Annotated in this window: 51 protein-coding genes (1 of these 51 running past the window's edge); 31 read left to right on the top strand and 20 right to left on the bottom strand. The window is 66.9% G+C overall.

The window, feature by feature from the left end:
- From AACH00_RS17055 to AACH00_RS16990, 14 genes are all read left to right on the top strand, one after another.
- On the top strand, positions 1 to 28 hold the 3' portion of the coding sequence (locus tag AACH00_RS17055; RefSeq protein WP_341400386.1) for an SUMF1/EgtB/PvdO family nonheme iron enzyme. The gene continues 1,427 nt to the left of window position 1, outside the view; 28 of the gene's 1,455 nt are visible here — the last part of the coding sequence; its start codon lies beyond the left edge, outside the window; the stop codon is at positions 26 to 28.
- 156 nt (positions 29 to 184) lie between these two features.
- Entirely contained in the window at positions 185 to 1,951 is a 1,767-nt protein-coding gene (locus tag AACH00_RS17050; protein WP_341400385.1) for a GspE/PulE family protein, read from the top strand.
- Between the two features lies 1 nt (position 1,952).
- Positions 1,953 to 3,221 carry a type II secretion system F family protein gene (locus tag AACH00_RS17045; RefSeq protein ID WP_341400384.1) on the top strand — a complete coding sequence of 423 codons (1,269 nt, stop codon included), beginning with the start codon at positions 1,953 to 1,955 and terminating at the stop codon, positions 3,219 to 3,221.
- 182 nt (positions 3,222 to 3,403) lie between these two features.
- Complete coding sequence (locus tag AACH00_RS17040; protein ID WP_341400383.1) at positions 3,404 to 3,811, top strand: pilin; 408 nt, start codon at positions 3,404 to 3,406, stop codon at positions 3,809 to 3,811.
- Positions 3,812 to 3,823: 12 nt separating this feature from the next.
- Positions 3,824 to 4,288 carry a pilus assembly FimT family protein gene (locus AACH00_RS17035; RefSeq protein ID WP_341400440.1) on the top strand — a complete coding sequence of 155 codons (465 nt, stop codon included), beginning with the start codon at positions 3,824 to 3,826 and terminating at the stop codon, positions 4,286 to 4,288.
- Complete coding sequence (locus tag AACH00_RS17030; protein ID WP_341400382.1) at positions 4,285 to 4,857, top strand: type II secretion system protein; 573 nt, start codon at positions 4,285 to 4,287, stop codon at positions 4,855 to 4,857. The genes AACH00_RS17035 and AACH00_RS17030 overlap by 4 nt, the downstream gene beginning before the upstream one ends.
- Positions 4,858 to 4,866: 9 nt before the next feature.
- Entirely contained in the window at positions 4,867 to 5,742 is an 876-nt protein-coding gene (locus tag AACH00_RS17025; RefSeq protein WP_341400381.1) for a prepilin-type N-terminal cleavage/methylation domain-containing protein, read from the top strand.
- Positions 5,714 to 6,232 carry an agglutinin biogenesis protein MshP gene (locus AACH00_RS17020; protein WP_341400380.1) on the top strand — a complete coding sequence of 173 codons (519 nt, stop codon included), beginning with the start codon at positions 5,714 to 5,716 and terminating at the stop codon, positions 6,230 to 6,232. Before AACH00_RS17025 ends, AACH00_RS17020 begins: the two co-directional genes overlap by 29 nt.
- Positions 6,233 to 6,383: 151 nt before the next feature.
- Positions 6,384 to 10,124 (top strand): DUF6701 domain-containing protein, encoded by a 3,741-nt coding sequence (locus tag AACH00_RS17015; RefSeq protein WP_341400379.1) that lies wholly within the window; start codon positions 6,384 to 6,386, stop codon positions 10,122 to 10,124.
- Position 10,125: 1 nt separating this feature from the next.
- A complete protein-coding gene (locus AACH00_RS17010) occupies positions 10,126 to 11,232 on the top strand; it encodes a hypothetical protein (protein WP_341400378.1) in 1,107 nt (368 codons plus the stop codon).
- 1 nt (position 11,233) lies between these two features.
- Positions 11,234 to 11,965, top strand: a complete 732-nt coding sequence (locus AACH00_RS17005; RefSeq protein ID WP_341400377.1) for a PilN domain-containing protein — start codon at positions 11,234 to 11,236, stop codon at positions 11,963 to 11,965.
- Positions 11,962 to 12,702 (top strand): hypothetical protein, encoded by a 741-nt coding sequence (locus AACH00_RS17000; protein ID WP_341400376.1) that lies wholly within the window; start codon positions 11,962 to 11,964, stop codon positions 12,700 to 12,702. The genes AACH00_RS17005 and AACH00_RS17000 overlap by 4 nt, the downstream gene beginning before the upstream one ends.
- Complete coding sequence (locus tag AACH00_RS16995) at positions 12,699 to 13,145, top strand: hypothetical protein (protein ID WP_341400375.1); 447 nt, start codon at positions 12,699 to 12,701, stop codon at positions 13,143 to 13,145. Before AACH00_RS17000 ends, AACH00_RS16995 begins: the two co-directional genes overlap by 4 nt.
- The gene (locus AACH00_RS16990) at positions 13,142 to 15,343 is read left to right on the top strand and encodes a secretin N-terminal domain-containing protein (RefSeq protein WP_341400374.1); all 2,202 of its coding nucleotides are present in this window, start codon (positions 13,142 to 13,144) and stop codon (positions 15,341 to 15,343) included. The genes AACH00_RS16995 and AACH00_RS16990 overlap by 4 nt, the downstream gene beginning before the upstream one ends.
- Before the next feature lie 80 nt (positions 15,344 to 15,423).
- Here the strand turns inward: AACH00_RS16990 and gltA are convergent, their stop codons facing one another.
- The 7 genes from gltA to AACH00_RS16955 form a co-directional block, all read right to left on the bottom strand.
- Positions 15,424 to 16,734 (bottom strand): citrate synthase, encoded by a 1,311-nt coding sequence (gltA, locus tag AACH00_RS16985; protein WP_341400373.1) that lies wholly within the window; start codon positions 16,732 to 16,734, stop codon positions 15,424 to 15,426.
- A 28-nt stretch (positions 16,735 to 16,762) separates the two neighbouring features.
- Positions 16,763 to 17,032 carry an FAD assembly factor SdhE gene (locus tag AACH00_RS16980; protein WP_341400372.1) on the bottom strand — a complete coding sequence of 90 codons (270 nt, stop codon included), beginning with the start codon at positions 17,030 to 17,032 and terminating at the stop codon, positions 16,763 to 16,765.
- A gap of 33 nt (positions 17,033 to 17,065) precedes the next feature.
- Positions 17,066 to 17,773, bottom strand: a complete 708-nt coding sequence (locus tag AACH00_RS16975; protein ID WP_341400371.1) for a succinate dehydrogenase iron-sulfur subunit — start codon at positions 17,771 to 17,773, stop codon at positions 17,066 to 17,068.
- Between the two features lie 21 nt (positions 17,774 to 17,794).
- Positions 17,795 to 19,567, bottom strand: a complete 1,773-nt coding sequence (gene sdhA / locus AACH00_RS16970; RefSeq protein ID WP_341400370.1) for a succinate dehydrogenase flavoprotein subunit — start codon at positions 19,565 to 19,567, stop codon at positions 17,795 to 17,797.
- Between the two features lie 8 nt (positions 19,568 to 19,575).
- Positions 19,576 to 19,938 (bottom strand): succinate dehydrogenase, hydrophobic membrane anchor protein, encoded by a 363-nt coding sequence (gene sdhD / locus AACH00_RS16965; RefSeq protein ID WP_341400369.1) that lies wholly within the window; start codon positions 19,936 to 19,938, stop codon positions 19,576 to 19,578.
- Positions 19,939 to 19,961: 23 nt separating this feature from the next.
- Positions 19,962 to 20,390 (bottom strand): succinate dehydrogenase, cytochrome b556 subunit, encoded by a 429-nt coding sequence (sdhC, locus tag AACH00_RS16960; RefSeq protein WP_341400368.1) that lies wholly within the window; start codon positions 20,388 to 20,390, stop codon positions 19,962 to 19,964.
- Between the two features lie 141 nt (positions 20,391 to 20,531).
- On the bottom strand, positions 20,532 to 21,317 hold the full coding sequence (locus AACH00_RS16955) for a GntR family transcriptional regulator (protein ID WP_341400367.1): 786 nt from the start codon (positions 21,315 to 21,317) through the stop codon (positions 20,532 to 20,534).
- Positions 21,318 to 21,529: 212 nt separating this feature from the next.
- Between AACH00_RS16955 and AACH00_RS16950 the strand changes: the two genes are divergently transcribed.
- The 4 genes from AACH00_RS16950 (at position 21,530) to acnB (ending at position 27,257) form a co-directional block, all read left to right on the top strand.
- Positions 21,530 to 22,516 (top strand): malate dehydrogenase, encoded by a 987-nt coding sequence (locus AACH00_RS16950; RefSeq protein ID WP_341400366.1) that lies wholly within the window; start codon positions 21,530 to 21,532, stop codon positions 22,514 to 22,516.
- Positions 22,517 to 22,687: 171 nt separating this feature from the next.
- Positions 22,688 to 23,707 carry an HpcH/HpaI aldolase/citrate lyase family protein gene (locus tag AACH00_RS16945; RefSeq protein ID WP_341400365.1) on the top strand — a complete coding sequence of 340 codons (1,020 nt, stop codon included), beginning with the start codon at positions 22,688 to 22,690 and terminating at the stop codon, positions 23,705 to 23,707.
- Between the two features lie 110 nt (positions 23,708 to 23,817).
- Positions 23,818 to 24,333 carry a hypothetical protein gene (locus AACH00_RS16940; RefSeq protein ID WP_341400364.1) on the top strand — a complete coding sequence of 172 codons (516 nt, stop codon included), beginning with the start codon at positions 23,818 to 23,820 and terminating at the stop codon, positions 24,331 to 24,333.
- Between the two features lie 329 nt (positions 24,334 to 24,662).
- Entirely contained in the window at positions 24,663 to 27,257 is a 2,595-nt protein-coding gene (acnB, locus tag AACH00_RS16935; RefSeq protein WP_341400363.1) for a bifunctional aconitate hydratase 2/2-methylisocitrate dehydratase, read from the top strand.
- A gap of 97 nt (positions 27,258 to 27,354) precedes the next feature.
- Here acnB and AACH00_RS16930 read toward each other — a convergent pair whose 3' ends face one another.
- Positions 27,355 to 28,410, bottom strand: a complete 1,056-nt coding sequence (locus AACH00_RS16930; protein ID WP_341400362.1) for an NAD-dependent epimerase/dehydratase family protein — start codon at positions 28,408 to 28,410, stop codon at positions 27,355 to 27,357.
- Complete coding sequence (locus AACH00_RS16925) at positions 28,407 to 29,114, bottom strand: hypothetical protein (RefSeq protein WP_341400361.1); 708 nt, start codon at positions 29,112 to 29,114, stop codon at positions 28,407 to 28,409. The genes AACH00_RS16930 and AACH00_RS16925 overlap by 4 nt, the downstream gene beginning before the upstream one ends.
- Positions 29,115 to 29,287: 173 nt before the next feature.
- On the opposite strand from AACH00_RS16925, the gene AACH00_RS16920 reads away from it, so the two are divergent.
- The 4 genes from AACH00_RS16920 to AACH00_RS16905 are packed head-to-tail and all read left to right on the top strand — an operon-like array spanning position 29,288 to position 32,228.
- Complete coding sequence (locus AACH00_RS16920; RefSeq protein ID WP_341400360.1) at positions 29,288 to 30,229, top strand: aminotransferase class IV; 942 nt, start codon at positions 29,288 to 29,290, stop codon at positions 30,227 to 30,229.
- Entirely contained in the window at positions 30,226 to 30,978 is a 753-nt protein-coding gene (locus tag AACH00_RS16915) for a sulfotransferase-like domain-containing protein (RefSeq protein WP_341400359.1), read from the top strand. Before AACH00_RS16920 ends, AACH00_RS16915 begins: the two co-directional genes overlap by 4 nt.
- The gene (locus AACH00_RS16910) at positions 30,978 to 31,643 is read left to right on the top strand and encodes an RluA family pseudouridine synthase (RefSeq protein ID WP_341400358.1); all 666 of its coding nucleotides are present in this window, start codon (positions 30,978 to 30,980) and stop codon (positions 31,641 to 31,643) included. Before AACH00_RS16915 ends, AACH00_RS16910 begins: the two co-directional genes overlap by 1 nt.
- Positions 31,644 to 31,667: 24 nt before the next feature.
- Positions 31,668 to 32,228, top strand: a complete 561-nt coding sequence (locus AACH00_RS16905) for a flavin reductase family protein (RefSeq protein ID WP_341400357.1) — start codon at positions 31,668 to 31,670, stop codon at positions 32,226 to 32,228.
- On the opposite strand, the gene AACH00_RS16900 is transcribed toward AACH00_RS16905, so the two are convergent.
- A complete protein-coding gene (locus AACH00_RS16900) occupies positions 32,195 to 33,022 on the bottom strand; it encodes a hypothetical protein (RefSeq protein WP_341400356.1) in 828 nt (275 codons plus the stop codon). The genes AACH00_RS16905 and AACH00_RS16900 overlap by 34 nt on opposite strands.
- A gap of 51 nt (positions 33,023 to 33,073) precedes the next feature.
- Here AACH00_RS16900 and AACH00_RS16895 point away from each other — a divergent pair, with 51 nt between their 5' ends.
- The 3 genes from AACH00_RS16895 (at position 33,074) to AACH00_RS16885 (ending at position 37,432) form a co-directional block, all read left to right on the top strand.
- Positions 33,074 to 33,820: an SDR family NAD(P)-dependent oxidoreductase gene (locus tag AACH00_RS16895; protein WP_341400355.1), complete on the top strand. Its 747-nt coding sequence runs from the start codon at positions 33,074 to 33,076 to the stop codon at positions 33,818 to 33,820.
- A gap of 71 nt (positions 33,821 to 33,891) precedes the next feature.
- Complete coding sequence (locus AACH00_RS16890) at positions 33,892 to 35,643, top strand: ABC transporter ATP-binding protein (RefSeq protein WP_341400354.1); 1,752 nt, start codon at positions 33,892 to 33,894, stop codon at positions 35,641 to 35,643.
- On the top strand, positions 35,633 to 37,432 hold the full coding sequence (locus AACH00_RS16885; protein ID WP_341400353.1) for an ABC transporter ATP-binding protein: 1,800 nt from the start codon (positions 35,633 to 35,635) through the stop codon (positions 37,430 to 37,432). Before AACH00_RS16890 ends, AACH00_RS16885 begins: the two co-directional genes overlap by 11 nt.
- Before the next feature lie 90 nt (positions 37,433 to 37,522).
- Here the strand turns inward: AACH00_RS16885 and AACH00_RS16880 are convergent, their stop codons facing one another.
- The 5 genes from AACH00_RS16880 to AACH00_RS16860 form a co-directional block, all read right to left on the bottom strand.
- Positions 37,523 to 39,259, bottom strand: a complete 1,737-nt coding sequence (locus tag AACH00_RS16880) for a diguanylate cyclase domain-containing protein (protein WP_341400352.1) — start codon at positions 39,257 to 39,259, stop codon at positions 37,523 to 37,525.
- 264 nt (positions 39,260 to 39,523) lie between these two features.
- Entirely contained in the window at positions 39,524 to 39,688 is a 165-nt protein-coding gene (locus AACH00_RS16875) for a DUF3149 domain-containing protein (protein ID WP_341400351.1), read from the bottom strand.
- Positions 39,689 to 39,828: 140 nt separating this feature from the next.
- Entirely contained in the window at positions 39,829 to 41,376 is a 1,548-nt protein-coding gene (locus AACH00_RS16870) for a S10 family peptidase (protein WP_341400350.1), read from the bottom strand.
- An 81-nt stretch (positions 41,377 to 41,457) separates the two neighbouring features.
- Positions 41,458 to 42,192 carry a 2OG-Fe dioxygenase family protein gene (locus tag AACH00_RS16865; protein WP_341400349.1) on the bottom strand — a complete coding sequence of 245 codons (735 nt, stop codon included), beginning with the start codon at positions 42,190 to 42,192 and terminating at the stop codon, positions 41,458 to 41,460.
- A gap of 39 nt (positions 42,193 to 42,231) precedes the next feature.
- Entirely contained in the window at positions 42,232 to 43,977 is a 1,746-nt protein-coding gene (locus AACH00_RS16860; RefSeq protein ID WP_341400348.1) for a phosphoethanolamine transferase, read from the bottom strand.
- Positions 43,978 to 44,147: 170 nt separating this feature from the next.
- Between AACH00_RS16860 and AACH00_RS16855 the strand changes: the two genes are divergently transcribed.
- Entirely contained in the window at positions 44,148 to 46,484 is a 2,337-nt protein-coding gene (locus AACH00_RS16855) for a hybrid sensor histidine kinase/response regulator (RefSeq protein ID WP_341400347.1), read from the top strand.
- On the opposite strand, the gene AACH00_RS16850 is transcribed toward AACH00_RS16855, so the two are convergent.
- Together AACH00_RS16850 and AACH00_RS16845 are read right to left on the bottom strand one after the other, a co-directional pair.
- Complete coding sequence (locus AACH00_RS16850; RefSeq protein WP_341400346.1) at positions 46,481 to 48,019, bottom strand: Y-family DNA polymerase; 1,539 nt, start codon at positions 48,017 to 48,019, stop codon at positions 46,481 to 46,483. The genes AACH00_RS16855 and AACH00_RS16850 overlap by 4 nt on opposite strands.
- A 64-nt stretch (positions 48,020 to 48,083) precedes the next feature.
- Positions 48,084 to 49,013 (bottom strand): hypothetical protein, encoded by a 930-nt coding sequence (locus tag AACH00_RS16845; RefSeq protein WP_341400345.1) that lies wholly within the window; start codon positions 49,011 to 49,013, stop codon positions 48,084 to 48,086.
- 87 nt (positions 49,014 to 49,100) lie between these two features.
- Between AACH00_RS16845 and AACH00_RS16840 the strand changes: the two genes are divergently transcribed.
- On the top strand, positions 49,101 to 49,526 hold the full coding sequence (locus AACH00_RS16840; protein ID WP_341400344.1) for a YchJ family protein: 426 nt from the start codon (positions 49,101 to 49,103) through the stop codon (positions 49,524 to 49,526).
- 18 nt (positions 49,527 to 49,544) lie between these two features.
- Here the strand turns inward: AACH00_RS16840 and AACH00_RS16835 are convergent, their stop codons facing one another.
- Positions 49,545 to 50,090, bottom strand: coding sequence for a hypothetical protein (locus tag AACH00_RS16835; RefSeq protein WP_341400343.1), 546 nt, complete (start codon positions 50,088 to 50,090; stop codon positions 49,545 to 49,547).
- Positions 50,091 to 50,203: 113 nt separating this feature from the next.
- On the opposite strand from AACH00_RS16835, the gene AACH00_RS16830 reads away from it, so the two are divergent.
- On the top strand, positions 50,204 to 50,947 hold the full coding sequence (locus tag AACH00_RS16830) for a pseudouridine synthase (RefSeq protein WP_341400342.1): 744 nt from the start codon (positions 50,204 to 50,206) through the stop codon (positions 50,945 to 50,947).
- Positions 50,948 to 51,083: 136 nt separating this feature from the next.
- The gene (gene rarD, locus AACH00_RS16825; protein WP_341400341.1) at positions 51,084 to 51,971 is read left to right on the top strand and encodes an EamA family transporter RarD; all 888 of its coding nucleotides are present in this window, start codon (positions 51,084 to 51,086) and stop codon (positions 51,969 to 51,971) included.
- Here the strand turns inward: rarD and AACH00_RS16820 are convergent.
- The gene (locus AACH00_RS16820) at positions 51,952 to 52,833 is read right to left on the bottom strand and encodes an alpha/beta hydrolase (RefSeq protein WP_341400340.1); all 882 of its coding nucleotides are present in this window, start codon (positions 52,831 to 52,833) and stop codon (positions 51,952 to 51,954) included. The genes rarD and AACH00_RS16820 overlap by 20 nt on opposite strands.
- Positions 52,834 to 52,966: 133 nt before the next feature.
- Positions 52,967 to 53,116, bottom strand: a complete 150-nt coding sequence (locus AACH00_RS16815) for a hypothetical protein (RefSeq protein WP_341400339.1) — start codon at positions 53,114 to 53,116, stop codon at positions 52,967 to 52,969.
- A 344-nt stretch (positions 53,117 to 53,460) separates the two neighbouring features.
- Between AACH00_RS16815 and AACH00_RS16810 the strand changes: the two genes are divergently transcribed.
- The gene (locus AACH00_RS16810) at positions 53,461 to 54,369 is read left to right on the top strand and encodes a helix-turn-helix transcriptional regulator (RefSeq protein WP_341400338.1); all 909 of its coding nucleotides are present in this window, start codon (positions 53,461 to 53,463) and stop codon (positions 54,367 to 54,369) included.
- Between the two features lie 525 nt (positions 54,370 to 54,894).
- Positions 54,895 to 56,483 (top strand): Ig-like domain-containing protein (locus AACH00_RS16805; protein WP_341400337.1); only part of this gene is annotated, 1,589 nt, incomplete at its 3' end.

Raw genomic sequence — 56,483 nt, 5'->3', positions numbered from 1 at the left:
CGACCTGCTGAGCACCGGCACAGAGTGACAACAGGGCGGCGCAAACCGCCCTTTTTGAGCCTTACTTCACGCCTCATCGGCCTAGCATTCCCAGACCACACCCGGCTGCGTGCGCCTTGCGCCTGCTGCCGGGTGCACGGCGCATGGCGCGCCACCGGCAGGTCTGATCACCAATGCAACGCCCATGAGCAACGCCGAAGACACCGCCCTCTCCACGGCCGCCGCCACCCCGGCGCCGGCCACGTTCACCAAGCCGCCTCGCCTGCGGCTGGGCGACGTGCTGGTGCAGCAGAAGCTGGTGTCCGAGCAGCAGCTGCAATCCGCACTCGAAGAAGGCAAACAAACCGGTAAGCGCCTGGGCCGCCTGCTGATCGAGCGCGGGCTGGTGACGGAAGAAGCCGTGGTGCAGGCCCTGGCCACGCAGCTGCGCATCCCCTTCGTCAACCTCAAGACGTTCCCGATCCGCAGCGAGGCCGTGCGCCTGCTGCCCGAATCCCCCGCCCGGCGCCACCGCGCGGTGGTGCTGGAAGACAAGGGCGACCACTGCACCGTGGCCGTGGCCGATCCGCTCGACTTGTTCGCCTATGACGAACTGACGCGCCTGCTGCGCAAACCCATCCAGATGGCGGTGGCGGCTGAAAGCCAGCTGCCGGCCGTCTTCGATCGTTTCTACCGCCGCACTGACGAAATCACCGGCCTGGCCAAGGCGGTGGAGAAAGACGTCGGCGACGCGGTCGACTTCGGCGCGCTGCAAGCCAGCGTAGGCCAGGAAGCCGCGCCGGTCGTCAAGCTGCTGCAATCGCTGTTCGAGGAAGCGCTGACCGTGGGCGCGTCCGACGTGCACCTGGAGCCGCAAGAACGCGAGCTGCTGATCCGCAACCGCGTGGACGGCGTGCTGCAGACCCAGGCGCAGGCCGACAAGCGCATTGCCGCCGCACTGACCCAGCGACTGAAGCTGATGGCCAGCCTCGATATATCGGAGAAGCGCTTGCCGCAGGACGGCCGCTTCACGCTGCGACTGAAAGAACGCACGCTCGATGTGCGGCTCTCGACCATGCCCAGCCAGCACGGCGAATCCGTGGTGATGCGCTTGCTGGGCCAGGACAACGGCGTGCGCCGCCTCGACAGCATCGGCATGCCCTCGGCCATGCTCTACCGCTTCACCGAAATCCTCGGTCGCTCGTCCGGCATGGTGCTGGTCACCGGCCCGACCGGCTCGGGCAAAACCACCACGCTGTACGCGGCACTCGCCGAAGTGGACGCCGAAGCGAACAAGGTCATCACCGTGGAAGACCCGGTGGAATACCGCCTGCCCGGCCTGACGCAGGTGCAGGTGAACGACAAGATCGAGCTGACCTTTGCCCGGGTGCTGCGCGCCTGCTTGCGGCAAGACCCGGACGTGATCCTGGTCGGTGAAATGCGTGACCCGGAAACGGCCGAGATCGGCCTGCGTGCGGCCATGACCGGCCACATGGTGCTCTCGACGCTGCACACCAAGGACGCCATCAGCACCCCGTTCCGCCTGCTTGACATGGGTGTGCCCGCCTTCATGGTGGCCACCTCGCTGGAGGCCGTGATCGCGCAGCGCCTGGTGCGCGGCGTGTGCGCCAACTGCAGCGAGCCGCAAACCCTCAGCCCGCAACAACAGACCTGGCTGAACACCATGGCCGGCGAGCGCGCCGCCAGCATCCAGCCGCGCCGCGGCCGGGGCTGCTCGGCTTGCAACAACACCGGCTACAGCGGCCGTCTGGGCGTGTATGAAATGCTGGAGATGGACGCCGAGCTGACCCAGGCCGCCACCCACGGCGACCCGACCCGCTTCCTCGCCACCGCCCGCCAGCGCATGGCCGGCCGCACGCTGGCCGACCACGCGCTGGAGCTGGTGCGGCTGGGCAAGACCTCCATCAGCGAAGCCATGCGCATGGCCTCCGACACCGACCCGGGACGCTGACATGGCAGCCTGGGCATGGCGCGGCCGCAATGGCCGGGGCGAACTGGTCAGCGGCACCTCGGAAGGTGCGAGTGACAGCGCGGTGGCTGACCAACTGCTGGCAGGCGGCGTCACGCCAGTGCAGATCACGGCGGTGGGCAACACCGCAACCGGCGCAGCGGGCGCGGCGGCCAACCCCAACGCGCAGACGGCCACCTCGGTGCTGAATGCGCTGTTCGGCCCGCAGGTGACGGGCGAAGACACCCTGGTGTTGTCACGCCAGCTCTACACGCTGCAGAAAGCCGGCGTGCCGCTGCTGCGCTCACTCGCCGGCCTGCAGGCCTCCACCGCAAAGGCACCGCTGATCGACCTGCTGGTGGATTTGCGCGCCAGCCTCGACCAGGGCCGCGAGCTGTCGGCCGGCCTGGCCCGCCATCCCAAGGTGTTCAGCGCTTTCTACGTGGCCATGGTGCAGGTGGGCGAGATGACTGGCCGGCTGACCGAGGTGTTCCTGCGCCTGTCGGAGCACCTGGAGTTCGAACTCGACGTGCGCGCCCGCATCAAGCAGGCGCTGCGCTACCCGACCATGGTGCTGATCGCCATCGTGGCGGCCATCACGATCATCAACCTCTTCGTGCTGCCCACCTTTGCCACCGTGTTTGCCGGCTTCAAGGCCGAGCTGCCACTGATGACCCGCGTGCTGCTGGCGTCGTCCCACTTCACGGTCACCTTCTGGCCGCTCTTGCTGATCGGCGGCCTGGGTGCGGTGTTCGGCACACGCGCCTGGCTGGCCACGCCGGGCGGGCGCTACACCTGGGACAAGCGCAAGCTGCGCATGCCCATCATCGGCCCGATCATCCTGAAAGCCACGCTGGCGCGCTTTGCGCGCAGCTTCGCGCTGGCCTCCAAGAGCGGCGTGCCCATCAGCCAGGCCATGACGGTGGTGGCACGCACGGTGGACAACGCCTGGATCGGCGCCCGCATCGAGCAGATGCGTGACGGCGTGGAGCGCGGCGAAAGCATTTCGCGCTGCGCCCAGGCGGCCGGCGTGTTCACCCCGGTCGTGATGCAGATGATTGCGGTGGGCGAAGAAACCGGCGAGCTCGACACCCTGCTGCTGGAAATCGCCGACATGTATGAGCGAGAGACCGACCACGCCATCAAGGGCTTGTCGTCGGCCATCGAGCCGGTGCTGCTGCTGGTCATCGGCGCCATCGTGCTGGTGCTGGCCCTGGGCGTGTTCATGCCGCTGTGGAACATGGGCCAGGCGGCCATGGGCAAGGCGGGCTGACGGGGTCGTCGACGGGGACGCGGACGGGCAGGCTGGGAGGAATTCACTCAGGGCGGTGATCAAACCCTCAATTCCTGCCGGCAAGCCGCCGATAACGACTTGTGACCCGTCTCTGGCGGGCCCCTCTGACCCCAATTCCATTCCCGTGCGGCAGCGCCGCGACTTCCCTGAAAGGCACGATGATGAACGCCAAGTCTCTCCAGGCCCTGCGGCCGCAATCGGGTTTCACCTTGATCGAACTGGTCATGGTGATCGTGATCCTGGCCGTGCTGGCCGCGGTCGCCATTCCAAAATTCGTTGACCTGGGCGCTGACGCCAAGGCCGCTGCGCTGTCTGGCGTGGCTGGCTCGCTGACTTCGGCCGCATCGGTGAACTACGCCGCCCGCAAGGTCAACACGGCCAACGGCGTGACCGTGACCGACTGCGACAACGTGAAGAACGCGCTGCAAGGTGGCCTGCCCACCGGCTACACCATCACCGCCCGCACCATCACGGCTGGTGAAATCACGGCCGGCACCGCGATCTCCTGCACGCTGACGCAGACGTCCACGAGCGCCACCGCCACCTTCACCGCCGTCGGTATCAACTGATGCGTGAGCCTGATGCGCCAGCACCCTGCACCCCACCGCTCGAGCGGCTTCACGCTGATCGAGCTGGTGATGGTGATCGTGCTGGTCGGCATCCTGGCGCTGGTGGCGCTGCCCAAGATGATGGACACCCGCATCTGGCAGCTGCGCGCCTTCCATGACAACCTGCTGAGCCAGGCCCTGAGCGCCCGCCGCATGGCCTTGAGCCAGCGCCGGCCGGTCGTCCTGACGGTGAGCCCCACGGGCACCACCGTGGCCTATGCCTCCGGTGCCGCCATCGCGAGCCTGAGCTGCCCGGCATCGGTCAGCCCGTGCATCAGCGAGGCCGCCACCCGCAGCGTGACCTTCAACACCGGCAACACCGGAGCTGCACTCACCTCCACCGGCGGTGTGCTCGACGTCACCGTGAGTGACGGCAACGGCTTCAGCCGCGTGATGCGCATCGAGAACGACACCGGCCTGGCCCGGGTGATGCCATGAGTGCGCGCCCACCGGCCAAAGCCGGCCGCAACCAGGGCGGCGTCTCGCTGATCGAGCTGGTGATGTTCATCGTCGTGCTCAGCGTGGCGCTCACCGCCATCCTGCGCATCTTCATCCAGTCCACGGTGGCCAGTGCCGACCCGCAATTGCAGCGCCAGGCGCTGGCGATTGCGGAATCACTGATCGATGAAGTGCAGCTGATGCCCTTCACCTTCTGTGACCCGGACGATGCCAACGTCGACAGCGCCAGCAGCAGCGCGGGCTGTGCGTCGCTGGCCGAAAGCATCGGGCCGGAGTCAGGCGAAGGCCGCTATGCCACGCCGCAATTCGACAACGTCAACGACTACAACGGTTTTGCCATGACCGGCATCACCGACCTGACCAACAGCGCCGTGCCCGGCCTGAGCGGCTACAGCGCCAGCATCGCGGTGGCCAATGCCGCGCTCGGCAGCCTGACGGCCGGCAGCGGCGACGTGCTGCGCATCACGGTCACCGTCACCGGCCCGGGCAACACCCGCGTGGTGCTGGACGGCTACCGCAGCCGCCACGCGCCCAACGCCGCGCTGTAAGGGCACGTCATGTCATACGCTGCCCATCCACCCCACCGCAACCGCGCCAGCCGGCAGCAGCCCCAGCACGGCTTCACGCTGATCGAGGCGGTGATGGTCATCGTGCTGTCGGGCATCGTGCTGGCCGTGGTGGGCAAGTTCATCGTGGCGCCGGTGCAGGCCTACATCGCGGTGTCGGCGCGGGCCAATCTGGTGGACGCCGCCGATGGCGCGCTGCGCCGCATCGGCCGTGACCTGCACGGCGCCCTGCCCAACAGCGCCCGCGCCACGGCGGACGGCTTGTCGCTTGAGCTCATCCCCACGACAGCCGCGGCGCGCTTTGCCACCGACGGCACCGGCGCGCTGCAGTTCGGCACCACCGACACCAGCTTCGACGTGGTCGGCCCGGGCCTGGCCCTGACTGCCGGCCAGGCTGTGGTGATCTACAACCTGGGCACCGGCGTGACCGGCTCGGACGCCTACGCCGCCAACGGCACGGCCACCGAGCAGGCCTCGTCCAATCGGCGCAGCACCACCAATGCCGCTGGCACGGCCAGCACGGTGGGTTTGAGCTCACTCGCCGGCTTGCCGGTGGCGGGCCTGTCGGCGCCCTACCGTGTCTTCGCGGTGAACAGCCCGGTGACCTACCGCTGCGACCTGACGGCCGGCACCCTGGTGCGCTGGACGGGTTACGGCTTCGTCGCCAGCCAGCCCAGCCCGCCCTCGGGCGGCAGCAGCACCGTGCTGGCCAGCGGCGTGACCGCCTGCCGCTTCAGCGTCGACAACGCCGTGATCGCCAGCCGCGCCGGCCTGGCCCAGATGAGCCTGACGTTGGCCACCGCCACCGCCACGGCCACCGAATCGGTTTCCCTGCACCATGCCGTCCACATCGACAACCAGCCCTGAGCAGGCCCGTGCCTCGCGCGCAGCTCGCCCGGCACCGGCGGGCGGTGGGCAAGGCATGCGCGGCTTCACCATGATGTCGCTGCTGTTCATCCTGGTCGTGCTGGCCGCCCTGGGCGCGGCGCTGGTGAGTGTCAGCAGCCGGCAGCAGGACGGCATGGCGGTGGACATTGAAAACGCCCGCGCCGCCCAGGCTGCCCGTGCCGGCCTGGAATGGGCCGCCTGGCAGGTGCTGCGCAACCCCGCGCCACCGGCCGCTGCACCCGCCTGCTTCGGCACCACCTCGCTCACACCTGGCGGCAACCTGGGCAGCATGGTGGTCACGGTGAGCTGCAGCCGGAGCACGGGCACCGACGGCGCCACCGCCCTGGTGTTCTACCAAGTCACCGCCACCTCCTGCAACGCGCCCAGCAGCGGCAGCTGCCCCAACACCGCAGCCGCCCCCTCGGCGGTGTATGTCGAGCGGCAACTGAGCAGCACGCTGAGCCGTTGACATGCTCGGCAGCTGAAGCACCCGCCCACCAGCAAGCGCAGATCGACCCCGACGCTGGCCGGTTTTGAGACCGGGTTTGAGGCCGCTTTAGCGGTCTTTTTGTTGATTAGTGCACAGGCCGGCGCTTCCAGAATCGACGCAGGAGAGCCTCATGCTTTGCACGCGTCCGTTCCTGCCCGATCCGCACCCCGAGCCCGCCCACAGGCCCGGCCGCGGCATGGCTGGCGCGGCAACGGCGAAACGCTGGCTGCAAACCGCCCGAGGCCTGGCTGCGACAGCCCTGCTGGGCCTGGCCAGCACCGCCTGGGCGCAGTGCGGCACGCTGCCCGTGACCTACCCCATCACCGCCGGCAGCAGCGCCCTGAACATGGGCGGCACGAATGTCGTCAACGGCACCACGGTGACCGGCACCACCGGCGCCAGCATCACCATTGCGGGTGTGCGCACGTCGGCGATACCCGCGTCGTTTCCGTCGCTGCCCACCCCGGTGAGCGCGATCACGGTGAACAACCTGAACATCGCCAACGGCACCACCTACACCTTCACGCCGGGTGACTACATCATCAACAACGCCACCATCGGCTCGACGGTGACGATCGTCACTCAGGCCGGCGCGCGGCTGTTCCTGCAAGGCAACATCAGCGCCGGCACCAGCCTGGTGATCAATTCGGCCGGTCCGACCGAGATGGGGCTGTTCTACCTGCGGCCCAATGCCAACCTCACGGTGGGCTCCAGCAGCAGCATCCGCGGCATCATCTACAGCCCGGGCACGGGCAACAACGTCAGCATCGGCTCGGGCTCCATGCTCACCGGCGCCATCGTGGTCAATGGTGGCATCACGCTGGGCGGCCTCACGGTCACCTTGAGCAGCGCCGATCAAACCGAGCTGTCCGCCGTCAGCACCTGCGCCGACACCACCAAGCCCACGCTGGTGTCCGCCACCCAGGTCTGCGGCAACCCGAAGAAGGCCACGCTGGTCTTCTCGGAAGAGCTCCGCAAGACGCAGGCGCAAACCACCAGCAACTTCAGTATCCCGCTCAGCAGCATCACCAGCGCCGTGCTGGAGAGCGATTACAAGACCGTCACCCTGACCACCAGCGCGGCCATGGCCAGCTCAACGGTGGTGAGCGTCAGCAACCTGGCCGATCTGGTGGGCAATGTCATCACGGCCGGCAGCAGTGCCGCGCTGTCGGCGCCCACGATGTACAGCGGCATCTACGGCAGCTACTTCGGGCAGAACGGCAACATCGGCCCGACGTACGCCTTCTCCGGCACACAAGCCAACCGCGTCGACAGCATGGTGTACTTCAGCTGGACAACGGGCGCGCCGGGCGTGGGCAGCACGCCCGCGGACGGCTTTTCGGTGCGCTGGACCGGGGTAATCAAGGCCACCACCACGGGCACCTACGCCTTCGCGACCAACTCCGATGACGGTGTGCGGCTGTACATCGATGGCACCAAGGTCATCGACAACTGGACGCTGCACTCCCCCACCGTCGACGCTACCGCGAGCCGAATCAGCCTGACCGCCGGCAGCTATTACCCGGTCACGATGGAGTTCTTCGAGAACGGCGGCGACGCCACAGCCATGCTGGCCTGGCAGGAGCCCGCCGTCACCGGCACCACCTACTACATCGTCCCGGCCAGCCAGCTCTACAACTGCACGGCTTCGGCCAACGCGCTCACCGGCTTCACCATCACGCCCGCGGCCACCACGGCCTCAACCTGCAGCACGCAGACGCTCACGGTGAAGGCGCTGGACACCGACGGCACCAGTGCCTACACCAGCTACACCGGCACCGTCACCCTGAACACCGGCACCGGCCGCGGCACCTGGGCCAAGGGCAGCGGGCCCGTGCCAGGCGGCACGCTGGTGAACAACGGCGACGGCACGGCCACCTACACCTTCGTGGCGGGCGATGCCGGCGTGGCCAGGTTCACGCTGGCGCACAGCCTGGCCCAGAACGTGACCGCCACCGTCAACGATGGCACCTACAACGCCAGCGCCACGCCCATCCAGTACCGCGACAACGCCTTCGTGTTTGCGGAAGACCTGAGCAACAGGGTCAGTGGCAGCGACGTGGCCGTGGCCGGCCGCCCGCACGACATGACGCTGAGCCTGTTGAAGAAGGATCCCAGCACCGGCTCTTGCGGCGTGGCCACCGACTACAGCGGCAGCCGGGCCCTGAAGTTCTGGCGCACCGACGCCGGCGGCACGCACACGGCACCCACGGTGGTCTCACCGGCGCTGACGATTCCTGCGGCCCAGCCGGCCGCCAACAACCTGACGCTCACCTTCACCAATGGCGTGGCCAGCTTCAACCTCGGCACATCTGACCAGGGCCGGTATGCGCTGAACGTGCTGGACGATTCACTCACGGCCGCCGCCACGTCGGTCAGCGGTGCCAGCAACACGCTCACCGTGCGGCCTTTCGTGGTGATGATCCAGGCCATCAAGTACGGCAGCACGCTGAACCCGAACGGCTCTGCCGCCACAGATGGCGTGCTCGGCCCGGCCGGGGCGAACTTCGGAGCGACGGTGGCGGCCTACACCTGGAACTCGGCGATGCTGACCAACGGCGCAGACACCAACAACACCGGCACGCCGCTGGCCACCGCCACCGAAACCGCGATGAAGGCCGGCAACCGCGTCAACAGCTTTGCCAGCGCGGTGGTGCTCAGCCCGGTCGCAGCCTCTCAGACGCCAGCTGGCGGCACGATGGGCAGCCTGAACAACGGCACCATCGCCGGCAGCAGTTTCGCCAGTGGCGCGGCCACTGTCAGCAACCTGCAATACACCGAGGTGGGCAGCTTTGCGCTCAACACCACGGGCGTGGTCAGCAACTTCCTGGGCAGCGGTCTGAGCCTGGATGCCGTGGTGACCAACAGCGCCGGTGTACAGAACACCCGCGTGGGCCGATTCGTGCCCGCCGGCTTCACCGTCAGCAACGCCAGCCTGGTGCATCGCAGCAGCGCTTCGTGCTCGCCAGCCTCCAGCTTCAGCTACCTGGGCGAGCCGTTCCAGCTCGGCTTCACGCTCACCGCCGTGAACGCCTTGGGTGCCACGACCACCAACTACACCGGCAGCTACGCCAAGCTCAGCCCCGCATCGGCAGCCACCTGGAACCTTGCCGGCATCGACGGCGGCACCATGTTCAGCACCACCACCAGCCCGGCACGGCTGACCCTGGGCAGCTCCTCGGGCAGCTGGGCCAATGGCGTGGCCAGCAACATCACCCTGCTGGCCACGGCACAGCGCGGCACCAGCGTCGACGGGCCGTTCAGCGCGAACTTCGGCATTGCACCGGTCGACAGTGACGGCGTGACGATGCAGACCTTCGACCTCGACACCACCTCGCCCGCCAACGGCAATGACCACACGCTGCTGAGCGCCGTGGTGCTGCGCCACGGCCGCCTGCGCCTGGCCAATGCCATCGGGGCGCAACAGCGCCCGCTGGGCATGGACCTGCGCGCGCAGTACTGGAATGGCAGCGCCTGGGCCGACAACACGCTGGACAGCTGCACACGCGTACCGGCCACGGCCGTGAACTTCGGCAACCTGCGCAAGAGCCTGACGGCCACCGACACCACCGTGAGCGGCAGCACCGTGAGCCTGACCGCCGGAGCCGGCAAGCTGGTGCTGGCCGCCCCGGGCGGCGGCCGCAGCGGCACGGTGGACGTGGCCCTGAGCCTGGGCGCCACCGCCACCGACAACTCCTGCCTGCAGACCTGGACACCTGCCGCCGGCGACGCCGCCACCGCAGGCGCCGGCCTGCCCTGGCTGCGCGGTGCCTGGTGCGGCAGCAGCCTCGACAAAGACCCCTCTGCCCGAGCCAGCTTCGGCCTGTTCAAGGGCAACGACAACCTCATCTACCAGCGCGAGAACTACTGACATGCGATGGCCCTGGCAACGCGCTGCCGCGCGACACGACACCCTGGTCTTCAGCCTTGGCGCTGGCACGCTGGACTGGTTGCTGGGCGACACGCGCACCCAGCCGCCCACCGTGCGACGCTGGGGCAGTGAGCCAATGGCAGACGACGGCGCGCTGCCCGACGCCGAGCTGCTGCGCAGTCTGGGCCACAGCGCCGGCAGTGCCACGGCGGTATTGCCGTTGAACGCCTACCAGTTGCTGCAGATCGAGGCGCCGGCCGTGCCGCCCGACGAGCTGCGCGCCGCTGCCCGCTGGCATATCCGCGAACGGGTGGACGTGCATGTCGACGACCTGACTCTCGACGTGCTGCGCGTCGGCCGGCCGCAGGCGCCCACCGTGGGTCAGGGCCAGTTGTTCGTGGTTGCCGCACCCACCACGCGCGTCGTGCAGCTCAATGCCACGGCAGAGTCGGCCCGCTGGCCGCTGCAGGTGATCGACGTCACTGACCTGGCCCAGCGCAATCTGCACACCGCCGCCGCAGGCGCCGCCGACCTGGCCGACCGCGCCACCGCCTGCCTCATGCAGCACGGCAGCAGCAGCCTGATCACCATCTGCGTGGGCGACGAGCTGTACTACAGCCGCCGCCTGGACTGGGACGCCGAGTTGCTGGACCGTGCCGCCGCCGCACGCGCCAAGAGCACATCGGCAGCCACTGAAACCAGTGAGCCGGCGTTCGCCGCATCGGGCCTGGAGGGCGCCGAGCTGGGCGCATCAGGCAGCTTCACGTTTTCGCTCGACGACATCGGCCTGCCACCAGCCATCGAGCTGGGCGCAGACACCGAGGACGCAGGCTCACGCCTGGTTGTGGAGCTGCAGCGGTCCTTCGATGTGTGGGAGCGCTCCTGCCCCGACCTGCCGCTGGGCGTGCTGTGGCTGCACCACACCGGTGATGCCGACGCCACCAGCCAGTACCTGCAGGAGCTGCTGGGCATGCGCGTGATGCCCTTGAACCTGCAGCAGCTCTACACGCCCGCCGCAGCTGGCGATGACGCCGCCAGCACGCCGCTGCCCGAACCCCAGGTGCCGCTGCTGGGCGCCCTGCTGCGGCATGTCCGCATGGAGCCTTGACATGGCCCAGCAGATCAACCTCCACACGCCCGTCCTGCTCGCGCCGCGACTGATCTTCAGCGCCAAGACGTTGCTGCTCGGCCTCGGCATCCTGAGCATCGTGCTGAGCCTGGCCAGCGGCGGCGTATGGCTGCTGCAGCGCCAGCGCGCGGCCGACCATCAGGTGTTGCAGGCCCGGCAGGCCGCAGACCGCCAGCAGCTCACCGCAGCGCTTCAACTGGCACGTGCCCGCATCGACCCCAACACCTTGAACCTGGAATTGCGCGCGCTGCAAGCCGAACTGCCGCGACTGCGCGAACGGCTCTCGGCCATGGAAAGTGCGCAGCTGGCACCGGGCCGCCACCACTCGGATGCGCTGGCCCTGGTGGCCCGCACGCTGCCGGAGTCGGTCTGGTTGACAGGCGTGCAACTGGCCCCTGATCAAGCCTCGGTCGAAGGGCTGACGCTCGACCCCGGCGCGCTGCAGGCATGGCTGCCCGTGCTGGGCAAGCTGGCCTTGCCGAAGGACGCCGACAACACCCAGGCCCTTGGCGCCGTCGAGGTGCAGCTGCAGGGGGCTTCGGCCACCGATGCAGCCAACAGAACGGCGACCGGCAGCGGCGTGCTGTCGGGGGCCGCAACCACCCCCGCCAGCACCGCCCGCACACCGCCGCCGATGTGGCGCTTCAAGGTGGCCACCCAGGCCCATGCCGGCATGCGCCCGGCCGCCGTTGCACAAGGAGGTGCGCCATGATGGCGACCACCCTGGCCCGCTGGGCCCGATTGATTGACGGCTTGAGCCTGCGCGAACGGGCCTTCCTGTTCGCCTCGCTGGCGATGCTGCTGCTGGCCGTGGCCGACCAGCTGGTGATCAGCCCCAGCCTGCGGCAACAAGGCGAATGGCGCCAGGCCGGGATCGCCAGCTCGGCAGAACTGGCCTCGATGAGCAAGGAGCTGGACGGCCTGAGCCGGGATGCCGGACATGCCGGCTCAGACCCGCAGCTGCAGGCGCTGGTGCAGAGCGTGGAGCGCGCCCGCGCCGAACGCACGCAACTGCTGCAGATGCTGCAGGGCGGCCACGACGAGGCCGTGCCCGCCGTGGCGCTGCCCAAGCTGCTGGCGACCGTCCTGCAGCGGCATGCCCGGGTCAGTCTGGTGCGCCTGGAAACCGGCGCCACCGGTGCCGGCAGCGCTGCCGGCCAGGCCGCAGCACCGGGCCTGACGGCGGCGTCGGCCGCGATGCAGAGCCTGGCCAATGTGCCGGGCGGCACGCCAGCCAACGCCCCACCCGCTGCCGCGAACGAGACCCGGCCGGGCGACTGGCAAGGCGCCAAGCTGACGATCTCCGGCCAGTACGCCGATCTGCAGCAGTTTCTGGCCGAGCTGGAGCGCACCCTGCCCGGGCTGCGCTGGGGCACGCTGAGCCTGCAGCGAGAACAAGGCCAGCCGCTGCTCAGCGTGCAGCTGTGGCTGGCGGGGAGCGCACCATGAACCACACCCGCACGCGCCTGACACTGGCGCTGGTCTGCCTGCCCCTGGCGCTGGCCCATGCACCCGCCCAGGCCCAGCGCGACCCCACGCGTCCGCCCGATGCGTCGGGCCTGAATGCGCCGCCACCCGGGACGGCCACAGCGGCAGCGAACGCATCTGCCGCATCGGGTGCCGCCGCAGGCACGCCCGAGCCGGCACAGCCCGGCCAGCATCTGATGGTGATCAACGGCAAGCCGTACGTGGTGGAACGCGGCTGGCTGCGCGGCGTGGGCGACAAGCTCGGCGACGCACGCATTGAACGCATCACGGCCCAGGAGATCTGGCTGCGCGACGCCAACGGGCTGCGCAAGTTGCCGCTGTATCCGCAGATCAGCCTGACGCCCTCGACCGCCTTGAAGACCTCGAAGACCTCGCCCTCGGCGAAGAAAGAGACAACCCCATGACCCCGACCCAGATCCTCGCCCGTGGCGGATTGCTGAGCAGCCTGCTGAGCCTGGGCGCCTGTGCCCCGATCAACACCGCCGTGCCCGGCCAGCTGCCGCTGAAGACGCCGGTGCAGACCGTGCTGGAGCTGCAGCCCGACAGTCTGGTCAAGCCGGCACCGGCTACCCGGGTGGAGGCCCGTGTGGAGCCTGTGGCGACTGCCGCCAACGCGGCTGCAGCCCCGACTCCCCGCGCCGAGCCCCCGGCCGAGCCCCGCTTCGATTTGATCGTCAACAGCGCCCCGGCGCGCGACGTGTTCCTGGCACTCGCCTCGGACGGCCGCTACAACGTGCTGGTGCACCCCGACCTGGCGGGCCAGATTTCGGTGACGCTGCGCCGCGTAACGATGCGCGAGGCGATGGAAGCCCTGCGTGATGTGTACGGCTATGACTTCAAGGTGGAAGGCCGCCGCATCACGGTGTTTCCGCCGACGATGCAGTCACGCGTCTTCGTGGTGAATTACCTGCACTCGCAACGCAGTGGCCGCAGCGATGTGCGCGTCAGCTCTGGCGCCGCCCCGGCAAACAACAGCAACGGCACCAACGGTGGGAACAGCAGCGGCAGCAACGGTGGCAACGGCGCAGGCGGCACCAGCCAGAGCCAGCCCGACAGCAGCCAGATCACCACGCAGTCGCGCAACGACCTGTGGGCCGAGCTGGGTGAATCGGTGCGCGCCATGATCGGCACGGCCGGTGGCCGCAGCGTGATCGTCAGCCCGCAATCGGGCCTGCTGGCGGTGCGTGCCATGCCCGACGAGCTGCGCCAGGTGGAGGCCATGCTGAGCGCGGCCCGCATGGCGGTTGAACGGCAGGTGATGCTGGACGTGAAGATCGTGCAGGTGGAACTGCGTGAAGGCTTCCAGAGCGGCATCGACTGGTCCATCCTGCGCGGCCGGGGCGCCGCAGGCAGCCTGAACGGCAACGCCACGAACCCGCTGCTCAGCAATGGCAACGGTCTGCCCACGCTGACCAGCGGCCTGAGCACCGCCGCCGATGCCCTGAGCGGCCCGCTGGGCGGCAATGGCCTGTTCGGCCTGTCACTGGCCGGCAATGGCTTCCAGGCCGTCATGGGCTTTCTGGAAACCCATGGCGAGGTGCAGACCTTGTCGAGCCCCCGCCTGGCCACGCTGAACAACCAGAAGGCCGTGCTGAAGGTGGGCATCGACGACTACTTCGTCACCAATGTCTCGGGTGGCACCACCGGCACCGGCAACACCACCTCGACCACCGGCAACACGACCACGATGCCGACGCTGACGCTGACGCCGTTCTTCTCCGGCATCGCGCTGGACGTGACGCCGCAGATCGACGAAGGCCACATGATCACGCTGCACGTGCACCCGTCGGTCAGCTCAGTCACTGAGCGCAACAAGCAGGTCGATCTGGGCACCATGGGCGCCTACAAGCTGCCGCTGGCGTCCAGCAGCATCAACGAGACCGACACCATCGTGCGCATTCCGGATGGCCAGATCGTGGCCATTGGCGGGCTGATGCAGACCGAAACCGTGCGGCAGACCTCGGGCCTGCCGGGCAGCGGTGCCAACGCCGTCACGGCCAGCGTGCTGGGCAACCGTGCCAACACGGGAAAGAAGAAGGAGCTGGTGGTGCTGATCAAGCCGTCCATCATCCGATCCAGCGAAGACTGGCAGGCGCAAACCCAGGCCGCCTGGGCTTCTCTGGCAGACACCGACACGCCGGTCCGGGTGATTCGGGTGGACGGACATGGCAGCAGCCAGAGCACGGGCAAGCCGATGAGTGGCCCTGCGGCGGCACCGGCCATGGCACCGGCAATTGCGCCCGCCACTTCGCCCGCAGCGTCGCCCGCAACGTCGCCAAAAGCCGGCACGAAGGTCGAGCTCCAGACCCCGCCTGCGACCGCCACCACCGAAACGTCCACCCAGCTGGCCGCGGCTGCCCCCGGCGTGGGCGGGGCTCCCTGGCCGGTGGGCACCACCGGTGGCCGCCCGCAAATTCGGCTTTATCGACTGCGGGCCGGCGCTTACGGCGCCGACCTGCCGGATGCCGCAAGCAATTCGGACGCCACCACGGCAGCCTCGGCAGGCAAGGTCAGGCGTTCAGCAGCGCCTCGCGCGTTCGCAGAGCATGCGCCCGCCAGGCAGACCGGCGCACGTCAAGTCGCCAGCATCCACCCACGCTGAGCGGCGTTTGGCCTTCGCCAATAAAAAAAAGGCCCCGAGGGGCCTTTTTTTGATCGGGCCACCAAGGGCCACACAGCACATCAACGCTGGCTCAGCGGCTTCACGTCGCGGGCAGCGGCGCCCACGAACAGCTGGCGCGGACGGCCGATCTTGTATTCCGGATCGCCGATCATTTCGTTCAGCTGGGCAATCCAGCCAACGGTGCGGGCCAGCGCGAAGATCGCGGTGAACAGCGGCACGGGGATGCCGATGGCGCGCTGCACGATGCCCGAGTAGAAGTCGACGTTCGGGTACAGCTTGCGGGCGACGAAGTACTCGTCTTCCAGCGCAATCTTCTCCAGCTCCATCGCCAGCTTGAACAGCGGGTCGTTCTGCAGACCCAGCTCGCTCAGCACTTCGTGGCAGGTTTCGCGCATCAGCTTGGCACGCGGGTCGTAGTTCTTGTACACGCGGTGGCCAAAGCCCATCAGCTTGACGCCGGAGCTCTTGTCCTTGACCTGGTTCATGAACTCGCCGACCTTGGCCACGCCACCCATCTTCTGGATGTCGCCGAGCATGTTCAGGCAAGCCTCGTTGGCGCCGCCGTGCGACGGGCCCCACAGGCAGGCCACGCCCGCAGCGATGGCGGCGAACGGGTTGGTACCCGACGAGCCGCACAGACGCACGGTCGAGGTGGAGGCGTTCTGTTCGTGGTCAGCGTGCAGGATGAAGATGCGGTCGAGCGCGCGCTCGATCACCGGGTTCACCTTGTACTCTTCGCACGGGGTGGCGAACATCATCCGCAGGAAGTTGCCCGAGTAGCTCAGGTCGTTCTTCGGGTAGATGTACGGCTGGCCGACGGTGTACTTGTAGGCCATGGCCACGAGCGTCGGCATCTTGGCGATCAGGCGGATCGCGGCGATTTCACGGTGCTCGGGGTTATTGATGTCCGTGCTGTCGTGATAGAAGGCCGACATGGCGCCGACCAGGCCGGTCAGCACAGCCATCGGGTGAGCGTCACGACGGAAGCCACGCAGGAAGAACTGCATCTGCTCGTTGACCATCGTGTGGTTCGTCACACGGTCTTCGAAGTCAGCCTTCTGCGTCGGGTTCGGGAGTTCTCCGTACAGCAGCAGGTAGCAGGTTTCCAGGTAGTCGCAGTTCACCGCCAGCTGCTCGATCGGGTAGCCGCGGTACAGCAGCTCGCCCTTGTCGCCATCGATGTAGGTGATGGTCGAGTTGCACGAGGCAGTCGACAGGAAGCCCGGGTCATAGGTGAACTTGCCGGTTTGACCGTAGAGCTTCCGGATGTCGATGACATCGGGGCCCACGGTGCCCTTGTAAAGGGGCAAGTCCATGCTGGGGCTGCCGTCAGAGAACGACAGGGTGGCTTTCACGTCGGACGGGGTCATCGTCTAGTCCTTTCTAGTCTCAAATCGTTCAACCGGGCTGGCGCATCTGCGCCAGTACGTCCCGGACTTCCGGCCGATCGAGTTCGCCCTCGGGTTCCTTGCGTACAAGCAGCAAGTCCAGAAGGTCGTTATCGGCCAGATCCATCAGCGCTTGCAGGCCTTCAACCTGCCGGATCGTGAGCGTTTGCTCATACCGGCGGAAGAAGCGCTCGACAAACAGGTCGTTTTCGAGCAAACCCCGGCGGCAGCGCCATTTCAGGCGGCTGACGTCGGTGGGATTCAGGGATGCAGTTTCCATGCCGTGGCTTGCTCGAAGTTGACCGCGGCGGCCTTAGACCGCGCGACGGACCATCAATTCCTTGATCTTGCCGATCGCCTTCGTCGGGTTCAGACCCTTCGGGCAGACATCGACGCAGTTCATGATGGTGTGGCAGCGGAACAGGCGGTACGGATCTTCCAGGTTGTCCAGGCGAGCCGAGGTGTCGTGGTCGCGGCTGTCAGCGATGAAGCGGTAGGCCTGCAGCAGACCGGCCGGGCCGACGAACTTGTCCGGGTTCCACCAGAAGCTCGGGCAGCTCGTCGAGCAGCTCGCGCACAGGATGCACTCGTACAGGCCGTCGAGCTCCTCGCGCTCTTCCGGCGATTGCAAACGTTCCTTCTCGGGCGGGCGCTCCTCGTTCACCAGGTACGGCTTGATCGAGTTGTACTGCTTGAAGAACTGCGTCATGTCGACGATCAGGTCACGCACCACCGGCAGGCCCGGCAGCGGGCGCAGCACGACGGTCTGCGGCAGCGTGCGCATGTTCGTCAGGCAGGCCAGGCCGTTCTTGCCGTTGATGTTCATCGCGTCCGAACCGCAGACACCTTCGCGGCAGGAGCGGCGATAGGACAGGGTCGGGTCGATGGCCTTGAGCTTGATCAGGGCGTCCAGCAGCATGCGTTCATTGCCGTCGAGTTCGATCTCGATGGTCTGCATGTAGGGCTTCGCGTCCTTGTCAGGGTCGTAGCGATAGATTTGGAAAGTGCGCTTGTCAGCCATGATTGTTTCCTCTCGCCGAGATCAGAAGGTACGGACCTTGGGCGGCACCGACTCGACGGTCAGCGGCTTCAGGTTGACGGGCTTGTAGTCCAGGCGGTCGCCTTCGGAGTACCACAGCGTGTGCTTCATCCAGTTGTCGTCGTCGCGGTTCGGGAAGTCGTTGTGCGCGTGGGCACCGCGGCTTTCCGGACGAGCGGCGGCAGACACCATCGTGGCCTTGGCGGCTTCGATCAGGTTGTCGACTTCCAGCGCTTCGATGCGGGCCGTGTTGAACACCTTGGAGGTGTCCTTCAGGCCGATCGACTTCACGCGCTCGCCGACTTCCATGATCTTCTTGACGCCTTCTTCCATGCTCGCCTGGGTGCGGAACACGCCAGCGTGCTTCTGCATGGTCGAGCGGATGTCGTTGGCGACGTCCTGGGCGTATTCGCCGTTCTTGGCCGAATCCAGGCGCGCCAGGCGCGATTGGGTCAGGTCAGCGGCATCAGCCGGCAGCGGCTTGTGGTTCTTCTGCTTGAGCGCGCTGGCCACGATGTGGTTGCCAGCGGCACGGCCGAAGACGATCAGGTCGAGCAGCGAGTTGGTGCCCAGGCGGTTGGCGCCGTGCACCGACACGCACGAGCATTCGCCCACGGCGTAGAGGCCGTTGACGACGTCGTTGTGCGAGCCATTGCGCGGGATCACGACCTGGCCGTTCACGTTCGTCGGAATGCCACCCATCTGGTAGTGGATGGTCGGGACGACCGGGATCGGCTCCTTGGTGATGTCGACGTTGGCGAAGTTGTGGCCAATCTCGAACACCGAAGGCAGGCGCTTCATGATGGTCTCGGCACCCAGGTGGGTCATGTCGAGCAGCACGTAGTCCTTGTTCGGGCCGCAGCCACGGCCTTCCTTGATTTCCTGGTCCATCGAGCGCGACACGAAGTCACGCGGTGCCAGGTCCTTCAGGGTGGGCGCATAACGCTCCATGAAGCGCTCGCCGTTGCTGTTGCGCAGGATCGCGCCTTCGCCACGGCAGCCTTCGGTCAGCAGCACGCCGGCACCGGCAACGCCGGTCGGGTGGAACTGCCAGAACTCCATGTCTTCCAGCGGCAGGCCGGCACGGGCAGCCATGCCCAGGCCGTCACCGGTGTTGATGAAGGCATTGGTCGAGGCTTGGTAGATGCGGCCGGCACCACCGGTGGCCATCAGCACGATCTTGGCTTCCAGGATGTGCAGGTCGCCGGTTTCCATTTCCAGCGCGGTCACGCCGACCACGTCGCCGTCGGCGTCGCGGATCATGTCAAGGGCCATCCACTCGACAAAGAAATTCGTGCGGGCCTTGACGTTCTGCTGGTAGAGCGTGTGCAGCAGGGCGTGACCGGTACGGTCAGCGGCTGCGCAGGCGCGCTGCACCGGCTTTTCGCCGTAGTTGGCGGTGTGGCCGCCGAACGGACGCTGGTAGATCGTGCCGTCCGGGTTGCGGTCGAACGGCATGCCGAAGTGTTCCAGCTCGTAGACGACCTTCGGTGCTTCGCGGCACATGAACTCGATGGCGTCCTGGTCACCCAGGTAGTCGGAGCCCTTGATGGTGTCGAAGAAGTGGTAGTGCCAGTTGTCTTCCGACATGTTGCCCAGCGAGGCACCGATGCCGCCCTGCGCCGCCACGGTGTGCGAGCGGGTCGGGAAGACCTTGGACAGCACGGCCACGTTCAGGCCGGCCAAAGACAGTTGCAGCGAGGCGCGCATGCCGGAGCCGCCGGCACCGACGATGACGACGTCGAACTTGCGCTTGGTGATGTTGTTCTGTGCCATGGTGTTTCTCAAAGACGCCAGAGAACCTGAACCGCCCAGCCGGCACAGCCGACCAGCCAGACGAGGGTGAAGACCTGCAGCGTGAGGCGCAGGCCGACCGGCTTGATGTAGTCCATCCAGATGTCGCGCATGCCAACCCAGGCATGCCACGCCAGCGAGATGATGGTGACGAAGGTCAGGACCTTCATCCATTGGGCGGCGAAGATGCCGGCCCACTTGTCGTAGCCCAGCTCACCAGGCATCAGCACCTGGGCCAGCACGGCCACAGTGAACAACGCCATCAGGCTGGCGGTGACGCGCTGGGCCAGCCAGTCGCGGAAACCGTAGCTCGCGCCGACGACCAGGCGCTTGGAACCGTAATTGATTGCCATTTGTCGAATTCCTTGCGGTGTGCTCAGTACAGGCCGAACAGCTTGGCGCCCAGCAACACCGCCAGCAGGGTGCCGAGCACCAGCGTGACGATGGCCGAGGAGTGGCCTTGCTGCTTCGAGACGCTGTGGGTGGCGTCCATCCAGAGGTGGCGAACGCCAGCGATGAAGTGGTGCAGGTAGCCCCAGATCAGGGCCAGCGCCACCAGCTTCACGAACCAGCCAGGCACGAAGCCGATGCCGGCGACGAACGCGCTGCGGAAGGACTCGTACGAGATTTCCGAGGTGATGCTGGTGTCAAACATCCAGATGATGAACGGCAGCAGCAGGAACAGGATGGCTCCGCTGATGCGATGGAGGATGGAAACAATACCGGCCGGCGGGAGCCGGTAGTTGCGGAGGTCCGTGACGTGGATGTTGCGGAACTCCGGGCGCGGTTTGAGCGTATCTGCCATGGCTGTGTGTCCTTGTTGTGGTCGCTCTGATCGGTCAGGAATGAGAGAAGGTAACTGCAGTGAAACCCAAAGATTTTATTGCAACGCAGCAAGCTTTCAGAGGCCTTGCCGCATCATCAGCTTCAACGATTCAAGTGCGCTTCAGTTCAGATCGTTGCGATAGAAATGGGAAGCGGTGTTGTAAAGACCCCGACGAAGCTCGATCGGCTTGTCGCCGTAGGTGTGCGAAAGCCTCTCGACGCTGAGCAGGGGACAGCCTTCGGCCACTTTCAGCAGGCCGGCTGTCACGTTATCGGCAGCAACTGCCCGAATCTTTTCCTCGGCGCGAATCATCCTCACACCGAACTCGGTTTCGAACAGTCCGTACATCGGGCCGGCGTAATCAGACAGGCGCTCGGCCGTCAGGCCCTTGAACGGCCCGGCAGGCAGCCAGATCTCGTCCAGCACGACCGGCGTGCCGTTGCGCGAGAGTGTGCGCCTGATCAGCACCGCACTGTCGCCGCTTTTGAGATTCAGGGCCCGGGCGACGTCGGCCGGGGCGCGCAGGCGGCGGCAATCGAGCACGTCACGGGCCATGCCGGTCGCCGGACCTTCGTCGGGCGCCAGCCTCAGGAAGCGGTACTGGATGTTCTCTTCGGCATGGGTGGCCACGAACGTGCCCTTGCCTTGCCGACGCACCAGCAGGTTGTCGGTGGCCAGCTCGTCGATGGCCTTGCGCACTGTGCCCTGGCTGACGCGGAAGCGGGCTGCCAGGTCCATCTCGCTCGGAATGGCTTCGCCGGGCTTCCACTCGCCACCCTGCAGGCTGCGCAGCAGCAGCGACTTGATCTGCTGGTAGAGCGGGCTGAAGGCCGGCCCGCCGGACAGCTGCGCGCCTTCGCCGTCTGGCGAATCGGGGCTGGCGTTGGCGGGGTTGGAAGCGGGCATGGGGCGCGATTCGACCACGCCGACGGAGACGGCGTCCAGAGAATCCCGACTGATGTCTTATATAAGACATAAGAGAATTGACACGCCCCGGGTTCACCCCTAGACTCAAGGGCTAAACTCGCGTTTTGCGCTGGTTTCAGAACTGCGTTTCAAAATGCGCCGGCAGCCGTTCGGCGCGCACACCGCTCCCACCACTTTCCGGAGACCCCACCATGAGCAAGACTCCCGTTCGCGTTGCCGTTACCGGCGCCGCTGGCCAGATCGGCTACGCCCTGCTGTTCCGCATCGCTTCCGGCGAAATGCTGGGCAAGGACCAGCCCGTCATCCTGCAACTGCTGGAGATCCCCGACGAGAAGGCCCAGAACGCGCTGAAGGGCGTGATCATGGAGCTGGAAGACTGCGCATTCCCGCTGCTGGTGGGCATCGAAGCTCACTCGGATCCGATGACCGCCTTCAAGGACACCGACTACGCGCTGCTGGTCGGTTCGCGTCCGCGCGGCCCGGGCATGGAACGTGCCGAACTGCTGGCCATCAACGGCGCCATCTTCACGACCCAGGGCAAGGCCCTGAACGCCGTGGCTTCGCGCAACGTCAAGGTGCTGGTGGTGGGCAACCCGGCCAACACCAACGCCTACATCGCCATGAAGGCTGCGCCGGACCTGCCGGCCAAGAACTTCACCGCCATGCTGCGCCTGGACCACAACCGCGCCGCGTCGCAACTGGCTGCCAAGACTGGCAAGGCCGTCGCTGACATCGAAAACCTGGCCGTGTGGGGCAACCACTCGCCGACCATGTACGCCGACTACCGCTTCGCCACCATCGGCGGCGCATCGGTCAAGGACATGATCAACGACGAAGCCTGGAACCGCGACGTGTTCCTGCCGACCGTCGGCAAGCGTGGCGCTGCCATCATCGCCGCCCGCGGTCTGTCGTCGGCTGCCTCGGCCGCCAACGCCGCCATCGACCACATGCGCGACTGGGCCCTGGGCACCAACGGCAAGTGGGTCACGATGGGCATCCCGTCGAACGGCGAATACGGCATCCCGAAGGAAGTCATGTTCGGCTACCCGGTCACCTGCGCCAACGGCGAGTACAAGATCGTTGAAGGGCTGGCCATCGACGAGTTCTCGCAAGAGTGCATCAACAAGACCCTGGCCGAGCTGCAAGGCGAACAAGACGGCGTCAAGCACCTGCTGTGATGCTGCACAAGGCGCGAGGCCGTTGAGGCCTTAAGCTGTGAAGCCGGTGAGCACGCGAGTGCCGCCGGCTTTTTTCATGGCCGAGGCTTTTCTTGTTCTCGCCTTGCCCGTATTCGCCGTTCGCGTTCTCGCCTCGCCCATTTCTGTTCGGTCCGTCTTTCCCCACCGCCCATGAGCCCACTGCGCCACCCCGCCGACGTGCTGTTTGAAGAAGGCGACGCCACCCCTGCGCTGCCCGTCTGTGACCACTATTGCGGCGTCGATGCGCGCATGCGCAAGAGCCTGGCCCTGCAGGCTGAGCTCGGGCCGGTGTTTGACGTGACCCTCGACGGCGAAGACGGCGCCCCGGTGGGCGGCGAGGTGGAGCACGCCCACCTGATCGCCGAGCTGGTGAACTCCCCCGCCAATGTGCACGGCCGCGTCGGCGCCCGGGTGGTGCCGGTCGATCACCCGGCCTTCCTGCCAATGCTCGAAGCCTTGCTGCCGGCCGCGGGCCAGCGCCTGGCCTGGCTGATGATCCCGAAGCCGCGCCATGCGCAAGACCTGGCACTGGCCGCAGAACAGGTGGACGCCGTGGCCGCTTCGGCCGGCCTGACCCGCCCCATTCCGCTGCATGCGCTGGTGGAAACCCACGGCGCGCTGCGGGATGTCTGGGCGATGGCGGCTCATCCGCGCATCGAGTCACTCTCGTTTGGTTTGATGGATTTTGTGTCTGCGCACCGCGGCGCCATTCCGCAATCGGCCATGGGCGTGGAAGGCCAGTTCAGCCACCCGCTGGTGGTGCGCGCCAAGCTGGAGATTGCGGCGGCCTGCCATGCCCACGCCAAGGTGCCGTCGCACTGCGTGGTGACCGAATTCAAGGACACCGCCGCGCTGAAGGCTGCGGCCCACCGCGCCGCCCGCGAGCTGGGTTACACCCGGATGTGGAGCATTCACCCCGACCAGATCCGCCCGATCGTCGAGGCCTTCACCCCGTCGGAGGATGAAATCGTGCAAGCCAGCGAGATTCTGCTGGCCGCCCAGGCCGCCGATTGGGGCCCGATCCGGCATCACCACCAAGGGCGCGACCAGTTGCATGACCGCGCCAGCTTCCGTTACTTCTGGCAAGTGCTGCAACGCGCGCAGGCCACGGCCTACAGCGGCGGCAGGCAACTTCCGCCAGAGGCGGTGGCTGCGTTTTTCAGCGCCTGACCGCTTCCACTCCGGATACGTTCCGATACCAACCCCCTGCTGCCGCAGGTGACAATCCCCCACATGGCAACGAATCGCGCTGCCCTCGCCTGCTTGCACTGGAGCTTTGAATGAACAAGACCGTGGCCGCCCTGGCCCTGGCGCTCTGCGCCTCGACGACGATGGCGCAAACCGCCCCCACCGCCAAGCCCGCCGCCGCGAAAGCCGCGCCCAAGGCCACCGCCAAGAAGGCTCCCCCGGTTGAAGCGCCGCTGCCCGCGGCCGAAGGCGAGCAGACCGCTGCCGCGGCCATGGTGCACTTCGGCGACTACGGCTGCGAGTTCAACCAGACCGTGACGGTGGCGATGAACCCGAAGTACGACGCCTACATCGACGTGATGTTCGGCAAGCAGCGCTTCACGATGAAGCCGGTGCTGTCGTCGACGGGCGCCCTGCGTCTGGAAGACGTCAAGGGCCAGGCCATGATGCTGCAGATCGCCTACAAGTCGATGCTGATGGACGTGAAGGCCGGCCGCCGCCTGGTTGACGAATGCGTGCATGAAAAGCAACTCGAAGCCAAGCGCAACGCGGACGGCCAGCCCCGCGAAGCCCTGCTGACGGGCGGCGCACCCACCGTGAAGAACTGAGCATGCCCGGCTGCCCCGTGCAGCCAGCCCTTGCCCCCGAAGCCCGGCGCCGCCCGGGCTTTGTGCTTTTTGCGACAAGCGCCACACTGCGGCGAACCCTCGGCAGTGGATTTCCCCGCGTTTGTATCGAGATTCGCTTGGGTTGGCCCGCTGGCTGCCGGACAATCTGCCCGCCGGCAAATTCGAGCATCAAGGTGAACCGGTCGGGTTCACCTTGGCAAGTCTTATATAAGATATAAAATACGGTAGTTACCCGGAACCGCTGATCCGCAGCCAGCAGACGCTGCGCCCCGAAGTCCCCCGACGTCACGCATCCCAGGAGCCCTGACATGCTGCAAGCCTATCGCCAACATGAAGCCGAACGCGCCGCGCTCGGCATCCCGCCGCTGCCCCTCGAAGCCAAGCAGGTCGCTGACCTGATCGAGCTGATCAAGAACCCGCCGGCTGGCGAAGATGCGTTCCTGCTCGACCTACTGACCCACCGCGTGCCCCCGGGCGTGGACGACGCTGCCAAGGTCAAGGCCAGCTTCCTGGCTGCCGTGGCCCACGGCGACGTGAAGGTCGCCCTGATCTCCAAGGCCAAGGCCACCGAATTGCTCGGCACCATGGTGGGCGGCTACAACGTGCATCCGCTGATCGAGCTGCTCGACGACGCTGAAGTGGCCAGCGTGGCCGCTGAAGGTCTGAAGAAGACGCTGCTGATGTTCGACTTCTTCAACGACGTCGCCGAAAAGGCCAAGGCCGGCAATGCCAAGGCCAAGGAAGTCATGCAGTCGTGGGCCGACGCCGAGTGGTTCACCACCCGCCCTGAAGTGCCCAAGAGCATCACCGTGACCGTGTTCAAGGTGCCTGGCGAGACCAACACCGACGACCTGTCGCCCGCGCCGGACGCCTGGAGCCGCCCGGACATCCCGATGCACTACCTGGCCATGCTGAAGAACACGCGCGCTGACGCGGCCTTCAAGCCGGAGGAAGACGGCAAGCGCGGTCCGATGCAGTTCATCGAAGACCTGAAGAAGAAGGGCCACCTCGTGGCCTACGTCGGCGACGTGGTCGGCACCGGCTCTTCGCGCAAGTCGGCCACCAACTCGGTGATCTGGGCCACCGGCCAGGACATCCCGTTCGTGCCGAACAAGCGCTTCGGCGGCGTCACGCTGGGCGGCAAGATCGCTCCGATCTTCTTCAACACGCAGGAAGACTCCGGCGCACTGCCGATCGAAGTCGACGTGACGAAGCTGGAAATGGGCGACGTCATCGACGTGCTGCCCTACGACGGCAAGATCGTGAAGAACGGCGAGACCGTCACCGAATTCAAGCTGCGCAGCGATGTGCTGTTTGACGAAGTGCGCGCCGGCGGCCGTATCAACCTGATCATCGGCCGTTCGCTGACCGCCAAGGCCCGCGAATTCCTGGGCCTGCCGGCCTCGACGATGTTCCGCCTGCCGTCGGCACCGGCCGCCACCAACGCCGGCTTCACGCTGGCCCAGAAGATGGTCGGTCGCGCTGTTGGCCTGCCGGAAGGCCAGGGCGTGCGTCCGGGCACCTACTGCGAGCCGAAGATGACCACCGTGGGTTCGCAGGACACCACCGGCCCGATGACCCGCGACGAGCTGAAGGACCTGGCTTGCCTGGGCTTCTCGGCCGATCTGGTGATGCAGTCGTTCTGCCACACCGCGGCTTATCCGAAGCCTGTCGACGTGAAGACCCACCGCGAACTGCCGGCCTTCATCAGCAGCCGTGGCGGCGTCTCGCTGCGCCCTGGCGACGGCGTGATCCACAGCTGGCTGAACCGCCTGCTGCTGCCTGACACCGTCGGCACCGGCGGCGACTCGCACACGCGTTTCCCGATCGGCATCTCCTTCCCGGCGGGTTCGGGCCTGGTGGCCTTCGGTGCTGCCACCGGCGTGATGCCGCTGGACATGCCTGAATCGGTGCTGGTGCGCTTCAAGGGCCAGATGCAGCCGGGCGTCACCCTGCGTGACCTCGTGCATGCCATTCCGCTGTACGCCATCAAGGCTGGTCTGCTGACCGTGGCCAAGGCCGGCAAGGTCAACGTGTTCTCCGGCCGCATCCTGGAAATCGAAGGTCTGCCAGACCTGAAGGTGGAACAGGCATTCGAGCTGAGCGATGCGTCGGCTGAGCGTTCGGCCGCTGGCTGCACCATCAAGCTGAACCCGGCTCCGATCAAGGAATACCTCACCAGCAACGTCGTGCTGATGAAGAACATGATCGCTGACGGCTACGCCGATGCCCGCACGCTGCAGCGCCGCATCGAGAAGGTCGAAGCCTGGCTGGCCAAGCCGGACCTGCTGGAAGCCGACAAGGACGCCGAGTACGCTGCCGTGATCGAGATCGATCTGGCCGACATCAAGGAGCCGATCGTCTGCTGCCCGAACGACCCGGACGACGCCAAGTTCATGTCTGAAGTGGCCGGCACCAAGATCGATGAAGCCTTCATCGGTTCGTGCATGACCAACATCGGCCACTTCCGCGCCGCAGCCAAGCTGCTGGGCGGCCAGCGCGACATCCCGGTCAAGCTGTGGGTGGCTCCGCCGACCAAGATGGACCAGTCCGAGCTGATCAAGGAAGGCCATTACGCCGCCTTCGGCACGGCCGGTGCTCGTACCGAAATGCCGGGCTGCTCGCTGTGCATGGGCAACCAGGCGCAGGTGCGTGAAGGCGCGACCGTGGTCTCCACCTCGACCCGCAACTTCCCGAACCGCCTGGGCAAGAACACCAACGTGTTCCTGGCCTCGGCCGAACTGGCTGCCATCTGCTCGAAGCTGGGCAAGATCCCGACCGTCGCCGAGTACCACGAAGCCATGGGCGTCGTGAACAAGGACGGCGCTTCGATCTACAAGTACCTGAACTTCGACCAGATCCCGGAATACGCGGAAGCTGCTGAAGCCACCAAGGCCTGCTGATCCGGTTGACGGCTTGCCGTCATCAAGCAAAAGCCCGCCAGAGTTCGCTCTGGCGGGCTTTTTTCATGGGGCGGGCTGGGCTTTTCGGTTGGGCGGCTCAGTCTCGGGTTTCAGACAACGCAGCCAGCAACTCAGCCTCACGCTCGGGCGCCAGGCCGGTCTGGGGAAAGGCCTGCTTCTCAGCCGGCAAGGCACGCCACCAGGCCAGGGTGTCAGCCACCGTCTGCACCAGCGGGCGAATCTGCAGGCCCGCGGCACGCGCGCGCTGGTTGTGGCTACCCATGAAGGCCGCCATGGCTGCATCGGTGCCCAGCCACAGCGGCATGGCCATCCAGGCGCCAACGTCACGGGCTTCCAGCCACGCAGACGGTGCCCAGGCGGGTGTGGCACTTGCACTTGCAGCCTCAGCGCAGGCAGCCTGCAAGGCCCCACTGGTGAGGCTGCCGGGGTCGGTGCACACGTTGAACGCGCCCTGCTCACCACGGGCCAGCGCGGCCAGGGTGAACGCGGCCAGGTCGCGCACATCAATGAATTGCAGCGGGTCGTCCGGCGTGCCCGGTGTCAGCACGTGTGGCTCACTGGCAGCCGCCGCACGCGCCCAGCGCGCCGGCCACCAGGTGAAGCGGCCGGTGGGGTCGTCCGGCCCCACCACCAGCCCCGGGCGGATGATCAAGGCGCCCTGCCCCCAGGCCCGCTGCACCTCGGCCTCGCACAAGGCCTTCAGCGGCCCGTAGGTACGGCCGTCGACCACCGTGGTGTCCACGTCATCGATGGTGCCCAGCGGGCTGTCCTCGGTATTGGGCACCACGAAGCTGCCGTACACCGAGATGCTGGAGATGAACACGCAGCGCGGCACATGGCCGACCAGTGCCGCACCCAGCGCAGCGACTTCAGAGGGCAGGTAGCCGCAGCAGTCGATCACCGCGTCCCAGCTGCGGCCGTGCAGCGCAGACAAATCAAGCCGGCGGTCACCGCGCAGGTGCTCCACGCCGTCGGGCCAGACATCGCTGGTCTGGCCGCGGTTGAAAACCGTTACCCGATGGCCGGCGGCCAGGGCGGCCTGCACCAGGTGACGCCCCACGAAGCGGCCACCGCCGATGATCAACAAGTGCATCGAGGCTGGCGGCAGCGGCAGCGTGGGGGACATGCTCATCGGCCGTCGCGGATGGCCTTTTCGTCGCTTTCGCGGTAGTTGCGGGTGCCGCAACGCAGCTTCCACGACTGCAGCTTTTCGTCGTAGGCGTCAGCGTCCGGATTGATCTGCTTGTTGCGGGTGTTCCAGTTGGCAATGCGGCCTTCGAACGCGGCAAAACGCTCGTTCAGGCTCTTCTCGGTCGCCTCGTTTTCAGTCTGTGCGGCCTTGACCGACTCATTCAGGCTGTCGCTGGCGGCTTGCAGGGCCTTGCCGTCGCGCTCGAGCAGCTGGCGGCGGCGATCAACGTTTTCGCCCTTCTTGGCGGCCGCGTTCATCGCGTCCATCTTCTCGTTGTAGGCGTTCACCGACGCGGCCTGGGCAGCCACCTTCGCGTTGATCGCCTGGGCACTGGCTTCAATCTTGGCAGCCATCGCGTCGCGCTCTTTCCTCAGGCCATCATTCTCCGACTCCAGAGCCTTCTGTTCGGCATTCAACGCGACCCGGCGATCGGCCAGCGAGGCTGCGGTCGCCTTCAGCGCGTCCTGGTCACGCAGGCAGGCACGCAGTTCGTCGCGCGACATCACGCTGGCGGTCGCGCTGGCATTGCCAAGTGACTGGACCTTGCCGGCAGGGGCATTGGCAGCGGTTTGAGCCTGGGCGGCAGCGGCGCACAGCGCCAGCATCAAGCCAGCCACGCTGGCACGGGGGGTGAACGTTTGCATGGGGTTCCTCAATCCATCAGGGCCGGTTCATGGCCGGCGGTTCGCAGCCGGGTCGGCCGTCAAGGCGCACATGATGCCATCGCTGCAGCGGCCCCACAGCGCCTGCAAACCCCGGCCCGGCTTTGCGTAGACTGGCGGCAACCTTTGCCGATTGCGCCCTGCGCACCACCGCCATGTCCCAAAGCATCCACGACTTCCACGACGACCCGCGCAACGCGAACATCCTGATCTGGGTCAACGGCCAGCTCAAGCCGAGGGCCGAGGCCACGGTGTCGGTGTTCGACAGCGGCTTCGTGCTGGGTGATGGCGTCTGGGAGGGCCTGCGGGTGGTGGCCGGCCAGCCGCTGTTTCTGGCAGCCCACCTGGACCGGCTGTATGAGGGTGCCAAGGCCATCGCGCTGAACATCGGCCTGAGCCGGGCCGAGCTGACGCAGGCCATCCGCGACACCCTGGCTGCCAACCAGATGCACGACGGCGTGCACATCCGTCTGATGGTGAGCCGCGGCATGAAGCGCACGCCGTACCAAGACCCGCGTGTCACCGTCGGCCCGGCCACCATCGTCATCCTGCCGGAATTCAAGCTGGCCAAACCGGAAACCGTACAGGCGGGTCTCAAGCTGTTCACCGTGCATGTGCGCCGCGGCTTCCCCGACGTGCAGGACCCCAAGCTCAACAGCCACAGCAAGCTCAACTGCATCACCGCCTGCATCCAGGCCATCGAAGCCGGCGCCGACGAAGCGCTGATGCTCGACCCGCACGGCTTCGTGGCCACCTGCAACTCCACCCACTTCTTCATCGTGCGCAAGGGCGAGGTGTGGACCAGCAGCGGCGATTACTGCCTGGGCGGCATCACCCGCAGCAACGTCATCCAGGTGTGCCGCGAGGCCGGCATTCCGGTGTTCGAAAAGAACTTCAGCCTGACGCAGGTCTACAGCGCCGACGAGGCCTTCTGCACCGGCACCTTTGCCGGCGTGGTGCCGGTGCGCAGCGTCGACGGCCGCCATTTCGACGAGGCCGTGCCCGGCCCGATGGTGCTGCGCCTGCAGGCGCTGTACCGCGAGCTGGTGAGCCGCGATGTGGCCGCCACCGCCGCCATCGCCGGAGCACAACCATGAGCGCACCGATGACACCGCCGCTGCGCGTGGCCATGTGGAGCGGGCCGCGGAACATCTCCACCGCCATGATGCGGGCCTGGGAAAACCGCGGTGATTGCGCCGTGAGCGACGAGCCGCTGTACGCCGCCTACCTCGCCACCACCGGCCTGGACCACCCCGGCCGCGACGACGTGATTGCCGCCGGCGACACCGACTGGCGCAGCGTGGTGGCCGCCCTGACGCAAGGCCCCGCCCCCGACGGCCAGCCCGTCTGGTACCAGAAGCACATGACCCACCACCTGCTGCCCGGCATGGACACCGAGTGGGTGCACGGTCTGCGCAATGTGCTGCTGATCCGCGACCCGGCGCAGGTGGTGGAGAGCTACCTGAAGTCGCGCGCCAGCATCGCGCCCGCCGACATCGGCCTGCTGCAGCAGGTGACGCTGTGGCAGGCCATCACCGAACGCAGCGGAGTAGCCCCGCTGGTCATCGACGCCGATGATTTCCTGCAGGCACCGGGGGCCTACCTGCAAGCGGTGTGTGCCGCACTGGAGATCCCTTTCACCGAGCGCATGCTGGCCTGGCCCGCCGGCCCGCGCGAGAGCGACGGCATCTGGGCGCCGCACTGGTACGACGCCGTCTGGCGATCCACCGGTTTCGAGCCCTGGCGCCAGCGCCAGCCCCAGCTGACGGGCCATGCCCTGAGCGTTGCCGAGGCCTGCCGGCCCGCGTATGAGCAACTGCACGCGGTGCGCCTGCTGATCCAATGATGTTGCCAGCCCCCCGCCCCGCGCAGCCGCTGGGCGAGCAGCGCGTGGTGTTTGCCGATGACACCCTGGTGGTGGTGAGCAAGCCCGCCGGGCTGCTCTCGGTGCCTGGCCGCGGGCCTGACAAGGCCGACTGCGCCTGGTCACGTGTGCAGGCGAGCTACCCCGATGCGCTGGTGGTGCACCGGCTCGACATGGGCACCTCCGGCCTGCTGGTGTTCGGCCGCGGCGCTGCCGCACAGCGCGCCTTGAGCATGGCCTTCGAGCAGCGCCTGACGGACAAGCGTTATGAAGCCATCGTGGGTGGTGCGGTGCCCGACATGGCCGGCGAGATCAACCTGCCGCTGATCGCCGATTGGCCCCGCCGCCCGCGGCAGATGGTGGACATGGTGATCGGCAAGCCCTCGCTCACGCGCTGGGAGCGGCTGGCGCTTGAGACCGGCCTGCCCGGCACCACGCGCCTGGCGCTGTTCCCGGTCACCGGCCGTTCGCACCAGCTGCGGGTTCACTTGCAGGCCATCGGCCACCCCATCGTCGGCGACGAGCTGTACGCCCCGCCCGACATCGAGACCCTCGCTCCCCGCTTGTTGCTGCACGCCAGCCACCTCACGCTGCCGCACCCGGCCACGGGCCAAGCCATGGCGTTTCACGCCCTCACCCCGTTTTGATGACGACTGATTGAAGGAAGCCCGATGCGCCAACCCGTGGACCTGCCCCGCGCCTACCGCCTGCTCAACCATGGCCCCACCGTGCTGGTGGGCGCCAGCCATGAAGGACGAACCAACGTGATGTCCGTGGCCTGGGCGATGGCGCTGGATTTCGACCCGCCCAAGGTGGCGGTGGTGGTCGACAAGAGCACCTACACACGCAGCCTGATCGAGGCCTCAGGGCGTTTGTCGATCAGCGTGCCGTGCGTGGCGCAGGCCGGTCTGGTGACGGCACTCGGCAACCACAGCGGCCGCGACACCGACAAACTCGCCGACTTCAACGTGAGCCTGCTTGACGAGCCCGCCGCCCACGGGCCGCTGGTGGCCGGCTGCGTGGCCTGGCTGGATGGCGTGTGCCTGCCCGGCGCGGACAACGCCGCCAGGCACGACCTGTTCCTCGTGGAGATCACCGGCGCCTGGGCCGATGACCGCGTGTTCAGCAACGGCCGGTGGCACTTCGAGGAAGCGGGCGATGATTCGCTGCGTACCCTGCACCACATCGCCGGTGGCCATTACCTGGCGATTGGCGCCCCGGTGGACGGCTGAGACGCAGCCTGCCCGGCCAGTTCAGCCAGCAAGGGCGCCAGCAGGCGCCGCTCGAAATCAGCTGGCGCGCTGTACTGGATCACGGCGCGGGCACGCGCCTCCGGGCCCTCAGCCGGCGGCACTGCCACGGCCACGCCCTTCTCCGGGTAGAGCAGTTGCACGACGCCGTCGGCCGTGGCCAAGCGGCGAGACGGCGTGCCGAAGCGCTGTACCAGCGTGGCCTCGTCCAGTCGGGCTGACGGCAGGAACACCACGCCTACCAGCCGCCGCTGGCGCGCCGCCGGCAAGTCATCAGCGGCCAGGGCATAGCGGCGGCTGCGGCCACCCTCTCCCACGTCCTGCCGGGGTGAGCGTTCGCGGGCCTGCGCCAGCCAGTCGGCGTCAGCCTCGAAGGCGAGCACCAGGCGGCCGGTCACGAACCCGGCGCGGAAGCCATCCACAAAGCTCTCCAGTGCCGGGGGCTGGCCATGCGGTGCGATCAAGCCGGTGCGCAACTCGTCGCCGAGGCGCTGCTCCACATCGGCCAGGCTGCTGCGCCCCACCTGCAGGCCGAACACGCGGCTGCTGCCGTCGGCCTGCGGCACCACTTGCCAGGGCAGGTCCACGGCCATCTCTGCCGAAGAAGGCCCGGGCGGCGCACTCTGCACCTGCCACCAGGCCCAAAGGCCCGCCGCAGCCAACAGCGACAGCGTGAACAACAGCGACAAACCAAACGGACGTTGCCACCAGGGGCGGCGCGGGGCGATGTGCGCCGACGCAGCAGCGGCAGGGGTGTCAGACGACAATTCAGGCATGCGGTGATTGTCGCCGCTGCCCCACACGGCCGGTTTGCGCCAACACATGCCATGACGACTCCTTCCCACACCCCCACGCCCCTGACCATCCTGACAGGCGCCTCGCGCGGCATGGGTGCGGCCATGGCCCGGCAATGCGCTGCTGCCGGCCACCGGGTGCTGGGCCTGTCGCGCCAGCAGCAAGCCGGGCTGGCGGCCGAGCAATGGGCGGTGGATCTGTCAGACGCCCAGCCGGTGGCGGAACGGCTGGCGCAGTGGCTCAGCCAGATCGACCCCGCCGCGCATACCGAAGTCACGCTCATCAACAACGCCGGCGTGATCGCCGAGCTGGCGCCGCTGGCCGATGTGCCGCTGGTCGACACCGTGCGCGCGCTGCGGGTGGGCCTGGAAGCCTCCATGCTGCTGACCACCGCCTTCCTGGCGGCCACCCGGCATTGGCCGGTGCCGCGCAAGGTGCTGAACATTTCATCGGGCCTGGGCCGTCGGGCCATGGCCGGCAGCGCGTCGTACTGCGCCGCCAAGGCCGGCATGGACCACTTCAGCCGCTGTGTGGCGCTGGAAGAAGCAGGGTTGCCCAATGGCGCCCGCATCGTGTCGCTGGCGCCGGGCGTGATCGACACCGACATGCAGGTGCAGCTGCGTGGCGCCAGCGCCAGCCAGTTCCCCGATCGCGAGAATTTCGTGCAGCTGCAGACCCAGGGCCGGCTCAGCAGCCCGGAGGACGCCGCTGCGCGCGTGCTGGCCTGGCTGCAACGGCCTGATTTCGGCCAGCAGCCTGCAGCCGACGTGCGAGACTGATCGGCTTGCTGCCCGGCTGACTGATTGTCTGCACCCTGCCCTGCCGCCCCCCTTTTGAAACCCGCCCCCGCATGACCCTGACCCGGCTGATATTGAATTTCGTGCAGCGCCACCGCAGTGCGTATGCCAGCGCTGCGCTGATGCTGTTCGGCATCGCGCTGCTCACCGTGTGGCTGCCGCGCCAGATCGGCCACATGGTCGACGGGCTCGTCACCCACCAGCTGGTGGGCGCGGCACTGTGGCGCGAACTGGGCCTGCTGCTCGGCGCCGGCGTGCTGATCTACCTGCTGCGCGTAGGCTGGCGCCTGAAGCTGTTCGCCGCCGCCTACCGGATGGGCGTGGAGCTGCGTGAATCGCTGTATGCCCGGCTGTCCTTGCAGGGCCCGCGCTTCTTCCAGACCCGGCGCACGGGCGACTTGATGGCGCTGGCCACCAACGACGTGGACGCGGTGGAAATGGCCTCGGGCGAAGCCATGCTGGCCGGTTTCGACGGCAGCCTGACACTGCTGCTGGTGGTTGGCACGATGGCCTTCGGCGTGGACTGGCGGCTGGCCCTGGTGGCGCTGCTGCCCTTCCCGTTCATGGCGGTGGCCTTCTGGTGGATTTCACGCCAGGTGCATGACCGCTCGAAGGAAGCGCTGGAGCGTTTCGGCGACCTGAATGACCATGTGCAGGAAACCATCTCCGGCGTGCGCACCCTGCGCGCCCTGGGCCTGGAAGACCGCAGCAGCCAGCGCTTTGCCGAGCTGGCCGGCGCCGCTGCCGATGCCGGCTTCCAGGCACAGCGCTGGGAGGCCCGCTACGAGCCCGCCGTGGGCATCGCGCTGGCTGTGGCCATGGGCGCATCGCTGGGCCTGGGCGGCTGGCTGGTCTGGCACGACGAATTGACCGTCGGCCAGCTCACCAGCTTCGGCCTGTACCTTGGGCAGCTGATCTGGCCGATGTTCGCGGCCGGCTGGGTGTTGTCGCTGTGGGAGCGCGGCCGCGCCGCCTGGGGCCGCTTGTCGCAGGTGCTGGACGAGCCGCTGGCCATCGACAACGACGGCACGGTGGCCCACGTCACACCCGGCGAGATCAGCCTGCGCAACATCAGCTTCGCCTACCCGGGCAGCACCCAGCCGGCGCTTGATGACCTCAGCATCACGCTGCCCGCGGGCGGCACGCTGGGCGTGGTCGGCCCGACCGGCGCCGGCAAGAGCACGCTGGTGCGCCTGCTGCTGCGCCAGTGGCAACCGGCCCAGGGCCAGATCGAATGGGGCGGCGTGCCGCTGGCCGACCACACGCTGCAGGCGCTGCGCTCAGCCATGGCCTGGGTGCCGCAGGAGCCGATCATGTTTTCGGCCACGGTGGGCGAGAACATCGCGCTGGCCAAGCCCGGCGCCAGCCAGGCAGAGATCGAAGCCGTGGCCCGCCTGGCCGCCGTGCACGACGACATCCAGCGCCTGCCCCAGGGCTATGCGACGCCGGTGGGTGAACGCGGCGTGACGCTCTCGGGCGGGCAGCGCCAGCGCGTGGCCATCGCCCGTGCCTTGCTGACCGACGCCCCGCTGCTGCTGCTCGACGATGCACTGTCGGCCGTCGACACCGAAACCGAACACCGCATCCTCAGCCACCTGCGTGAGCAGCGCGTGGGCCGCACGGTCATCGTCATCAGCCACCGGCTGTCGGCGCTGGCCGACGCCGACCGCATCGCCGTGCTGCGCCAAGGCCGCCTGACCGAGCTGGGCACCCATGACGAGCTGCTGGCCCGCGGCACCGACCACAGCTGGTACGCGCACGAATGGCGCGTGCAGCAACTGAAAGCTTCTCTCGATGCCGACTGATTCATCAGCCAACCTGCCACAGGCGCCCGCGGGCACGCCGGTGCAACGCGCCGCCAGCCTGCTGTGGCGCGCCGCCCAACCTGACCGCCGGCACATCTGGGTCGGCCTGTTCTGGCTGGCCATCGCGGCCGGTCTGGACGCGCTCGGCCCGGTGCTGGGCAAGGCCTTCATCGACCGCTACCTGCTGCCGCGCAACCCTGACGTGGCCGCCATGCTGGGCCTGCTCGGTGGCGCGCTGGTGGCCGGCAGCGTGGCCAGCCTGCTGCGCTACTTCCAGCTGACCCGCCTGGCCGGGGCCGCGATGCGCTCGGTGCAACGCATCCGTGAATCGGTGTACGGCCACGTGCTGCGCTTGCCGATGGCGTTTTTCGACACGGCCATCACCGGGCAGCTGGTCAGCAGGGTCACGAACGACACCGAGGCGGTGAAGCAGCTGTATGTGCAGGTGCTGTTCGTGATGCTGGACGCGGTGATCATGCTGACCACGCTGCTGGTCACCATGACCTTCCTCGACTGGCGCCTGATGCTGATCGTGGCGACGCTGGTGCCGGCCGTGTTCGGCATCGTCTTTCTCTACCAGCGCATGTCGGGGCCGGCCGTCACCCGTACGCGTGAGCTGCGCAGCCACCTGAACGCCCAGACGGCAGAGTCCATCGCCGGCATGGCGGTGCTGCAGGCCACCGGCGCCACGGCCACCTATAGCCAGCGCTACGCCGACATCAACGAAGCCCACCTGGCCTCACGCCAGAGCGAGCTGCGCGCCAATGCCTGGCTGCTGCGCCCGGCACTCGATCTGCTGAACGTGGCTATGCTGGCCGTGGTGATCGGCGTGTTTGGTCTGCGCGAAACCTCGGGCGGCCTGAGTGCCATCGAGGTGGGCGTGCTGTATGCGTTCGTCAGCTACATCGGCCGGGTGGTGGAGCCGCTGATCCAGCTGACGATGCAGTTCTCGCAATTGCAGCAGGCAGTGGTGTCGGCCGCCCGGGTGAACACCTTGCTGGAAGAGGCGGAAGCGCCGCGCCCGGCGGCCCGCGGCCAGGTCACCGAAGGCCGGGTGAGCATCAGCCACCTGAACTTCGCCTACCAGTCAGGCGTGCCGGTGCTGAAAGACGTGTCGCTGGACGTGAAGCCGGGCGAGTTCATCGGCGTGGTCGGTCCGACCGGCAGTGGCAAGAGCAGCCTGCTGTCGCTGCTGCTGCGCTTTTATCCGGTGACCGACGGCAGCCTGTGCATCGATGGCCAGCCGATTGCCGACCTGGATGAAGCTGCCTTCCGCACGTCCGTGGGCCTGGTGCCGCAAGACCCCTTCCTGCTGGCGGCCAGCGTGCGCGAGAACATCGCGATGGGCCGGGTGCTGACCGATGAAGAAGTTCGCCGCGCAGCCACCTCGGCAGGCGCGCATGAGTTCATCGAACGGCTGGAGCATGGCTACGAAACCGTGCTCGGCGAAGGCGGCGCGCGACTGGCCGTGGGCGAAAAGCAGCTGGTGGCGATTGCCCGCGCGCTGGCAGGCCAGCCCCGCATCTTGCTGCTGGACGAAGCCACCTCGCACATCGACACCGCCACCGAGCAGGTGGTGCAGCGGGCACTGGCAGCCCTGCATGGCCAGCTCACCATCATCTCGATCGCCCACCGGCTATCGACCATCCGTGATGCCGACCGCATCCTCGTGCTCAGCCACGGCCAGATCGCCGAAATCGGCCCGCACGACGCGCTGATGGCCCGCGAGGGCGGCATCTACCGGCGCCTGGTGGAGCTGCAGCAGCTCGGTACCACGGACGTGGCGTGACCGCGGCGATCTGATCCCTGCCGCAGGACCGGGCTGGCCGACCCGCGGCCGTGCCAGCCTCGCCCATGTCAGCCCGGCATCACCCAGTCCTCAGCGAGTGCGGTGCTTCGCCGTGTACATCGACTGGTCGGCGCGCCGGATCAGGGTGGGTGCATCACCACCATCTGCCGGGAAGCTGGCCGTGCCGATGGCCATGCCCACGCTGGTGGAGTGGCCCTCGGGCAGGCAGCTCAGCGGCAGGCTGAACGCCTCCGTCAGCTTGTGGACCACCGCCCGCATGTCATCGTCGCCCTGCACGTTGTCCAGCAGCACCACGAATTCGTCCCCTGCCCAGCGGGCGATCAGATCATGCTCACGCAGGGTCTCGCGCATGCGCCCCGCCAGTTCAGACAGCACCTTGTCTCCGGTGTCGTGGCCGTGCTGGTCGTTCACGGCCTTGAAGCCGTTGACATCCATGAACAGCACGCCGAAGGGCTGGGCATCGCCCTGGCGACGCTGTTGCGTGATGCGGTCTTCGATGCGCCTCAGCATCACCTCCCGGCTGGCCAGGCCGGTGAGCCGGTCAGTGGCCAATCGACGCTTCATGGCTGAAAAGCTCTGCGCCAGATCACCAATCTCGTCCCGGCGCTGGATGTTCAGCGGCGTGTCGTAGCGCCCCTCCCCCACCTGCCGCGCTGCCACGGCGAGCTTGCGCAGATCACGCGAGACCACGCCGAGGCTGAGCAAGCCCACGCCCACCACACCGCCCGAGGCCAGCAAGCCCAGCAGCACCGTCTGCACGGTGTTGTCGGTCACCGCCTTCAGGAAGTCATGGCGCGGCACGGCCACCACGATGAGCCAGTCGAGACCGGCGTTGTCACGGATGCGGGCCTGCGCCAGCTGCACTGATTCGCCGTCGGGGCCGTCGATGCGGGCGGAGCGCGTGCCTTGCCATTCGCGCCCTTCTTCAGCCTCGCCACTGCTGTGACGCAACTTCAGCGCAGCGGCATAACTCACGGCAAGCAGCCGGTCACCGCTGGCACTGGCGGGCAGGCGCTCCGGGCGGCCATCAGGGCCGCGCCGGAGATAGTCGCCGCGCGATGTGGCAATCAGGTTGCCGTCGGGCTCCACCACGAAGGCGATGCCGTTGCGGCTGAGCGGCAAGGCCTGCACGAAGGCACTCAGGTGGTGCAGCGAAACGTCGGTGGCCACCACGCCGCCCAGCTGGCCGGAGGACGTCAGCACCCGGCGGGCACGCGTGGCCACCAGCTCGGTGGTGCGGAAGTCGATGTAGATCGACGTCCATGTTTCGGTGGAGGCCCGACTGGCAGCCTGGTACCACGGGCGTTGGCGCGGCTCGAAGACCCGCTGTTCAACCTCGGGCTCATGCAGTGCGCCATGGATGCCCTTGAACTTCCACACGGTGCGCGGCCCCTCGGACGCCGTGCGCAGACGCATTTGCGCGTCGTCTTCGCCGTCACGCCAGACACCCAGGAAGTGGCCCTGCTCGTCACCGTAATAGGCGTAGTTGTTCAACTCGCGGTGCACCGAGGTGGCCAGCCAGAAACGGGTGCGCAGGCTGTCCACCTCGTCGGCCAGACGCCTGGGGGCGGTCACGCCCCGGGGGAAGGCCATTTCCAGTACCGCGCCGGAGCCGAACACGTGTTTTTCGACCGCTTGGGATATTCGCCCGACTGTCTCGGAGAGCAGTTGCTCCGAGAGGTTGTCTACCGCGGTTCTACCCGCCTGGTAAGACAGGCTGCCCAGCAGCAGGGACAGCATCAGCACCAGCACCACATAGGGCACGGTGAGCAGTTGGCGCAGGCTCAACCAACGAAATAGCGGCATGGAACTCTCCGGAACAACCTGCCTGGCCCGAGGCCTTGGCAGGGGGGTGGCGCCGCAACGTCACCCGATACAAATCAATGTCAAACAGTCTAGGAGTCAAGACCATCGATCCCCGGAAATACCACCGCCGTGTGCTGGCACTGCATCACGAGCAATGAGCAGCTTCGCCACAAATGGAAAAACCGCCTTGACACCGCATCACTGCGGAAATTCAAGACGGCTCTTGCGCGTGCGCCCATGGCGCTTGGCGAATGCAGCCCTCGCTCAGGCCTTCTGTGCGGCCTGACGGGCCCGCTCGGCGGCCTCGTCCATCTGGACATGCTTGATGAAGTAGCGCGTGTAGAACGCGCCCATGCCGAGGGTGATGGCAATGACCAAGGCGCTCAGCAGGCCGTAGTCGGTGGTGAAGAAGTCGGTGAGTGCGTGCATGTGGTGCCTCCGGTTGATCGCCCTGTGCGGGCCTTGGTGTCATCAGACACCGACCGGGGGCACCGGTTTTTGCGACAGCGCAAAGGCGCCGGGCCATGCTGCGGCCACTCACCGGCCTTTCCGGGAAAGCTTGATCCTGGTCAGAAGGCCGGAACGCTGCCGGGCGCGGGCGTCGAGGCCAGCCACGCGTCGACATCGGTCTTCAGGCTTTCCAGATCGGCCTGGCGCGAATACATCATGTGGCCGGCGGCGTAGTGGTGGTGCTCGATGCGCGGCCGCACGCTGGCCGGAATATCGAGCTGGTCCAGTGCCCAGTCGGACGCGCTGTAGGGCGTGCCCAGGTCATACAGGCCACTGGCCACGAACACACGCAGGTGCGGCTGACGGCGCAGCGCACGGGCCAGGTCGGGCGACGTGCAGGCATAGCTGTTGCCCTGGGCCTTGCCGCGGTTCCAGTTCCACTCGCTGTTCACCGCCGGGTTGAAGATCATGTAGCGGCGCGGGGACTGGAAACCGAGGTCTTGCCCGAAGTGCTGCAGGCCCGCCATCGTGAACGGTGCATTGATCGCCTCCATGCCCGGATCGAACCCCATCGTGGCCTCTTGCGGCAGGGCCATGGGCGCAGTGCTGCGCGCGTCCAGACGGCCCACCAGGTGGCCCTGCGGCCGCAGCAGTTCAGCGAAGAAGGTGCTGTCGGTGATGCGCATGTTCTTCTGCGCCACCAGCGACGACGGCAAACCGGTCAGTTCGGACAGGCGCCGCTGCACTTTCAGGCGGCTGCGTTCATCGAGCCGGGCGCCAAGGTGCAGCGCAGCGAGGTAGTCTTCGGTGACGAAGGACTGGGCGGCCTCGCGAGCGGCTTCGGGCGATGCCGCCAGCGGGCCACGCAGCATGCCGTGGTACTGGGCCACGCCGGCCATCGCGGGCAGGTACAGGCCGTAGGGCAGGTCATTGCGGGGCGTGAATTCCAGCGCCTGGATGTCCATGGCCAGGGAGATGAGCAGCAGGCCCGACAAGCCCACGCCGTCGTCGATCAGCTTGTCGGCCATGCCGGCCACGCGCGTGGTGCCGTAGCTTTCACCGCACAAATACACCGGCGAGCCCCAGCGCTGGTGGCGGGTCAGCCAGGCCTGGATGACCTCGACCAGCGCAGCGATGTCGCCATCGACGCTCAGCATCTTCTTGCGGGCGTCGTCGCTGGCCGTGATCGAGTAGCCGGTGTGCGGCGGATCGATGAACACCAGGTCCATGCCCGACAGCCAGCTGTGCGGGTTGTCTTCCACCGCGTAAGGCGGGGCCGGCATGTTGCCGTCATCCGGCACACGCACGCGCTTGGGGCCGACCGCACCCAGGTGCAGCCAGACCGATGACGAACCCGGCCCGCCGTTGAAGACGAAGCACACCGGACGCTGGGCGTGCGTGGCGCCGTCCAGCGTGTAGGCGGTGGTGAAGATGGCGGCGTCGGCCTGGCCCGCGCTGGCAGAGCCTGCTGCGCCCATCACCGGCACAAACGCCGCGCACACGCTGTAGGCCAGCGTCTCGCCAGACGCCGTGGTCAAGCGGCCTTGCGACCTGGCCGGAGCGGCGATGAGCGAGGCCTCGACGGCATCGCGCTGGCGCTTGGCGGCGTCAGTGGCAGGGCTGTTGCCCTGGGGGGCGGCGTTGCTGGAGGAGTCAGACGTGCTCATGCGGGGCGGCTCTTGAACTTTGAAGAGGCGCCACGATACACCCGCTCAAGCTGGAGACAGCCGCAGCCGCCTGAAGGCCGCTCAGGGGCCCTGGAAACCCACGGCACGGAAGGTCAGCACCAGGGTGTCGCGGTGACCTGCGCCTTGAGCAGCCAGAGGCTGGATCGGCGTCGATTCATGGATCACCCGCTCGTCATCGAGCAGCAGCGTGCTGAACGGCTGGCTGAGGGTGAAGCGTTGGCCTTCACGCCCTTCGGCGGCGAACACCCGGGTTTCGGCGCCCTTGATGCCCACGCGCGAGATCAGCGTGACCGCCACCAGATCCACCCCGTCGCGGTGCGCGCCTTCCGGCGTCGGGCGGCCGATGCCGTCCGCGGTGTCGATGCGGAACGGGTGCGCTTCGACGTACCAGGTCTGCACACCCTTCAGCGCCGACGCGCGGGCGGCCAGCAGCGCCAGCCAGCGGGCCCACAAGGGGTGCTCGGACAGCGCCGGCTCGATCGGGTCGAAATGCCGCTCGATGCCGCCATGCAGCGCGTTGTACTCCACCGGTTGCCAATGTGGGCGGTGAGGCACGGCGCGCACCTCGTCGCCGTTGACGATGTAGCAGCCGTGGCGGCGGTAGCGGTAACGACCGCCGTCCCGCAGGTAGCGGTCGATGGGCAGGCGATCCCAGAAAGGCAGCCAGTCAGTGAGCGCCTCTTGCGGGGCGCCGAGCAAGTCGGACATGCCTTCGGCCGAGAGCACGGCAAATCCTTGCGCGGCCAGGGTGGCATCCACCTCTTCAGAGGCGGTGATGGGGGGTGACAGCATCATGGGAACACTCGGGAGGCACTCGGCCAAAGAAGGGGCTGCTCAATGCGGCTTGCGGCAGGCCTGGAACAAGTCCATGGCGGGCTCGCGCACGCGGGTCTGAATGTCCATCAGGCCCAGCAGCGAGTGGAAGAGATGGTCATGCGCGGCGGGCTGCGTGGCGCGCTGGCGCACGCAGTCCACATCCAGCCCGGCGCTGGCGGCAAAACCAGGCGAGAACCACATCACCATCGGCACACGGGTTTGCTGCTCGGGTGCGATGGCATAGGGCACGCCATGCAGGAACAACTTGTTCTCGCCCAGCGATTCACCGTGGTCAGACACGTAGACCAGCGCGGTGTCGTACTGCGCGGACTGCTGCTTGAGGAAATCCACCGCGCGGGCCAGCACATGGTCGGTGTAGAGCAAGGCGTTGTCGTACGCGTTGACCACCTGCTCGGGCGTGCATTGCCGCAGGTCGGCGGTGTCACACGAGGGCTGGAACCGGGCGAATGCCGGCGGGTAGCGCTTGAAGTAGGCCGGGCCGTGATTGCCCAGCTGGTGCAGCACCACGAAGCGGCTGCGGCCCAGCACGCTGTCGGGCGACACGGCGGCTGAAGCGGCGCCTGATGCAGCCGATGCCGTCGATGCCGTTGATGCATTGGCCGGCACCACCAGGGGCTTGAGGGCCGAGCGGTCGAGGCCTTGCAGCAAGGCTTCATCGAGGCAGCGCTCACCGTCGCACAGCGGGTCTGCGGCGTCGGCGCGCAGTTGCTCACTCGGCAACCCGTCACACACACCCTTGCAGCCGCTCTGGTTGTCACGCCAGAAAACGCCCAGGCCGGCGCGGTTCATCACATGCAGCATCGACTGGCTGCCGCGGATGCGGTCTTCGTCGTAGTTGCGGCGGCCCCAGGGCGAAAACAGGCACGGCACCGACACCTCGGTATTGGTGCCGCAACTATCCACCTGCTTGAAGTTGATGAGGCCGGGCACCTTGGCCAGCTCGGGCGTGGTCATGCGGCTGTAGCCCGACAGGCCCCAGTTCGCGGCGCGGGCGGTTTCGCCCAGCACGAACACCACCAGCACCGGCTTCTTGCGCTGCTGCCAGGCCGGGCCGGCCACGGCGTCTTCACCCAGCACGGCCCGGGGGCGAGCTGCCGTGCGGGTGTCTGAAATGCCCACGCGGGCCAGCGAATAGATGTAGTTGGCCGGCGTGATGAGGTAGCGCAATTCCTTGCGGTTGCGCATCAGCGAGCCGAAATCCTGGAAGACGGTCAGCACGGCACCGGCGCCCAGCAAGGCGGCCACCACCATCCACACCACGCGGGTGGCCAGGGCACGGCCCCAGGTTCGCTGGCGCACGCGCACCTTCCACAACAGTGCCAGCGGCAGCACGGCGTAGAACAGGAAGTGCGGCACCATGCTCCAGGTGAAGAGCTCCCGGGCCTCGTTCACGTCGGTGCGCAGCACGTTGCGCAGCATGCTCGGGTCGAGGTAGATGCCGAACTTGTCGATGTAGTACACGGCCGACGCCGTGGCCACGATCAGCACCGCCAGCAGCGGACGCGCAATCCAGCGATGCATCACCAGGCCGAGCAGCAGGAAATGCAGCGCGACCAGCATCACGAACATGGCACCGGCAAACAGCCAGGTGGCGGGCAAGCCAGGCTCTCGCCCGGCCAGGACTTCACGCCAGAAAGGCAGGTTGCACGCCAAGGCAAACACCACCGCGGCAATCAACGCCAGGGTGTCGGTACCAAGTTGCCAGCGGCCTTCGTGCCGCACAAACGGATTGCGTTCAGACATGGGGCGACATTGTCACCTGCCCCAACAACACAAGTTGTGAAGATTCCCTGAAGGGCCAACCGACTGGACGTGACAATCGGCAACAAGGGCGATACCCGGTGTCGCCACATGAGGCTCCGACTTAGACTCGGAGGAAGAGATTGACCACGCCAAGGCACCGGCAGCGCCCCATGAGCAACGAACCCCATTCCGCAGCCATGCGCCCGGCACTGCAGGCATTGATGGGTGACTGGCCCGTGGCCCTGGCCTGCCTGAATGCCAGCCACCGGGTCGAGTGGGTCAACCGGGCCTTCGAAGCGCTGACGGGCCTGACACAAGCCGCGCTTCAAGGCCGGCCGATCGAAGACATGTTGCCCCCGGCATTGCCGGAGCAGTCCTGGCGCAGCGGCCATCGGCCCGATGGGCATGCCTGGCATGCGCGCGAACACTGGCTGGAGCGCCCGGATGGTGGCCGCTGGCTCACCCTGCTCGACATGGCCGCGCTGGTGCCGCCGGGCGCTGATGCCGCCTTGCATCAGATGCAGCTGGCGGTCGATCTGGCAGACGTGATCATCTGGCGCCACGACCTGCGCACCGGCTACATCAACTGCAGCGAACGCGGCTGGAAGACCATGGGCCGTCCGCCCGGCCCGCAAGGCTGGACGGGGCCGGAATTGCTGGCCCTGGTGCATCCGGACGACCGCATTCCCCTGGAAACTGCTTACCGCCAGGCCTTGGCTGGCCAGGGGCCGGTGGACGTGATGACCCGCTACATCACGCAGAACAACAGCTGGCGCCACGCCATGACGCGGCGGGTGCTGCAGCTTGATGCCGACGGCCAGCCGGAAGCGCTGGTGGGCGTCGCCATCGACATCAGCGAACGCGAGCGTGTGCTGGCCGAGCTGCACAGCGCCCACCAGCGCTTCACGTTGATGGCCGATGGCGTGGGCATTGGCACCTGGTGGCATGACGTGGCCACCGGAGAAAACCACTGGGACGAACGCATGTGGGCGCTGCGCGGGCTGAACCCGCAGCCTCAGGCGCCATCCATCGAGGACATGCTGAACCTGGTGCACCCCGGTGACCGCGCGGCCGTGCGTCAGCAGATCAGCCGGCCGGCGGACGCCTCACGCGCGCCGCATTACGAATTCAGGGTGCTGCTGCCGGATGGTCGCGAGCGCTGGCTGGCTTCCCGCTCCGTGCAGGTGCTGGACGCCCAGGGCAACACCTTGCAGCGGCTGGGTGCCAACTGGGATGTGACCGACGCCCGCCAGGCCGCTGCAGCCCGCCACGACCAGGCCCTGGCCCAGCGTGAAAGTCAGGCCAAGTCGGAATTGCTGGCCCGGCTGAGCCACGAGCTGCGGACACCGCTCAATGCGATTCTGGGATTCACCCGCCTGCTGCTGACCGGGCAGGAGCACGACACACCCGCCGGGCGCCAGGACAAGCTGGGGCACATCCTGTCGGCGGGCAACCACCTGCTGTCCCTGGTCAATGACGTGCTGCAACTGGCGCGGCCCGAGGAAGACCCCAACGGCCCGATCACGCTGATTGACCTGGCACTGGACGAGCTGGTGGCGCAGAGCCTGCCGATGCTTCAGTGGCACGCCAGTGAACGACAGGTGCAGTTGACCGCCGCCGTGCCCCCGCTGCTGATCGTGCGCGCCGACGCCTTGCGCCTGCGCCAGGTGTTGCTGAACCTGCTGAGCAACGCGGTCAAGTACAACCGGCTCGGTGGCAGCGTGCATGTCACGGCGCGGGGCGATGGCGACCTGGTGCATCTGGACGTGATCGACACCGGCATCGGCATGGCACCAGAGCAGGTGGATCTGGCGTTTCAGCCGTTCCAGCGTCTGGGCCAGCCGGGGGCGGGTGTGGAAGGCGTGGGTATCGGACTGGCCATTGTCAAAAGCCTGGTCCTGCGCATGGGCGGCTCGATCGAGGTCAGCAGCCAACCCGGCCAGGGCAGCCGATTCAGCCTGGCATTGCCGCGGGGCGTGCAGACACTCGTCGGCCCCGGCGATGCCGCCGCAAGCGCGCCTGCCATGCCCTTGCCGGGCACACCGACGGTGGCCTCAGCACCCGCACCGCTGCCGTTCGGGGCCAGTATTCCTTCTGGCGGGCTGCTCTACATCGAAGACAACCCGGTCAACGTGATGATCGTTGCCGAGCTGGCGGCACGGCGCGGCCAGCCAGCCTTCTTCCATGCCGGCACCGGGGCTGAAGGCATGGCGCTGGCGCGGGCTCAGCGCCCTCGCCTCATCTTGCTGGACATGCACCTGCCTGACTGCCACGGGCAACAGGTGCTGGCGTGGCTGAAGGCCGATCCGGTGACGCGTCACATCCCTTGCATTGCCCTCTCGGCGAATGCCTTGCAGGACGACATCGATCGCGCCCTGTCCATGGGCTTTGCCGGCTACTGGACGAAGCCGCTGGATTTCGCGGTGTTCGAACGCACCATGAACACGGTCTTCGGGCCGCCAGCCCAAGCGAACACCGGCTCATCCATCGGACAAACGGGTATCTAGGCAAAGCGCCCGTGCAGGAACCAGCCCGGCTGACCCTGCGGCGGCGCGTGGCGCAGCCGGTAGATCCAGACCAGCTCACCCGCAGGCAGTTGCGCCACGAAGTAATCACGGGCGGCCAGGGCCTGATCCCACCAGCCGGCCTCTACCCGTTCGGGGCCCTGCAAAAGGCGCAAGGGCTCAGTGCCCAGCCAGGGGCGTGACTGGCGCTCCGGCAGGGGCTCAGGCGGGCTCATCAGCCACACCGGCCGCGTCAGGCGCGCTGCGGCTGGCGGCGCCTCCAGCAGCGGGTGACGCGCTGGCGGCAGCTCGGCCGCCTCGGCGCGCCAGGCGAGTTCAGGCCGGTGCTCAGGCCAGGTGGACAGACGCGTGACGCCCTCCACCCCGAGGCGCGCCTGCAGGCGCTCCACCAGCCGCCCCAAGCCCTCCCTCGGGTTGGCCAGCTCTGGAAAGAGATCCGTGTCGGGCGGCGCCCCCAGCACGGCGTGGTCACACCGCAGCGTCAATGACAGCACCGGTGCCGCCAGAGGTTCGCGGGCCAGGCGCTCTGCCAGCACGGAGCGCCAGTGGCTGGCGTCTGCAGTGGGCTCACCCAGAGCCAGCTGCAGCACGCTGAGGTGGGCACCGGCCTCGCCCAGGTGGCTGGCACGCAGCCGGGTGGCGTGATGCAGCAGCAGTTCCAGTTGCTGCGCCCGGGCCTGCCGCGCCCGCAGCCAGGCCGACAGCCGCACCAGCAGCACATCCACCGCCACCAGCAGCGGACCGGTGTATTCAGCGCGGGCGGGCAGCTCCAGTTCGCTGGAAAAACGGTCAGGCAGGCGCAGCCACTCATGTGGATGGGGCTGATCGCCGCTGAGCTGATCGAGCACCTGCAGCACCGCCGTGCCCAGCCGGCGCACCAGACCCGCCCGGGGCTGCGCCCACAGATCACCCAGCGAAGCCAACCCCATGGCCTCGCAGGTTTCCAGCCAGGCGGCGTTCATGTCCACGGGCAACTCGGCCGCCAGCACCGCAACGGGCAAGCCTTGCACTTGCTGCATCAGCCAGGCCCTGTCGGGCAAGGTGCTGGCCGGCCCCGGTTGCGGACCGCTGCGGGCCAGACAACTGGCGGCCCGCGCCGTCGGCGCATGCGCCAGGTGCAGGCCATGCCCCAGCGGTGCCAGGGCCTCACCCAACCGGGCCCACAGAGCACCGGGGCCGCCGAAGTAGCGCAGGCTGGCCTGCACCTCGGCCACCAGCCCTTGAGGCGAAGCCGCGGCCACCTGCGGCGTGAAAGACAAGAGCACGTGCGCAAGGGCCTTCAGGGCATGGGCATCACGCGCTGGATCAGCCGCACCCAGCCGCAGGCCAGGCACCAGGGCCAGCGCCGTGCTGCGGCGCATGCCCACCATCACCCCCAGGGAACGCGCCGGCAGGTTCACGGCGGACACACGGTGGCGCGTCAGCAAGGCAGCGGGCAAATCCCGCTCGTCCTCGGGCACACCGGCCAGCCAGGCCTCCAGCGACAAGGCGGGCGCATGCAGGGCAATCCACCACATCACCAAGCCCCTGACGGGCCACGAGGCACAAGGCCCGCAGGCCACACGCGACGGCCACGCACGGTCAGCTCAAGCCGGAGAGGCTGCGCTGGCCCAGCGCGCCGATTTCACGCAGCCACTCGGCCGTGGATTTGCCGGACAGGGGCACGGCTGCCGGGGCGGCCGATGGAATAGCCGCAACCCCGGGTGACAACAACTGCGCCTGCGCACGCGACGTGCCCCGCTCGGACAACACGGGCGGCAAAGCCAGCCGCAGTGGCCGCAGCAGCACCGGGCCGCGGCGCTTGAGGATGTGCACGGACAGCGCATCCGGCCCATCCGACGTCAACGCCATGCGCAAGGTGGCCGGACTGGGCCGCTGTTGTGCCTCTGGTTCACGGAACACCACGGCCAGACCGCCATGGTGGTGCGCGGCCAGTTGCAGCCGCCGCAAGGCATCAGGCCGTACAGACGCCCCGGGCCAGGCCAGCACGGCCCCCACATGACCGCTGCGCAAGGCCTGCTCCAGCGCCCAGCAGACATCGAGTGCACCGGGGCTGCGACGGCCGGACTGCGACCGCCCGCCGGGGTGTGGCACACCCCGTCCAACATCACGCCCGACATGATGCACAACATCGCGCGCGCCCTCACGCCCGCGCACCACCAGGCAGCGGGCCACCGGCACACCCAGCTGGTGCAGGCCGTCGGCACACACCTCGGCCGGCGGGTTGAACAGCATCAGGCTGCGCCAGGTGCCAAGCGCCTGTACCAAGGCGGGCGCCAGCAGACGGATTTCACCAAGCCCCGGACGCACGGGCAACAGCTCGATGAGCGCGCGGGTGGGCCAGCCGGCATCCGGCAGTTCCGCATCCAGCAGGGGAAAACCGCTGGCAATGACCTCGGCGGTGGCCGTGATCGAGCGCCCTTGCGCACGCCAGAGTGCCGGGTGCAGGGCTTGAGGCTGCGCGAGCAAGGCAGCGCGTGGCAGTGGTGGAGAGGTGGATGGCGTCATCATGAACTGTATATTTATACAGTATCAAACGCGGATCGCCAACCCGTCAGCGCCCCCTTGTCGACCGGAAGATTGCGGCAAGATGCACGGATGCGCCTGAACCCGACACCCTGCCCCTGCGGCCGCCCTGATGCCCGTCGCGCCACCCAGGTTCGCCTCTACGACGACTGCTGCGGCCGGTGGCACCACGGGCCACAACGTGGCGAGGCCCCCGATGCCGAAACGCTGATGCGCTCACGGTACAGCGCCTACACGCTCGATCTGATCAGCTATCTGCTGGACACCTGGCACCCCAGCACCAGGCCCACCGATCTGCCACCCAACGAGCCCGGACTGCGCTGGCTGGGGCTGACGGTGTATCAGCACAAGGTGCAAGACGACCAGCATGCAACCGTGCACTTTGCAGCCAGGTCGAAATTGGCGGGGCGCGCCTTCAGGCTGGAAGAAACCAGCCGATTCGTCCGCGATGAAGCGGGCCGCTGGCTCTATGTGGATGGCGACGTCAAGGAGCGCTGACGCCCCGGACGAGGCGCCTCAGGCCGCGAACTCCTGGAGCACGATGGGCGTGCACAGGCGGCGGATCACCCAGCCCATGAAGATGCTCAGGCTGAGGGTGGCCAGCACGCCACCGGCACGCGCGGCAGTCAGCACGCTGGAGAACAGATCGAGGGCTGCAGCAGGGATCAGGCTCTGGCTCAAGGCGCTGTGCACCAGCGACTGCGCCAGTTCATGTTGCAGCCACAGGCCGCACAGGTTCACGACGATGACCACGCCCATCAAGCCGATGAAGGTGCGCCGGGCCCACTCCAGCCTGCGCAACAGGCCCACCCCGGTGATCAGCAAGGCCGTCGACAACACCAGGCCAGCGCCATTCACCCACGGCAGATAAGACAGCAACAAGCTGCTCAAGGGCGGAAGACCAGCCGACGACAAGGTGCCGCCAAAACCCGGTACGAGCGAGGCGAGCGCCGCCTGTTCAACCAGGCCGCATCCCCAGGCCAGAGCCGCCAGCACGATGGTGACCCAGGCCGTGACGGTGACAAACAGCGAGCGGGCGCCGAGGTAATAGGTTTGCGGCATGACATGAACTCCCGGGATGCAGTGGCTCAGACAATCATGGCCACTGTTCGTGACCGATATTTTTCAATTTGCCGCTAACCGCCGTCACTCCCTCGGAATAATGGGTACCCCCCATGAACCACATGCCGTATCTGCCCATCCTGCACGCCGACGAGCATCTGATCGTGGTGGACAAGCCCGCCGGCCTGCTGGTGCATCGCACCAGTCTCGATGCCCACGAGGACTTGAACGCGCTCGACGCCCTGCGCGCACAACTGGGCGAAGACGGCCCGCCACACTTGGCGCCCGCACATCGGCTGGACAAGGGCACATCGGGCCTGCTGGTGTTCACCACGCGGGCCACGGCCGCCAGGGAACTGGGACAGGCGTTTGATCAGGGGCAGGTTCAGAAGCGCTATGTGGCGCTGGTCCGCGGCTGGCCTGAAGAGCACATCGAGCACGATCAGCCGCTGGCGCGCGACCCGGAATTGCCGAGCACCGGGCAAGTGCAGCTACCGGCCCGGACGACATTCCAGCGCCTCGGCCGGGTGGAGTGGCCCTTCCAGGTCGGCAGCGGCCACACGAGCAGCCGTTACGCGCTGGTGGAGGCCCGACCGGAAACCGGCCGCCGGCACCAGATACGCAGGCACCTGAAACAGCTGTCTCACCCCATCGTGGGTGACGCCACCCATGGCAAGGGCCCGCATAACCGTGCAGTGGCAGCGTGGTTGGGCGGCGTTCAGCGGCTGTGGCTGCACGCCGCTGAACTGCACCTGCCGCACCCGGCCGGAGGTCAGCTCCATCTGGTTTGCCCACCCGGGCCCGCCTGGCAGCAACTGCTCGAGCAGGACGGCTGGCTGGAGAAACCGGCACTTTGAGCAGCAGGGCCATCACCCGCCCTGCACCGCCGACACAAAACCCCCGGCACGCACAACAACGGTGCGGCGGCCACAATGACACGCTGTATCGCCCGGGCACAGTCCGCCACGGCCCCCTGCTTCACCAGCCCTTTTCATGCACACCGGTTTATTCGCTGCGGCCCTGGCCTACATCATCTGGGGCCTGTTCCCGCTCTACTTCCACCAGCTTCGCGAGGTGCCGGCCCTGGAAGTGGTGATGCACCGGTCGGTGTGGTCACTGGCCTTCATCGTGCTGGTCTTGCTGTACCAACGCCGCTGGGCCTGGCTGATCAACGTGCTGCAGCAGCCACGCAAGCTGGCCATCTTCGGCACCAGCGCCTTGCTGCTGTCGAGCAACTGGCTGCTTTACGTCTGGGCGGTGAACAACGGCCGGGTGCTGGAAGCCAGCCTGGGTTACTTCATCAACCCCTTGTTCAACGTGCTGCTGGGCGTGCTGGTGCTGCGTGAGCGGCCGCGGCCGCTGCAATGGGCCGCCGTGGGCATCGCTGGGGTCGGGGTGCTCTGGCTTGGCGTAGCCGCTGGCGCGCCGCCCTGGATCTCCCTGGCGCTGGCAGCCAGCTTCGGCTTGTATGGCTTGCTGAAAAAAACGGCACCCTTGGGCGCGCTGGAAGGGCTGGCCCTGGAGACTCTGCTGCTGGCACCCCTGGCCGTGCCGGCGCTGGCCTGGATGAGCACGCACGGCGGTACGCTGGCCAATGCCACCCCATCCACCTGGGCCTGGCTGCTGGCGGCCGGCCCCTTGACCGCCGTGCCGCTGCTGCTGTTTGCCTACGGCGCCCAGCGCATCCAGCTGGGCACCCTCGGCCTGCTGCAATACCTCGGCCCCAGCCTGCAATTTGCGCTGGGGGTGTGGGTGTTTCATGAACCCCTGCACCACAACCGCCTGGCTGGATTTGCACTGATCTGGATGGCGCTGCTGATTTACAGCGGTGAAACGCTCTGGCGCTTGCGCCAGAACAACGCTAGTCCTCAGAACGCGTAGCGAGCGGCCCGAGCCCGGCCAAACCCAGCGCCAGGTGATGAAGCCGATGCGTGGGGTCGGCCAAACTGTTCAGGACGGTCAGGTGATTGGCGCCGTCCACGGTTTCACACACGGGCACCGTGGCATCGCCCCACGCGTCCCGGATCAGCCGGTTCTGCCGCAGGAATTCATCACTCTCCAGCCCACCCGCCACGGCCAGCAGTGGCCGGGCAGGCGCCGGGAAAAAGGCAGGGCTGAGGCGCTTCACGCTCCGGGGCGTCAGTCGCAGATCAGCCTGCAGCGACGGCGTGAAGCGCAGGGGCGACAGATCATGGACGCCTGAGATCGACAACGCACCTCGCAGAGGCTGCGCGGGCAAGTCTGTTCCGACCAGATCCCAGCGGCAGCACAGCAGCATCGCGGCCAGCTGCCCGCCCGCCGAATGGCCCACGACCGTGATGTTCGACGCATCACCGCCATGCTCGCGCGCATGTCGATGCACCCACGCAATGACCCGGGTCATCTGCAAGGCGATGTCCTCGATGCTCACCGACGGGCACAGCCCGTAATTCGGCACCACCACCATGGCCCCGGCCGCCACCAGGGCGGGCGCAACAAAGCTGTGGTCGGCCTTGTCCAGCGAGCGCCAATACCCGCCATGGATGAACACGATGACGGGCGCGCCCGGTGAAACCGCGGGGAATACGTCCATGGTCTCGGCTGGCCCATCGCCATAGGCCACATCAAGCAGGCAGGGCTGCCTCGAACGCGTAAACGCCGACGCCTCACGCCAGCGCTCAAAGATGGCAGGGTGATCGGGAATGCGCGCTCGGTTGTTGTATTGAACTTCCAGCCATGCGGGATCAAGAGCCTTCGTGACCATGCTGCCTCGATGAGGTGTCGTGTGATGGGGGCATCGTGCCCGCAAGCCCTGCAGCGCGCCATCAGGGGAAAGACTGCAGCAGGCAATGCACCTTCCCGCCATCCATAACCGCCTCCCCGGTTGACCAACGCCGTCAAACAACCAACTCAAGCTGCCACCCGCCGCTTGCGATATTCAGCCGTCGCAACGACAGCGCACGTGCCCGCGCCTGCACGAACAATAAAGATGGAAAAAATAAATTATTAACAAGTGCCATCGTCGGCCTCTGGAAAATGTCTTCCATCAAGGGCACTAGCTCAGACTCACGGCAGCAATGAATTGGAAACCTCCGGATGGCGGCAAACGAGACAAACTAGCCGCCAAATAAAACTACCGCCATGCACAGACATCGATGCGTGACACAGCATCGTGCAAACCAGTGACACCTGCAGATACCACGTCACAAACCCAGTCTTCAGACGTCTCTCGCTGAGAGGATTCATAACAGACAACACAGCACACTTGGACACCGGGAGGCCTCAAGAGAACTCTCCAGTGCATCGGCAGCATCAGCGCTCAATGGTCCGACAACGATGCCATCACTCAGGCACGCAACCGCCCCGAAACCAACCTGAAGCAAAGAGAAAAATGTCATCAATCCACAAGTTGACGCCACGCGAATCGGCAGGCTCGACACTCCAGCTTGATGACACGACCTCCACCAATACTGTGCAGCCATACATCCGAAATCAGCTCCCCTCCTGCATTCTGGTTCTCAGAGATATTCCACTGAAAGATGTACCAGCGGAACTGAGTACGGCCGACCAGAGTGACAAAGGCATGATTTACATCGCTGCCGCCCAAATCGCTCCGCCGGATGACTCGGTCGACGATGCCAGCGGTGATCAAGAGCAGCCGGAGTTCATTCGGTTTTGCGAAAATATCAGCGAGTTGCCTGGCAGGTGGCCGGAAGACACCATCGTGGATATCCTGACCATTCCGAAGCCGTTTCTTTCTCGGGCCAGCGCGCTGGTAGACACCATCGGCCCGCAACATCTGGCCTACCAGAACGCACTGGCCAGGGTCATCCCCGACTACATCGCCAGCGCCAAGTCGGCGATCAAGGGCTACAACGACATCAGCGTTTTCTGTCAGCCGCTGGACCGACTCATCCTGAGCTCCGTGCAAATTCAGCTTGGCAACCGCATGGCGGCCAATGCCACCCCGGGCAAACGCCGCCTTATATCCGCCCTGGCCTATATTGACGACAACATCCAGATTGGCGAGCTTGATGCCAGGATGGTGGCCAATGCCGTCAATATCTCCGAGCGGCAATTGCATCGCACATTCAGCTCTGCCAATTTGTCGGTTGCCAGCGAGATTCGGCAACGCCGGTTGTCACTGGTGTATGACCAACTGATCAAGAATCCGCAGATGAAGATCACGAACATTGCAATGTCTGCTGGTTATTTATCGCTGGCCACCTTTTATCGGCAATTCAAGAAGCACTTCGGCCTGACAGCCAAGGAAGTACAGCAGATGTTCATCGCCAGCTGAATTCATTCAATTTTCACCGACTCAAAACAAGAGTCCCGATGGCCGCATGCATGCAAAGCATGCGGCCATTTCTATTTCAGGCCAGACCCGGACACACCACCCAGCACAGTGAGCACCACCACAGACAACTCGTCAATTGCGTGAATTTGTCCACAAATTACTGGCACAAAACAAGAACAAGACAAACCGACTCAGGTGAATCGCACCGAATTCAGGCACCCGAATCAACGCTCGTTCCAGAAAGCAGCACGAACTCTTCCGTTGGCAGATCATTCGTCGAATTTCTTACTCCGGCGCAACACATTACCTCAGCATGGCGTCATGCCTGCTTCCTGCAATAAATGCAGGCGGCACCAGGAACTCAAAAACCGCCACGAATGACACCGGCGGGTTTTGATCTGTTTTACCTATTGAAATCGGGGAAGAACAATGACGCCGCGAACTGACGAAACCGCAAAAGACAGCCCGGCACATGGGCCTGGACACAAGACACCGTTGCTTCAAAACCAGACAGAGGCGAGCACGGTGCCCCGGCCCGGCTCGGCGGACATCCATCGGCATCCGCCCGGCACCATCGCGGCGGTCTGGGGAGACGTCAAGATTCTTCACGCGGACGGCACCCGTTCCCCCCCCACGGTAGGCGCCAAGCTCGCGCCCGGTGACCTGATCCTCACCAGCCAGAACGGCATCATCCTGTTTGAAGATCAGCGCGCACCGCGCCAGGCCAAAGGGGTCTCGCTGCTGACGACGATCAAGGCGATCGATGCCGGCTCACCGGAGGCGGCGCCCTCTACCTCCAACATGCCGGGCGACACCTTGCTGCCGGGTTTGCGTGTCGAACGTGTCGTCGAGAACGTCTCGCCGTTGGCCATGACATGGCCCGGTGAGCGGGCAGATCTGGCCGACAAGACCGCCGACACAGCGAACGACGACGGCACTCGCACGCCCCAACCTGCCGTTCCGGACTATTCGTCGATACCGGAAGATGCCTCGGCCACAGGCAACGTGCTTGTCAACGACGGCAGCAACGGCACCAGCGTGACGTCCTTCACCATCGCGAACCAGACGCTGCCGGCAGGCTCCACGCTGACCATCCCTGGTACCGGCTCAATCACCATCGCGGCTGACGGCGGCTACGCTTTCACACCCGCGCCGGATTTCCACGGTGCGGTGCCACAAATCACCTACAACACCAGCGGCGGCACAACGGCCACGCTCGACATCACCGTCACCCCGGTCAACGACGCCCCGGTGGCGAACGACGACACGGTGACGGTGACCGAAGGCACGCCGGTGTCCGGCAATGTGCTGGGCAACGACACGGACACCGACGGCGACACACTGACGGTGATGGCCGTGACGGTCGACCGCAATGGCGACGGCACGCCGGACACGGTCACGCCGGGCACGCCGGTGACCATCACCACGGGTGGCACTCCGGTGGGCACGCTGCTGGTGAATCCTGACGGTACGTTCACCTTCACCCCCGCACCTGATTACAACGGCCCGGTTCCGCCGGTCACCTACACCGTGACCGACGGCCAGGGTGGTACCGACACCGGCACGCTGACCCTGGTGGTCAGCCCGGTGGACGACGCCTCCGAGCTCGCAGCCGACACAAATACCGTGGCTGAAGACACGATTGCCACGGGTAATGTGCTGGCCAATGACAGCGATGCCGACGATGTGTTGAGCGTTGATTCGTTCAGCGTCGCCGGCTTGCCTGGCACCTTCGCTGCTGGCACTACCGCCACCATCGCAGGCGTCGGTACGCTGGTCATCAACTCGAACGGTGGCTACACCTTCACGCCGGTTGCCGACTACAACGGCACCGTGCCGCAGGTCTCCTACACGACCAACACCGGCTCGAGCTCCACGCTCGACATCAACGTCACGCCGCTGGACGACACCCCGGCTGCCAGCGACGACCTGGCGACCACGCCTGAGGACACGCCCGTCACCATCGACGTGCTGGCCAACGACACGGACGCTGATACCCCGACGCTGACCATCACGGCCATCAACGGCCAGCCGATCAGCGTGGGCAGCCCTGTCCAGCTGCTCGACACCGCCGGCCTGCCGCTGGGCACGGTCAGCCTGACCAACGACGGCAA

Source organism: Ideonella margarita (genome assembly GCF_038066635.1).
In the GTDB taxonomy this organism is placed as follows: Bacteria; Pseudomonadota; Gammaproteobacteria; order Burkholderiales; family Burkholderiaceae_C; genus Ideonella; species Ideonella margarita.
The sequence above is the reverse complement of the archived record's forward strand: the minus strand, read 5'-3'. Positions and strand labels throughout refer to the sequence as shown.

Excerpts from the sequence above, each read along its gene's own strand:
- AACH00_RS17050 (WP_341400385.1), top strand. The coding sequence starts at position 185 with ATGAGCAACGCCGAAGACACCGCCCTCTCCACGGCCGCCGCCACCCCG.
- AACH00_RS17045 (WP_341400384.1), top strand. The coding sequence starts at position 1,953 with ATGGCAGCCTGGGCATGGCGCGGCCGCAATGGCCGGGGCGAACTGGTC.
- AACH00_RS17040 (WP_341400383.1), top strand. The coding sequence starts at position 3,404 with ATGAACGCCAAGTCTCTCCAGGCCCTGCGGCCGCAATCGGGTTTCACC.
- AACH00_RS17035 (WP_341400440.1), top strand. The coding sequence starts at position 3,824 with ATGCGCCAGCACCCTGCACCCCACCGCTCGAGCGGCTTCACGCTGATC.
- AACH00_RS17030 (WP_341400382.1), top strand. The coding sequence starts at position 4,285 with ATGAGTGCGCGCCCACCGGCCAAAGCCGGCCGCAACCAGGGCGGCGTC.
- AACH00_RS17025 (WP_341400381.1), top strand. The coding sequence starts at position 4,867 with ATGTCATACGCTGCCCATCCACCCCACCGCAACCGCGCCAGCCGGCAG.
- AACH00_RS17020 (WP_341400380.1), top strand. The coding sequence starts at position 5,714 with ATGCCGTCCACATCGACAACCAGCCCTGAGCAGGCCCGTGCCTCGCGC.
- AACH00_RS17015 (WP_341400379.1), top strand. The coding sequence starts at position 6,384 with ATGCTTTGCACGCGTCCGTTCCTGCCCGATCCGCACCCCGAGCCCGCC.
- AACH00_RS17010 (WP_341400378.1), top strand. The coding sequence starts at position 10,126 with ATGCGATGGCCCTGGCAACGCGCTGCCGCGCGACACGACACCCTGGTC.
- AACH00_RS17005 (WP_341400377.1), top strand. The coding sequence starts at position 11,234 with ATGGCCCAGCAGATCAACCTCCACACGCCCGTCCTGCTCGCGCCGCGA.
- AACH00_RS17000 (WP_341400376.1), top strand. The coding sequence starts at position 11,962 with ATGATGGCGACCACCCTGGCCCGCTGGGCCCGATTGATTGACGGCTTG.
- AACH00_RS16995 (WP_341400375.1), top strand. The coding sequence starts at position 12,699 with ATGAACCACACCCGCACGCGCCTGACACTGGCGCTGGTCTGCCTGCCC.
- AACH00_RS16990 (WP_341400374.1), top strand. The coding sequence starts at position 13,142 with ATGACCCCGACCCAGATCCTCGCCCGTGGCGGATTGCTGAGCAGCCTG.
- gltA (WP_341400373.1), bottom strand. The coding sequence starts at position 16,734 with ATGACCCCGTCCGACGTGAAAGCCACCCTGTCGTTCTCTGACGGCAGC.
- AACH00_RS16980 (WP_341400372.1), bottom strand. The coding sequence starts at position 17,032 with ATGGAAACTGCATCCCTGAATCCCACCGACGTCAGCCGCCTGAAATGG.
- AACH00_RS16975 (WP_341400371.1), bottom strand. The coding sequence starts at position 17,773 with ATGGCTGACAAGCGCACTTTCCAAATCTATCGCTACGACCCTGACAAG.
- sdhA (WP_341400370.1), bottom strand. The coding sequence starts at position 19,567 with ATGGCACAGAACAACATCACCAAGCGCAAGTTCGACGTCGTCATCGTC.
- sdhD (WP_341400369.1), bottom strand. The coding sequence starts at position 19,938 with ATGGCAATCAATTACGGTTCCAAGCGCCTGGTCGTCGGCGCGAGCTAC.
- sdhC (WP_341400368.1), bottom strand. The coding sequence starts at position 20,390 with ATGGCAGATACGCTCAAACCGCGCCCGGAGTTCCGCAACATCCACGTC.
- AACH00_RS16955 (WP_341400367.1), bottom strand. The coding sequence starts at position 21,317 with ATGCCCGCTTCCAACCCCGCCAACGCCAGCCCCGATTCGCCAGACGGC.
- AACH00_RS16950 (WP_341400366.1), top strand. The coding sequence starts at position 21,530 with ATGAGCAAGACTCCCGTTCGCGTTGCCGTTACCGGCGCCGCTGGCCAG.
- AACH00_RS16945 (WP_341400365.1), top strand. The coding sequence starts at position 22,688 with ATGAGCCCACTGCGCCACCCCGCCGACGTGCTGTTTGAAGAAGGCGAC.
- AACH00_RS16940 (WP_341400364.1), top strand. The coding sequence starts at position 23,818 with ATGAACAAGACCGTGGCCGCCCTGGCCCTGGCGCTCTGCGCCTCGACG.
- acnB (WP_341400363.1), top strand. The coding sequence starts at position 24,663 with ATGCTGCAAGCCTATCGCCAACATGAAGCCGAACGCGCCGCGCTCGGC.
- AACH00_RS16930 (WP_341400362.1), bottom strand. The coding sequence starts at position 28,410 with ATGAGCATGTCCCCCACGCTGCCGCTGCCGCCAGCCTCGATGCACTTG.
- AACH00_RS16925 (WP_341400361.1), bottom strand. The coding sequence starts at position 29,114 with ATGCAAACGTTCACCCCCCGTGCCAGCGTGGCTGGCTTGATGCTGGCG.
- AACH00_RS16920 (WP_341400360.1), top strand. The coding sequence starts at position 29,288 with ATGTCCCAAAGCATCCACGACTTCCACGACGACCCGCGCAACGCGAAC.
- AACH00_RS16915 (WP_341400359.1), top strand. The coding sequence starts at position 30,226 with ATGAGCGCACCGATGACACCGCCGCTGCGCGTGGCCATGTGGAGCGGG.
- AACH00_RS16910 (WP_341400358.1), top strand. The coding sequence starts at position 30,978 with ATGTTGCCAGCCCCCCGCCCCGCGCAGCCGCTGGGCGAGCAGCGCGTG.
- AACH00_RS16905 (WP_341400357.1), top strand. The coding sequence starts at position 31,668 with ATGCGCCAACCCGTGGACCTGCCCCGCGCCTACCGCCTGCTCAACCAT.
- AACH00_RS16900 (WP_341400356.1), bottom strand. The coding sequence starts at position 33,022 with ATGCCTGAATTGTCGTCTGACACCCCTGCCGCTGCTGCGTCGGCGCAC.
- AACH00_RS16895 (WP_341400355.1), top strand. The coding sequence starts at position 33,074 with ATGACGACTCCTTCCCACACCCCCACGCCCCTGACCATCCTGACAGGC.
- AACH00_RS16890 (WP_341400354.1), top strand. The coding sequence starts at position 33,892 with ATGACCCTGACCCGGCTGATATTGAATTTCGTGCAGCGCCACCGCAGT.
- AACH00_RS16885 (WP_341400353.1), top strand. The coding sequence starts at position 35,633 with ATGCCGACTGATTCATCAGCCAACCTGCCACAGGCGCCCGCGGGCACG.
- AACH00_RS16880 (WP_341400352.1), bottom strand. The coding sequence starts at position 39,259 with ATGCCGCTATTTCGTTGGTTGAGCCTGCGCCAACTGCTCACCGTGCCC.
- AACH00_RS16875 (WP_341400351.1), bottom strand. The coding sequence starts at position 39,688 with ATGCACGCACTCACCGACTTCTTCACCACCGACTACGGCCTGCTGAGC.
- AACH00_RS16870 (WP_341400350.1), bottom strand. The coding sequence starts at position 41,376 with ATGAGCACGTCTGACTCCTCCAGCAACGCCGCCCCCCAGGGCAACAGC.
- AACH00_RS16865 (WP_341400349.1), bottom strand. The coding sequence starts at position 42,192 with ATGATGCTGTCACCCCCCATCACCGCCTCTGAAGAGGTGGATGCCACC.
- AACH00_RS16860 (WP_341400348.1), bottom strand. The coding sequence starts at position 43,977 with ATGTCTGAACGCAATCCGTTTGTGCGGCACGAAGGCCGCTGGCAACTT.
- AACH00_RS16855 (WP_341400347.1), top strand. The coding sequence starts at position 44,148 with ATGAGCAACGAACCCCATTCCGCAGCCATGCGCCCGGCACTGCAGGCA.
- AACH00_RS16850 (WP_341400346.1), bottom strand. The coding sequence starts at position 48,019 with ATGTGGTGGATTGCCCTGCATGCGCCCGCCTTGTCGCTGGAGGCCTGG.
- AACH00_RS16845 (WP_341400345.1), bottom strand. The coding sequence starts at position 49,013 with ATGATGACGCCATCCACCTCTCCACCACTGCCACGCGCTGCCTTGCTC.
- AACH00_RS16840 (WP_341400344.1), top strand. The coding sequence starts at position 49,101 with ATGCGCCTGAACCCGACACCCTGCCCCTGCGGCCGCCCTGATGCCCGT.
- AACH00_RS16835 (WP_341400343.1), bottom strand. The coding sequence starts at position 50,090 with ATGCCGCAAACCTATTACCTCGGCGCCCGCTCGCTGTTTGTCACCGTC.
- AACH00_RS16830 (WP_341400342.1), top strand. The coding sequence starts at position 50,204 with ATGAACCACATGCCGTATCTGCCCATCCTGCACGCCGACGAGCATCTG.
- rarD (WP_341400341.1), top strand. The coding sequence starts at position 51,084 with ATGCACACCGGTTTATTCGCTGCGGCCCTGGCCTACATCATCTGGGGC.
- AACH00_RS16820 (WP_341400340.1), bottom strand. The coding sequence starts at position 52,833 with ATGGTCACGAAGGCTCTTGATCCCGCATGGCTGGAAGTTCAATACAAC.
- AACH00_RS16815 (WP_341400339.1), bottom strand. The coding sequence starts at position 53,116 with ATGGAAGACATTTTCCAGAGGCCGACGATGGCACTTGTTAATAATTTA.
- AACH00_RS16810 (WP_341400338.1), top strand. The coding sequence starts at position 53,461 with ATGTCATCAATCCACAAGTTGACGCCACGCGAATCGGCAGGCTCGACA.